We start from the raw sequence: 46927 nt of genomic DNA, 5'->3' as shown, positions 1-46927 counted from the left end.
TATTCAAAAGGGTTGTTTCACTAACAACAAATATCTAGTTCAGTTAATTCATGACACTACCCAATAATTAATACACCCTAGAACTAGTTCAGTAGCCTTTTGGGGTAATTCATTTTAATTAAAAATTGAAAATTGATCATTGAAAATTAACCCACTCTAGAAGCAGTTTAGTAGGTTTTTTACTCATAGACAATTAACCGTGATAAACGCCACTGATAACTGCTCACTGTTAACTGTTTTTCAACCACCCTGCAATACTTAGTCGATAGCGATCCGGAGATACGTGAACCTCGTGCTCTAGTTCATCGGCCTTGAAACAAGCTGAACGTCCCCCAATAGGGTAGACTTCAATTTCTTTTTCTCCCTCCAGGTAAAGACTCAATTTACCTCCGTTTTCAGGTTGCCAGTCTTCGTTCAAATAAGTGACCAATGAAAACTTGCGCCCCTTATCGCTCTTGAACTGGTCAAGGTGACGTTGGTAAAAGCTCCCTTGCTCGTAGTAAGCATAGTGGAACTCATAAGCATTGATAGAGGTATAACAGGTGCTGTTCAAGTATTGAATAAAGCGTTCTACCTTATCAAGGAACTGTCGCTCAAAAGGATCATTACTGTCGTTCTCAATCCATTTGATCACATCTCCGCGGACCTCTGCATTCTTTTGGTAATCAAAATTCTGTCCGATGCCCGCTGGCTTCATTTTCCCATCTCCCAGATAGGAAAGTAGATTGTTTCTTAATCCTTCTGTTAGTGAAGGATCCAAAAACGTATCACAAACGCCAAATTTTTGTGATACCATACCCTGAATTAGCTCTTCAAAAAGGGCTTCTTCATGAACCGTAAAAGTGCTTAAGCTCATGTACCGTAATGGCAAGTAAAATAGCGTAAAACAAATAATCCTATAAATATTAAAATGACCCGTTTGGTCAAGTGTTTTACTACCCTTATTCAGGAGTGAAAGAGCGAGTGTACTGTATTGATAAACAGTTTGGTATCTCCTTTCATTTTTTGTAGCCCGCAAATGTATACTATTTTTTCAAATGATGATTAAAATATTTATATTTTGATAGCCCAACCACTCATAACTCATAACTCATAACTCATAACTCATAACTAAACAATGAGCAACACTGCATTAAAGAAAACCCTCACTCCCCTGATGCTTTGGGGTCTTGGCGTAGGCTACGTCATCTCAGGAATGTACTTTGGATGGAATCTAGGCTTGGCCGAAGGAGGAACCCATGGCTTAGCCATCGCTACATTCTTTGTGATCATCATGTACATCACTTTTACATTTTCTTATACCGAACTGGCCTGTGCGATGCCCAAAGCGGGTGGTGCTTTTGTGTATGCGCACAAGGGATTGGGGAAAGACCTGGGTTTTGTGGCGGGCATGGCACAGAATATAGAGTTTATCTTTGCGCCTCCTGCGATTGCAGCGGCCATAGGGGCCTATATGCATTTGCTTTATCCGGAGATTCCTATGCTAACATTCTCTATAGGAGCTTATTTATTATTTACCTTGATCAATGTGCTGGGGGTCTATTTGGCAGCTTCTTTTGAACTCGTGATTACGGTATTGGCTGTGATTGAATTATTGATCTTTGCAGGGGTGGCGCTGCCCCACGTAGAAGTAGCCAATCTTACCCGGAACGCTTTACCGAATGGATATACCGGAGCGTTAGCAGCGATTCCGTTTGCCATCTGGTTTTTTCTGGCGATTGAAGGGATAGCAAATGTAGCGGAAGAAACCAAGAACCCGAACCGGAGTATATTGCTGGGGTTTGGTTCTGCCATTGTGACCTTGGTGCTTTTGTGTTTATTGACATTCTATACGGCAGTGGGCGTAGGAGGATGGGAGACCGTGGTATATCCTGAAGGAAGTATAGAACCATCAGATTCCCCGTTGCCACTAGCTTTAGGGGTAGTAGTGGCTGAGAGTCATGTGCTCTATAAATTATTAGTAGGAATAGGCCTATTAGGCTTGGTGGCCTCTTTTCATGGAATTATTTTGGCTGCGGGACGAGCAACTTTTGAGTTTGGGAGAGTAGGGTATGTCCCTCGTTTCCTGGGGCGAGCCCATCAGCGTTTTCAGACACCATCCAATGCCCTTTGGATCAATATGGGGTTGGGGATTATCGCTTTGCTGACCGGAAAGACCGGAGAGATTATCACGATTGCCTGCTTTGGAGCATTGACGCTGTATATTGTTTCTATGCTATCTTTACTGTCTTTGCGAAAGAAAGCACCAGAGATGGCACGTCCTTATCGCGTTCCTTTCTTTCCTATATTTCCCATGTTGGCGTTGGGCATCGCAACCATCGCCTTATTGTCGATGACCTATTATAACCTATCTCTTGCCGGGATATTTTTGTTAATTATGGGAGGGAGTTATCTCTATTTTTATTTTGGAATTAGAAAGCAAGAACATAGGCCAATAGAAGTGGGAAAGGTGGAAAACATTGACTAAATTTTGCCGAATTTTTATAATCGATAACTATGAGCAAAATGACAATCCCTTCAACATACAGAGCGCTTTCACTAGGCATACACATTACGGATTTGAAAGAGGCTGTAAGTCAATTACAGGTAGTGGAGAAATCAACCCCTAAATTACAGTCCAAGCAGGTTTTGATCAAGATGGAAGGTGCAGCCTGCAATCCTTCCGATTTACTGACGCTTACCGGAAGTTATGGGGTGAAGAAAGCTTTGCCGATGGTACCGGGATGGGTAGGTGTAGGCACAGTCGTGGCGACAGGAAAAAGCCCCCTGACCAAATGGTTGAAAGGGAAACGGGTAGTATGTGGTACACAAGCAGCAAACGAAGATGGAACCTGGGCGGAGTATTTTGTAACAGATTATATGATGTGCTTGCCGGTGTCTAATAAGATAGAAACAGCTCAAGCCGCCAATTTGATGCTCAATCCATTAACAGCGATTGGTCTGATCGATATTGCCGTTAAGACAAAAGCAAAAGCCATCGTGCAAAATGCCGCCATGGGGCAAGTGGGTAAATTGGTTACTTACTTTGCTGCCAAGAAAGGAATTGAGGTGATACAGGTTGTTCGAAAAGAGGCGCAAGTGGCCCAACTCAAAGCAGAAGGAAACCAATATGTACTCAATTCCAGTGATGAAAACTTTGAAAAAGATTTACGTAAACTTTCCTCTGATCTTAATGCTACGGTAGGGCTTGATGCTGTAGGAGGAACTTTGGCGGGAGCCATGCTCAATCTATTGCCTGCTAAAGCAAGGTGGGTCGTATATGGTGATTTGTCAGGAGAAGCGGTGAGTGGATTTGATCCTATGGAGCTGTTATATCAGGATAAAACAATCGAAGGCTTTCACCTGAAAAACTGGTTAGACCAACAAAGTATGCTGCGTATTATGCGAAAGATGTCCATGGTCAAAAAGCTATTGGAAAAAGGGACGATTAGCATGCAATTTGGACAAGAGGCAACCATAGAGGATGCTACGGATGCATTACGCCTTTATGTAGAGGATATGTCAAATGCGAAGTTGTTGCTGAAATTTAATTAGGACCGTAGGGCCGTGCCACCGGCACGGCCACACAGAAATATTATTGAACATGTCGGTCAATCACCTGCATCAATTGCTGCTTGCCCCTAGAAACTGGTCGTAGCGTCCACGCTACGACCTGCAGCGGATTTGCACTACTCTTTCTACATGTATTATTCCTCAAATTGACGGTATTGACACGACCCTATGGAAATATTATTGAACATGACGATCAATCACCTGCATCAGTTGCTGCTTGCCTTGCACCCCGGCAGCTCTCCAAAGGAGCTTTCCTTTATGAAAAAGTATTAGGGTAGGAATACTACGCACCTGATATTTGAGTGCCGCTTGTTGATTCTTGTCGATATTGACTTTGACGACCTTTAGTTTCTCTCCATACTCTTTTGAAACATCGCGAATGATGGGCGCCAATGCGTGGCAGGGCTGGCACCAGTCTGCATAAAAGTCTACTAAAACGGGTGCGTCTGATTTATTGATAAGTTGTGTGAATTTTGCCATAGCTTAATTTTTTTTATCTGAACCACATTACAACACGTCAGTCACCTGAATAGTTTTCCCATTGAAGGAAAATTGATCCCCGGCTTCTTTTCCTTTTAAGGCTTGCCCTAAGGGAGAAGCAATGGAAATGGCGAAAATGGTTTTACCCATTACTTGCATTTTTCCGGCACTGACACTGATGTAAAAATACCCCATGCTACAGGAAACCAATGTGCCTGTCGTCACAGTCGTTTGTGTTTGCTTGGGGTTGAGCTGATCCAAGATGGCTTTAAGCTGTAGCGCTTCTGATAGTTGGAGGGCGTGCTTATCTCGTTCGATTTGTAGCATAGCCCTTCCGGTTTCGTATTTATCTCCGGCACTACTTTTCACTTCTTCGTTGGCGGCCTTTTGAGCCTCTTCCATGGACGAACGCGCAGTGCTGATACGTTCCGCTATCAGGGTTTCACAAGTTTTGTGACATGCCTGTTTCAGTTCAATGTTTAGAATCATTCCTTCTTTAAAATGTCGTGGACAATGGCCAAATGATGTTTGGTGTGAATTTCGATAAATTTTTTGGTATTCTTTCTGTTTAGCATTCCAAAAAAAGGATGTTCGAAATGTTGGTTTTTGTCGAGTTGCTCAATTTGAGCGACCTTTTCTCTTGCGATTTGGAGCTGTTTGTAAAGGTCTTCAGTGAGGATGTTTTCAGGAGGATGAACGACTTTGGGAGCTTTGGCTTTTCCTCTTGGGATCTTACCTATCGTCAATATGACCGAACGCATAAAATTAAACGATGACTTAAAGTTGTTGGGGTCGGATTTTTCTAAAGCCATCACAATCTTATTGATAGTCTTCAACATGTGGTCCAGATGCCAGGCCACGGAAGCTTTGGATACTTCTACATTTGAGTGATCCCCATAAGGGATAGCAGCTTCGATTTGATCAAGTTGAGTTTGCATATAGTAGTAATAAGGGCGTCCAGAATGGACGCCCTTATGTTTTTTAGTTATTCATGAGTTGGTTGGCCCACACAATCTCTCCATCCACAATTCTAAATAATACCCAGGTATTCCCAATTTGTCCGGTAGGGACCTCCAGGGTTTGCAATAACTGATTTTCATTGAAAACGCGAACGGTTCCTCTTGACTTGGAAAGGGCGTCACTTGTTTTCTTGAACTTATTAGAAAAGTCATGTACAAAATAATAGTATGTTGCTGATGGGTCTATATCCATAATAGTGATGGTCTCCGGCCCATTGCCATTTTTTGCGTCCCTATCCAGTACTACCGAGCCATCTTCTGCCACGCGGGTATCTTGGAAAGAGATATGATAGCCATCTTCCTTGATGAAGTGGGCATCCAAATCGTTAGGCTTATTCCCCCAATCCAGTACCACACGCATATGTCCTAAGGGTAGTTCCTTTGACATAGAGAAGTGGTTTTGGAAGATCGTTCCATAGGTCACCCTTACCATAAACTTGGCTGTAATGTATCCAGGTGCAGAGAACTTGGCCGGAAGGGTTTCGTCTTCCATGGGTTCACCATCTTTTTCGGCAGGGAACTGTACCTTACCTTCTTCATCTGTGGAAAATGTTCCTACCCCTGCAATTTTTACCTGAGCTCCTTCGATAGGAGTGCCTTCTGCAGCATCTTCAAAACGAAGGGTGATAATGCCATCCAGTTCGTCCCACGCATCGGACATTTCACCAGCAGATTTTTTCATGGCAGCCTCTGAAGGACTATATTTTATTTCTTGAGCATTACTTATAAAAGCGTAGCAAGTAAGCAATCCAGTACAAATTGACAGGAGTGTAGATCTCATCTCTTTGGTTTTTTAGTATTAGTTTTAATGATATTATGGTGTGCTTGTTCCGGCACAATTTCAGGACAAATGAACACCGCTCGGTGACAAATGATCAGCTAAAATATTCAAATAGTTTATGTAACGAAAATAATATGGGCAAAGTTGTCTTAAACCAACAAAGGGAAAGCCCTAATTAGTGCTTTCCCTTTGTTGTTGTTTTATAACCTGATAGGAGGAGTGGTTATTTTTCAATCGATCCGACTACCCTTTTCATAAATGCATTCAGGGCTTCTTTTTCACTTAATCCTTCCTCTTGAATAAGTTTTCTTACTTCCAAGGCCCCTTCCATATTGGAAAGCATTTCCCCTAATACATCTAACTCTTCATCTTTGACGTTGCTGCTCTCGGCAATAAACTCTATCAGTTCAATTGCTTCTAATACGTAATCCTGATCGTTATTTTGAATGAACTCGTGAATATGTTTAATCAATGGTAGCCTCATAGTGATTTGTATTTTCCGTGTTTCTATTAAAATTTTATGCAATATGGGGTATCGCAAATCAATTTGCCATAATTAATAGTTATCCTCCTATAGAGCGGACTAATTAAACATAAGCTCTAAAAGGTTTGCTTCTCCTTTAAAGTTACTACTTTTGTATTTTTATTCTACCAATTATAATCACCTCTTATGAAATTAACGATTACTTTTTTCACATTTTTATTGATGATATTATCCAATAGCCAAGCACAAGAATCATCGGCGTTTCACCAGTCTTTTGCGGAGAAATGGGAACGTACCAAGGCGTATACGATTGCAGTCGCTGAAGCCATGCCGATGGAAAATTATGATGAGCATCCTGCAGAGGATATCATGTCTTTTAGAGAGGAGTTGCAGCATATGGTCAATAACTTTACCAAGTTACAATACTTTGTAACAGGGGAAAAAACCTGTGCAATAGCTACATTGCCCGAACGCTTTGAAGAGATGTCCAAGGAAGAGATTATTGCAGCCCTGGATGAAGGGTTCAATTACGTTGGAGACCTATGGGCCAATACTCCAGAAAAAGAGATGGGAGTTAAAGTAGACTTCTTTGCAAAAGATGTAAATATGACGAAAGAAGGCATTTTTCATCTGATGCGTAACCATGTGACACACCATAGAGGTCGTTTGACCTTGATGTTGCGATTGAAAGGGGTGAAGCCACCTCGTTACGTTGGGTGGTAACAGTTTGTAAGTTAAAACAGACATGAATTATCCCATATTAACAAATGGCTTAGCTTTCTGAGAATTCACCCCTTTACAGCTATCTCACAAGCCCTTTATGAGCTTCTTCATTTTTTCCTTGATGAAAAAACGAAGCAAAAAAATCAAGGCTTTGAAGAATTTGCCTAATTTTTAATCGCAAAAGCTAAAAATTCCAAACTCGCTGCGCTCAAACAATGGAATTTTCTTAACGCTTTTACGATTAAAAATTTTAACGGCAATTCTTCAAGGCCATTTTTAGATATATAAAGGCACTTTTTAAAGAAAAAAAAATATGAGCCACCTCTTAAATGTTAATATGGGATGACTCATCTTTGTACAATTAAATTATCTAATAGTTACGAGGTAAATCAACTATGATTTTTTTGGTAACCGATAGGTAGAGATTAGTAGTAAGTTTACGAAATTGCGTGTAATAATTAGAGTACTTGATTGCTTATGGCCTTTTAAGAAGTAAGTGCTAATGTCTTTCAATTTACACAGAACAATATATGTCATTTATTAAGAGAACCATGGCTAGTCTTGGTATTGGTGGTATTCAGGTAGATACTATTTTGGATCAGGAGGAAGTCAAGGCAGGAGAAGTAATAACAGGAACGGTATATTTAAAAGGAGGTATGGTAGAGCAGGAATTACGAAATGTAAATGTCTGCTTAAAACAGCGTTACCCCAGAAAAGATGTTGACAATGGATATTCCATTAATACGATTGCATATGTTGCGATTCTGGAAGGACGAGTTATACAGGAAAGGGAGGAAATAAGTGTTCCTTTTGAGTTAGAAGTACCACTAGATGCATTTATTACTTGCCCATCTTTGTCTATTTGGGTTAATACAGAAGCAGATGTGGTTCAGGCGGTTGATCCTGTTGATCATGATGACTTGTGGATTCGACCGTGTCCACTACATCAGCAAATTATACATGCGCTTAATCAGATAGGATTTGTGAGTCGTCAAGTTGATTTTGAACCTAATTATAATCAGAAGCTTGGTCGTTTCGATCATGCTCAGGAGTGGGAATTCACACCAATTACTCCGCAAATGGGCAAAAAGTTCGATGAATTAGAATTCATCTTTGATTTTAGAGATGATCACTTGTGTTTGTGGGTAACTATCGATGAGCGAAGTGATTTATTCTCAGAGTTATTGGATGTAGATGAATATAGGAAAAAGCTGATTTTTAATTATCAACAATCTTATTCAACGGATGAGATCAGCTCGATGCTTACGGGGCTTTTGAAAGAGTGGCTTGAAAAGTGATAATTAGAGACTGTTATAAATGAAAAAAAGGCTTGAGAAAATCATTTTCTCAGGCCTTTTTTTAACGTGATTGGTAAGTTTAGAAGTTAATCACTGCCTCCAACATTACTCCGTTGAAGTTACCGTTGTGATAGATGTTAGACTCTGCGAAACCTTTGTAGTTTTGGTTGACATACTCCACTTTCGCAAGGATGTTGTTGGTTAGGAACCAGCCACCACCGATCTGATAGCGATCTAGTGTAACCTCATCCGCCGTTTCATTTGTTTTACCGGTTACTTGGTTGTAACGAGCGCCACAGTAGAAGTTGTCGTTTGCTCCGAAGCGATAGATCAAGTCTGCACCGATTTGAGAGTAGCTACCTTCTGTTGCTTCTGCGTCGGTTTGACCAGTAGTTACTTCGTAGTTACCGAAGAACTCAATGCCTTTATAGCTTACAAATGGATTCACTACCCAAGAAGTTACTTTGTTGAAGCGAGGGTTGAAACGACCTGTAGTGAAAGCACTACCACCTTGTGCATTGACCATTACATTGTAGTATCTGGCACCTGTTCTATCACCACCGTATAGGGTGTTTCTGTTGAAGCCAGTGTTAGCGTATACGGAAGTAGTCACGCGCATTCTTAAGTCGTCATTGATTTGGTTATCATAGCCCAGTTTACCGTAGATAGAAGGTTGTCTGTCTTCTGTTTTCGCTACGCTACCTTTGATCTCACCACCAGTGACACCCACCATGGCAATGATATTGTTCTTCATATAGTAAGCCTCAGCTCCAATTTCTGTAGTGAACGCATCCAGGATGTAGTTTCCTACGAATGGATTGTAGATGGCTGCACCGTTGTCAGTTCTTCTGAAGTGAGCATCCCCGTAGTTGATCTCCATATGACCTACTTTCAAGGTAACATCTTCCATGATCTTGTCAATCAAAGCACTGTTTAGGAATGGTAGTGCATCAAATTGGATGTATCCACCTTTAACCCAAGCCTCTACGTGGTGACGAGATGATAGATAAGTCACCAAGTTCATTCTTACCCCTGGAGCTAACTGAACGTCTACGTTAAGGTTGGCTGTAGCGTTGTTGAAGTAAGGCTGGATTTCCATCAATGCATTCGCATCAAACCCATCAGCATTTACATTTGGTGTAGCTTCATTCGTGTGGTTCAACCCTTGGAATTGCAAAGCGAAGTCACCTCCTACTTTTACTTTTACCCCATCAAAATCGCTATAATCTGCCTTTTTAGTTTCAAATTGATTGACTCCTTCCTGTCCTACAGGTCTCATGCTTTTGATGTCTTGAGCAAAAGTAGAGGTTGCAGTCAAAGCAAATCCAGCAACAAGTAGTGTGCGAACAAATTGTTTTAGTGTTTTCATATCAGTAGATGTTTAGATATAAAGTTTTGTGATGGTCGCCCTTAGGTTCATAATGAAAAACGAGGGCAATGTTTTTGAATGTTTATTTTGGTTATTGATTATAGTTGGTTTACAGGTAATGTAACCTTGTAAACAATCTTGATTTCGTCTCCTGTTTTGATGGTTCCCATCATGACGGTAGGTGGTGTGATCCCATAGTCTGACATTTTGAAAGTATATGACCCCTGGAATACATTCCCTTCTTGTTTCGCCTTTATAATAATAGGCTTAGAGATTCCTGCGATGGTTAATGTACCTTGTATGCCATGTTCTGTTCTGCTAGTATAGACAAAGGTGATATCACTGTACTGATCAGCCTTTAGCGCATCATAGGTGTTTTTGTCCATCAGGCCTTTACCACTTTTAATGCCTTTTACAGGGATGCTAACTTCTATTTTGTCGAATCGTATAAAGCGATTTTCCTGAAATGCAGCGGCTATCGTAATTTGAGATTGTGTACAGTCACTTTCCCAGTCATGTAACGTAGAAGTTCCCTGTATCTTGATCTCTTGATTGTCAAGAACAATACGCTTAATTTCTTCTTGCCCCATTACCTGCAGCGTAGAAAGTAATAAGGTGTAGAGAATGATTTGTCCGATAATCTTTCTCATTGGCTTCTCATTTTTGGTCTGTAAATAATTGGCGTTGTTTTGCCTTTTTGTTATCACAAAGAAATAGTAAACGGAAAGGAGAAAAGGTGACTTTGGGAACGGTTTCGGAATGATTGTTATCAAATATTTTTGAATAAGTTGGTGAGGAATGTCACGGAGGGGTTGATAGTAATGTACTTGAGTTAAATAAGCGCTTATTTTTCATTGATAATTTATCTATATTTGATATAGGAATTAGAATTATCATAATAACCGAACAAACTTATTTTTTATAACAACGATAGACTACTCATTTTTTAAGAAGTAGCTACCCAAATGTCACTATCAGAATTATATGACTAACATTGTTGGCTTGAGTTCTTGTTTCCAGAAGGAAGTAATGGGGACTTTAATTCAAAATTATTTTCACAATCCAGAATTACGTTTAGAAAGAAGAAAACGGTTTTACCAAAAATATGGCTTTACCTCCAATGTAGAGTATGGGTATGGACATTCAGAAATTCATTTTATGGAATGGATTATTGAAAGGGGAGCGTTAGCGCCTTCTTGTACGGGAGGAAGCTTATGGTGGTCGATGGTAAACTTGGATATGATTTATTTCTCAGAATTGGCAGCTACTTTTTTTGAGGAAAGAAAAGTTGACAGTTTCAGGATAGAGCTAGAACCAGTGAAGGCATGGTTACACTATATGAGGTACCCCACAGTAGAAACATGGTATCAAGCACACAATAAAAGTATTATTTACTCCTATATGCAGTATGTAGACTTGGCCCGTCGAGAGAGTAAAGAAGAACAACTACTGATTAATAAGGTTTTGGCAAGGTTACTTTGTGCGCAAGTTTTGGCTGAACGTAAAGGAGATTTGCTAGGTAAGCTGGGATGGTATATCGCAAATCCGGAACATTCGTGCATTAAGTGGATTATTAAAGTTAGGGCGTTATATCCATCTTGTTACCCTTGTCTATATGAAAGAGGGAATACAGGAGATTTATTAACAGTGATAAAAAAACAACTTCATTTTGTATTACATACTTGTATCGTAAAGGTAATTGATGAACTGTTTATTCAACGATATTTAAAGGAGTTATTTATTCAAGCAAGTGAGCGAATGAATCTTCCGGAGTTATATCAGTTTGTAACGGATGAAAACCATTTTTTATATCCAAATATTTTTGTGAAGAATGACTAGAAAGAAAGTAGCAATTTTTGGGGGAGGTATCGCAGGGTTGAGTACTGCCTGGAAATTAACGGAACAGCCTGATTGGGAATCAAAGTATGATATCACCATTTATCAAATGGGTTGGAGATGTGGGGGGAAAGCAGGTACCACAATAGGAGAAAATGGTCGTATAGAAGAAACAGGAGTCCATATCTTTCAGGGATGGTATGATCATGCATTTCAGTTGGTCAAGGAGGTTTATGCCTATAGTAAAGCAGAAAAAATAAATGAAGACGGGGCATTTCAATCTTGGGAAGATGCTTTTATTAAGAACCCTGTCACTTTGATGGTGGAAGAGAATGATCAAGGGGAATGGAAGAATTGGCCTTTTGTGTTTCCCTGTAATGACCTGGAACCAGGGACAGATCAGCAAGTAACCTTTGGAGTCTTGCTAAAGGAGGTAGTTGCGATGGGGCTACAAGTGTTATTGGGTTCTCCGTATCAGACGAACCCTAAGCAAAGGGAGAAAACCCTAAGCAAGTGGCAATATTATACTTTCTATAAAAAGGCTTTAAAAAGCGCAGGAAGTTCGCAGAAGTTGGAAGATAATTTTCTCCTCTCATTGGCAGAGAAAACGACAAACTTTCATCAAAAAGTAAATGCTTTAATAGAGCGAATTTTGAAATTAGAAAATAAAGAAGATAGTACAGTCAGTTTACTTTCTTCCATTGAAAAGTTACTCTCAAAGTGCTCATCTCCTGTTTTTCGTTTCTTGGAAAAGAAAAATGAGACTTTTCGAAGGGTACTTCAAACATTAAGATTATTGATGACCTGTGTAAAGGGAGTATATACAGATGTCTATGACTCCAAAACAGGAGATTACGAATGGGAAAAAATTAATCACCTCGATTTTAGGGATTGGTTGAGAGCACATGGAGCGACAGAGCATACGATTCGTTCGGTGGTTGTTGAGTTTCTTTATAAGGGTACCTTTGGAAATAGCTACCATGGAGAGACAGGAAAAGTGGCAGCAGATATTGCGATTCGTATGATGTTGATGATCCCAAGTTATAAAGGGTCGTTTGTATGGAACTTGAAAGGGGGTACTGGAGGCTCATTTATTGCACCACTTTTTGTGGCATTGAAACACAAAGGAGTACGATTTGAGTTTTTCCATAAACTGAAAGAGGTAAAGTATTCAGACGGACATGCTATTAAAGAAATTATAGTAGATCAACAGGTGAGTTTAAGAGAGGGTTTGGATACTTATAATCCTATAGTCAAACAAAAAGGCGTATTTCAGTGGACTAACCAACCTGACTACGATCAATTAGATCCCCTACAAGCCCATTTATTAAAAGAGAGAGAGATTAATCTTGAATCACATTGGGCCGAATGGAATGAAGGAGAGGAATTGCTACTAAAAGAAGGCCATGACTTTGATATTGCTGTATTAGCGACATCGGTAAAACCTCTAAAGTATACTTGCCCGGAGATTATAGAACATCGTCAGTCTTGGAAGAATATGGTTAATCATATTGGTACTACTCCTACGCTTAATGTACAATTTTGGATGCAGGATAACATCCAAGGTTTAGGAATGGACTTACAACGATGGGGAATGGACAAAAAGGCTTATGCCAATACAGTGATTTACGAAAATCAATTATATTCCTGGACTTCGATGACTTTTGTAGAGCCTTATGAATGTTGGCCTGAAGAAAGTCGCCCTCAGCAAGTGAGTTATTGGTGTGGAACCTGGAATCCGACCGAAAAAGTACCAGGGCCTTTTGATAAGGATTTTCCAGAGCGACAGTTGAAGCTACTTAAAAAAGAAACCAAGCAATGGATGGATCAGCATATGGGGTGGTTTTGGCCTAATGCCATGAAGAAAGGAAATAAGGAATTTGATTTTCAAAAGTTACAAACGGTACCATCTGATTTATCAGGGGAAGAAAAATTTGAACAGCAATTCTTTCAGGTAAATGTTGACCCTAACATGGAGTATGTGATTGCTCGACCGGGGACAAATAAGTATCGCTTAAAGGCAGATGAAACGGGATATGCTAACCTATACTTCTCAGGGGATTGGATTAATTTCGGACTGAATGTAGGGTATATGGAAGGAACGGTTATTGCAGGGCTTCAGGCCGCGCAATGTATATTGAATCAGCATTTTACGGAAGAAATAGAAGAAGGGATTAATATAATGCAGGAAGTTTAGGATTTCTTTCCGAACAAGCTCTTACTATTGAAATGCATTTCCTGATGGAGATGCATTTTTTCGTTTTAAAGACGTACTCTTAATTGTTAATCAGTAGGTTATAAGGTGTTTTTGAGTAACTTTTTTGTTTAATCCACAGATTGTATTTACATTCATTAAGAGATTAACCTGATTGATAACCTACTGTAGTGCTCTTAACCCAAACCTGATTACCATAACCTAATTGACAATATGCCTTCCTGTAAATTGACTGAGGCTCTTCATGCCATGGAGAACCAAACAACTGCTTACATCAATACCCTTAAAGATAACCCCGATGCCCGTTTACGCTCCCGACAAGCTTTTTACGAAAAGTATGGGTTTGGTCGGTGGACGAAGTATGGATTTGGAGAATCAGAACTGGACTTTCTGGAATGGGAGATCAAGAGAGGGGTGTTGAATCCTGTGGGAGGTAGCCCCTGGTGGTCTGCGGTCAATCTTGATTTTATATACTATGCTGAACTGGCTAAGAATATTTTTGAGTCCAAGGAAGAAATAGATGGGGTGGCTTTACCCGTACAGCGCTGGTTAGATTATCTACACACTCCTTCCTCCCAAACATGGTATATGGCACATAATACGAGTATCGTTATGGGGTATATAAAATACGTGGAGCTGGCAACACAGGAGAACCCTTACGAGCAGTATTTTATTAATGAGGTGTTGATGCGGGTGCTTTACGCACAGGAAATGGTAGACGGTAAAGCGGAGGGTTTTTGGAAAGTGGGAGAGTGGCTAGCGAACCCTAAGCTTCCTTCGGTAGATATTTTGGTAGGGTTACAAGACCTTTATCCTACTCATTATCCCCTAAGTAAAAAGGATATTATTCATGTAGAACATAAGGGGCGTAGCATAGAGATGTTTATGGAGGACTTCCTGGATGAGGTGTTGATCTCTTCTCAATTAGATGAGTTGTTTGCCGATACGGCAGTCTTATTACAGATCCCTGAACTAACGACTTTTGTTAAAAATAATAAGTGTATATACCCTATGGTGAACCAAAAAACTAACAAGAAGAAAATTGCGATTATTGGTGGAGGAATTGCAGGGATGACAACGGCTTGGGAGCTGAGCAATCAAGCGAACTGGAAAGAAAAATATGACATTACTATTTACCAGATGGGATGGCGATGTGGAGGGAAAGCAACGACAGGTGTAGGGATGGAAGGACGTATTGAGGAAAGGGGAATTCATATGTTTCAGGGGTGGTATGAGAATGCCTTTAGAATGGTTAAGGAGGTGTATCACCATATTGGTGAACAGGGACTGAACCCTGAAGGAGCCTTTCAAACCTGGAAAGATGCCTTTGTTCAAAATCCGGTGACGTTGATGGTTGAGCAGGATAAAGAAGGCAATTGGATGAACTGGCCAATGGTTTTGCCTACCAATAACCTAGAGCCAGGGACTGGTGAGCCAGTAAGCGTAGCTTTGTTACTAAAGGAATTTACCGCATTAGGGTTACAAATGTTGATCGGCTCGCCTTATCAGGAAGATGAGGATGGAGATGTCGGCTTCTTGAATGAGTGGCTACAGGATACATTCTTTGACCATCCCCTGAAAGGGAAAAAGAAGAAAAGTGGCTTGTCATATTTAACGGAGATGGCTGTGGATCGGGCAGAAGACTACCTGGATGTGGAGTTTAATGTACTGGAAGATCTACTGGAGGATGTATTGGCACTTTCGTATAAGGAGGATAGAAAGTTATCTACTCAGCAGATTGTGACCAAGTCCGATTCCTTTATGAAGGAGCTGTTTAAGCGTACGACAGCAGACTTTTTGGAAAAGCACAATAGTATTCGCCGTATTGCAGAAATCGTACAACTGGGGTTGGCCTGTGTGAAGGGAGTGTATAGTCAGGTATATAATGCGGAAAAAGATACTTATGAGTGGGGTAATATTAATGGGTATGATTTTATCGAATGGCTGAAAATGAATGGGGCTTCAGAAGAAGTGTGTAACTCGGCCATCGTACGTTTCTTGTACAAGGGAACTTTCGCTAACCAATTCAATGGGCAGCCCGGTACTGTAGCGGCAGATGTTGCCGTGCGTATGATGTTGATGATCCCAAGCTATAAAGGCAGCTTTGTATGGAATCTGAAGGGTGGCACAGGAGGCTCTTTTACGGCACCACTTTATATGGCCTTGAAAGATAGGGGAGTATCATTTGAGTTTTTCCATAAACTGTCAGAGGTAAGCTATACGGAAGGTAGTGAGATTGAGCAAATCATCATGGACCGACAAGTCGATCTAAAGGAAGGACAAACCCACTATGCCCCTATTGTGCAGCAAAATGGCGTGTGGCAATGGAGAGCAACACTAGACTATACACAATTGAATCCAGAGCAGGCAAAAGTCTTGCAAGAAGAAAATATCGATCTGGAATCGAATTGGTCAGGTTGGGAAAATGTAGCGTCTAACAGTTTGCAGAAAGGGAAGGATTTTGATATTGCCATTCTGGCTACCTCCATTAATCCCCTAAAGCAAACCTGTAAAGACATTATACAACATAAGCCTGCCTGGAAGGATATGGTCGACAATGTAAAGACTACCCCTACATTGAATGTACAGTTCTGGCTGAAAGAAAATATTGAGGATCTAGGTATGGACCTTGGAGAGTGGGGGATGAGTGAGGAGGCCTATGCCAATACAGTTATCTATGAAGATTTACTGTATTCATGGACCTCTATGACATTTGTAGAGCCTTATGAGGCATGGGGTAAACAGAATCAACCGAAACAAATCAGTTATTGGTGCGGAACATGGCCAGTACAAACGCCTCAACCAGCGCCTTCTGAAACCAACTACCCACAGCAGGAGCTGGACAAGCTAAAAGCGAATACCTATCAATGGATGAATGAGTATATGGGGTGGTTTTGGCCAAAGGCGGTACAGCAAGGAGCACATGGACAAGAGTTTGATTATAACTTGCTTTGTGATAAGGATATGGACCTGTCTCCTATGGAGCGATTTAATCAGCAGCATTTTGTCGTGAATATTGATCCATCGATGCAGTACGTTTTGGCACAGCCCGGTACAGACAAGTACCGCCTGAAAACGGATGCGACTTCTTATGATAACCTATACTTTGCCGGAGACTGGATTGACTTTGGAATGAATGTAGGATATATGGAAGGAACGGTGATCTCTGGCCTACAAGCTGCCCATAAGATTCTGGAGCAGCATATGGCTTGCGAAGAGGAGGAGTTGGCGCCAGTATTGGGTATTCAGTTTAATTAATACGATTGATCTTGGAGAAGATATTTATGAAAAGGATTTTACAGATGATCATCAGTATCGTGTTGCTTTTCCTTGGGAGTTTGACGTGGGGTAATGCAGGCAATCCGTTGACGTCTATTGGAAAAAAGGTGCATGTTTTAGAAGACCCAAGCCATACGATTACCATAGATGACTTGCTGAAGGGACGCTATGACAACGATTTTGTAGCCTACGATCAGGAGGTGCCTAACTTTCAGGCAACGAACTCAGCCTATTGGGTACGCTTCGATCGAAAGTACTTGAATCCTTTTCATGATCACTTAGGTGTAGGGAGTGCCTTTTTGGATACTGTGATGATCTATGAGGTAACTCCTCAAAAAGAAATCGTGAAGGAATTTATCACAGGAGATGCCTATCCTGCAAGTCAGCGGGAGATTGCGGTGGGGGATTTTATTTTCCGTTTATCTGACCGTCCGGATACAGAGGTATTTTTGAAAGTGAGTACGGTACAGCCGTTATTCTTTCCTTTGCGGACAGGAACCCTGCATGACTTTATCGCTTTTGAGCATGATCTTGATTTTGTTCAGGGGATCTATTTTGGATTTATGATCCTTATTTTCTTGTATAATTTCTTTATATGGTTGACGACAAGGGATAGTATTTATCTGATCTATGTTGCTTATGTATTGAGTATTACGGTCTTCATGGGAGCCGTGTTTGGGTATATGTTTGAATATCTATGGCCGGAGGTACCTATACTCAATGAATATGTGGTGATCAGTTCAGCATTTACACAAATATTTGCAGTAGCATTTACCATTCGGTTTGTAAAGAAGAGTGTATTACCCAAAGTATTGCTCTACCTGAACTACCTATATATTGCCTGGGGAGTCTTGATCATCGGATGTATTCTGGCAGATTACAAAGTACTGGCCCTAATGTTATCACAAGTAGGGTTATTGACCTTAGGGATATTGTTGATTGTCACGGGCTCTGTATCACTGGCCAAGGGGTATAAACCAGCCAAGTATTACTTATCGGCATGGGGCTGTTTGGTGGTAGGACTGGTGTTCGGTATCCTGGAAAGTGTAAATGTACTGGAGGTGAGTACTTACTTGAATCCTATGCAGGTAGGATCTGCTCTGGAGGTATTATTTTTGTCTTTTGCCTTGGGAGATAAGCTGAATTCCTTGAAGAAAGAGAAGGAGCAGGCTCAGAAGGTAGCTCTGGAAGCAGCAAGGGTAAATGAAAAGATGGTGCGTGAGCAAAATACGGTACTGGAGTATAAGGTGGCAGAAAGAACACAAGAGTTGAGCCAATCCAATGAAGAGCTCAAGACCTTGACAGAGGAACTATACACCACAATTGATACGGTAAAATCCCAGTCCAATATGTTGGAGGAGGCACATCATAATATTCAGTCCAGTATTAAGTATGCCCGGAGAATACAGAATGCCATTTTACCGGATATTGCACAAATGGAGAAGGTGTTGAGTGATTGCTTTATTTATTATGAACCAAAAGATGTGGTCAGTGGTGACTTCTATTGGTTTAAGCAAAGGAATGGATTATTCTTTTTGGCAGCCGTGGATTGTACGGGACATGGGGTGCCTGGAGGTTTTTTGTCTATGCTGGGAAGTGAATTATTGAATGAGGTGGTAACGTCTGAGGTAACCAATAATCCTGGAGAAATTATACAGGAGGTGAATAAAAGAATTAAAGAGGTACTCCGACAAACCGATACCAATAATATGGATGGTATGGATATGGCCCTTTGTGTGATTGATCCTCAGCAGCGTTTACTATCTTATGCAGGAGCCAAAAACCCATTGGTTTACTTGGAGGGAGATGAATTAGTCCGTGTGAAAGGAAGTATTTACTCTGTAGGGGGAAATCTACGAGAAGGGAATCCTACTTTTGAAACACATATATTTAAAACTACGGGAAAGAAGTTCTACATATTCTCCGATGGTTATCAGGACCAATCAGGAGGGGCATATCAGAAGAAGTTTATGTCCAAGCGCTTCCGGGAAGTCTTGCAGTCTACGGCTTATAACACGATGGATATGAAAGCACAAAAAGAGCAATTAATCCATATTTTGAATGAATGGAGAGGAGTGGGTAGTGAAAAAGAAGAGAAGCAGGTGGATGATATCTTGGTGATAGGGTTTGAAGTGTAATATCGTGGGTATCGATGATTTTCATCAATGATTGGAGTAATAACTCTCACTATCGGTCATCGCATATAATTGTATCTTTGCTGGCTTGAAAACAGACTTCATTGAGCAATGATACATGAACAAACAGAAGAAGTGGCCTATGCTTGGGGTCACTCCAAGCGATATAATTCCCAATCCGTTTATCTAAAGAATACTTATGGAGGCAGGGTACAGAAAGTATCTATTGCTGCAGATTTTACCTGTCCTAACCGAGATGGTTCCTTAGGGTGGGGAGGGTGTACTTTTTGCAATAACGAGAGCTTTATCCCCAGCTATACCAAGGGACTAGACAGTATTACAGCCCAGTTAGATAAAGGCTTAACTTTCCTAAAAAAGCGCTATAAGCGCAGTGCAATGTTTGTCGGGTATTTTCAAAGCTATTCCAACACTTATGGGTCGTTAGAAAAAATCAAAGAAATTTACCAGGAAGCATTGGCTCATCCAGACATTAGTGGCTTGGTAATAGGAACCAGACCAGATTGTATTACGAATGAGCAATTGGACTATCTGCAAGAACTCGCCAAGACCCATTACATTGATTTGGAGTTTGGGATAGAAGCCACCCAAGATGCCGTATTAGAAACCATTAATCGAGGACATGATTTTGCCACCTCTGTAGATGCGATTCATAGGGCTGCCGGAAGAGGATTTGAGCTAGGGGCACATATGCTTTTTGGTTTGCCCAATCAAAGTCGGGAAGCTATGCTAGCTCAGGTACATGACATCAACCGCCTACCCATCAATACCATCAAGTTCCATCAATTACAAATTGTGAAAGGGACCATTATGGCTAAACAATATAAAACTGACCCGACACAGTTTCATCTATTTGACCAGGAGGAATACATTGAGTTTGTGATTGACTTTATGGAAAGGTTACGTCCTGATATTACGGTGCAAAGATTGTTTAGTGAAGCGCCTCCTAGCATTAAAATCGCACCTCATTGGGGGAATGCCCGGATGGATGTGTTACAGCAGAAGGTAGAAGAACGAATGGAAGAGAGAGATACCTGGCAGGGAAAACTCCTGTAAGGACGACTCTTGTGGTCGCTCCGACGAAGAGTAAAGGAAGCAATAAACAGTAAGGGCGACTCTTGTGGTCGCCCCGACGAAGAGTGAATGAAGAATGAAGAATGAAGAATGAAAAGTTGATCTAGTGGTTACCCCTCGCCAAGAGACCCAATAAAAATCTCAACTCACCGAAGGTGAATCTCAACAGCGAAGCGCTCAACCAGCGGTGCAAGCCGCCTCAACAACAACTAAACAATATGAACGAGCGAAGCTCAATTAAACATCATGAACATAAGAAGGAGAAATGACGCCCAATAAAGAGAGATCATCTTCTTGAGGTTGCTTGCCTTTCCAGTCATCCAGGTTTTTCAGGATGATAGAAGCCATTTGTTCCGTAGGGATATGCCTACTTTTTTCTAACAGTTTAATGAGTCGCTTTCGTTGGAAACGACGTTCGCTTTCATGTTCTGTTTGCTCTACAATTCCATCAGAGAAAATATAGAATGCCTCGATTTCATCCAGCGGTTTCTGGAATGCCTTGAAGTTAGGTTCACCCAGAGCGATACCTCCAATACCCCAGGCATTGGCACGAATAAGTTTTGCCGAAGGGTCGCCAGGGGAGAAGTAGATCAAAGGCCTTCTCGCACCAATATAGGTCAATTGATTTTCTTCTTTGTCAATAATACAAAGTCCTAAGTCTACACCATCCTGTACATCCGTATTGTTCTGATGCAATGCCTTGATAATTTCCTTATGGGCATCTTTCAAGATCTGTTCTGGACGTTGTGTACTTTTATGTGTCACAATTTTTTCCAGAATGTTTAGGGAAATAAGGGACATAAATGCTGCAGGAACTCCATGTCCCGTACAATCGGCAATAACTAATACATGCTTATCTTTCAGTTGCTTGTACCAATAGAAGTCTCCACTTACAATTTCCTTTGCTCGAAAGGCCATAAAGCTTTTCCAGCCAAGGTTCTTTTCTATTTTTTTCTGGAATTGCTCAGGGGTACCTAAACTGGCCATCTGTATGGTTTTTGCATAATGGATCGCTTCATTGCGTAATTGCAATTGATGGTTGATCTCATTTTCCAGAAAGTTGGCATTAGCAATTGCTTTTCGACGGTTGTAATATAACCCTAAGTAAAATAAAGAGGCAGTGATTACAAATAGTAGAACGTAAGTAAAAGCACTTCTATACCAGGGACGGTGAGCAATGATATCAAGATAAGTGGGAGCACTCCATTGGTAATTCCCTTTTCGCTTGCCTCGTATGATTATTTGGTGCTTCCCTAAGGGAAGTCCATTCAGGTGAATAGCACCTTCATTGTTGAGTGTGATCCACTTTCCTTTTCCAGTTGGAAGTAATTGGTACTCATATCGCATCAGGGCTGATGGGTAAGTATTACACAAGAGATGTAGAGATAAGCTTTTTTGTTCTTCTACTTCCAATGCGTAGCGCCCTTCTCCTAATTGTTCTATGGATCCTATTTTTCGAATTTTAGCAGCAGGAGTTTGTATGAATGGGATAGGATCCGTCATACAAAAAATACCCTTGGAGGTACCACCCCAAATTTGTCCGGCAGGGTCCTTGACTAGGCTATAGCTCATAAAGCTAGTAGGGAGTCCGGATTCTTTTCCCAACGTGATGTATTCTTGAGTAGAGAGATCCATCATGGATAGTCCTTCAGCATCCCCAAACCATAACGTATTATTCTGATCCAGACAAAGTGATCGAATGAAAAGGCTGGACTCTCTATTGGAAGTCAGGCTTTTTAAGGAATCTCCTTGATGGTGGGCGACTCCCCATAGCCCTGAGAGGAGTAATCCCTGTTCAGGGTGCGCAATGATGTCTGTAAGACGTACGTATTCCTGAAAGGTGTTGTTCGCAATAGGAAGGCTAATATTTTCGAAACGATTGTGTTTGGTGTCAAAACGAAACAAATAAGCATCTTTACTATTGCCGGTGAGATAAAGCTCACCATCAATTGCTCGTATAACCCCTGTAATACTTTCGATGCCATCTTGGTAAAGTGTAACCGTAGGGTTGGCTTCGTCTGTAATTTTAAAGGCAACTTGCTCGCTTTTGATATTCCCCCAGACTGCACCCTCAAACGTTGTCAGGAAAGTGTTTTTTACATTGCTGTTATAATGGAAATCATGGATAAAAGACAGCTTTTCCTCCTTGGTATCATAAGTGTAAATACGTCCTCCATCTAATGCAATCCATAATTTGTCCCCCAAACTACACATGGAAGAAACCTCTCGTTTAAAAGATAAAAGGGAATCAGCCTGTATCTCTCGTTTTCCTCCACGCTCATGGATAGAGGTTCGGTATAGCGTTGTATGCTCTATATGATACATGTATCCATTATTGTGTGAGCTAATGGCTTCGCAGTATCCGTGATTTTCAGGATCTTGACTAACGAAAAGGTGAGGCTCGCACAAGAGGACTCCATTATCCGTAGACAACCAATACTGCTCTCCTAGTTTGGTGATCTGTTGGATATGATGCTCTTGTCCAAGAGAGGGAACTTTGGTATAGGAGAAGTGATTATCTTCTTTGTGGAGAATGAATAACCCTTCTATCCAGCTTCCAATAAGCCATTTGTCTAGTCCGAAGGGAGCAATGGTGGTGAAGTCATAATCTGGAATGATCGGGTATGTTTCCCAATCGGAGTTTACAGGATCGTATTGAAAGAGGAGAACACCTTCCTCCGCTGTGATCAAGAGTACACTGTGGGCATCAATGGGAAATACATCCTTGATGGATAAGGGACGTGGGGTACGGTATACCTCTTGAAATCGATCATTCTTGAGGTCATATCGATAGACATTGCCAGGGTTTGAAGCAGCATACAACATCCCATCCTCTAACTCAAAAAAGTTAAAAGAATCGGTGTGAGTATAGTCAATAGGTTGGTCTGTTTTTCCAAAAGCATGAAAGCTCCATTGCCCCATTGTATCAGAATATTTGAATATTCCATGATCGTCAGAGGTCCATAAATTATGGTGACGGTCCTCATAAAGGATTTTTGGATATTTGATTCCAGGATGTTCTCCTTCTACAGGTGTAGGGCCTAGCATTAATTCAAAAGAAGGAGCTTCTCCATCTTTGATATTAATTTTTATAATCCCTTTGTCAGTACTAGCAATAAACTCTCCATTTTTTCGATGAAGAATATGTTTGATGTAGGGGCTAGGAAGCCCTTCCGTATAGTGGTTAAGTGTAAGTCCGTCAAAGATTACTAAGCCTTTATCTGTCCCAATCAAGAGACGCCCTCCTTCTTCTTGGGCGATATGTTTGGTCGTGAGGAATCGCAATCCACTGTATTGATTGTAGTGGATGAAGTTAAAGTCTTGTGCAACAGCAGAGTATTGGAAGAAAAGCAGTGCAAGTAAAAAGGCTACAAAATATTTTAGATGCTTTTCAAATAACAAAATGCAAAAGTGGTTACAAGGTAAAACTAATCATAAAGTTAAGTCAGTATAAAAATATGCTAAATATATATAATAAAAATGATACCTGCATAAAGGGTATATATTTATCTTGAAAAAGTAATATATTGTTCATCTCTTTAACGACTATATTTTACGCATAACATCTTATAAATAAACTTTCAAATGAAACAACTATCTATTTTTCTTTTGTTTTATATATTAGGGCTAACGGGCGTGTACGCACAAGGTTCTAAAGTTGCTATTGTCATTCATGGAGGTGCGGGGGTAATTCTTAAAAAGAATATGACAGCAGAGAAAGAGCAAGCTTATCGTGAAAAGTTGCAAGAGGCGATGGATACAGGATATGCATTGCTAGAGCAAGGAAAAAGCAGTGAGGAAGCTGTAATTGCAGCGATTAAAGTGATGGAAGACAGCCCTTTGTTTAATGCCGGTAAAGGAGCCGTATTAACCAATAATGGACATTGTGAGTTGGATGCTTCCATTATGGATGGGAAGACGCTTAATGCTGGAGCGGTTGCTGGAGTAAAAACGATTAAAAGTCCTATAGAAGCAGCCCGAGCGGTAATGCATGAATCCAAGCATGTGATGCTATCTGGTTCAGGAGCAGAAACTTTTGCAAAAGGAGAGGGTTTGGAAATGGTGGATCCCGAATACTTTATCACCGAAAGAAGAAAAAAACAACTGGAAAAAGCTAAAATGCAGGAGGATGCCCGAGGAAACCTTGGAAATCCAATGGGCAACAATAATTTCAAGTTTGGAACAGTAGGAGCAGTAGCACTCGATAAGGACGGAAATATTGTAGCGGCCACCTCTACCGGAGGTATGACCAATAAACGCTTTGGACGTATTGGTGATTCTCCTATCATTGGAGCCGGAACGTATGCCAATAATAATACTTGTGGAATTTCCAGTACAGGGCATGGGGAGTATTTTATTCGTTTAGCGATAGCTCATCATATCTCCGCCCAGATGGAGTATGCCGGAAAAAGCCTGGAAGAGGCTGCCGAAGATGTGATTCAGAATAAACTAACCGACCTGGGAGGTACAGGCGGAATCATTGGCTTGGACAAGGATGGAAATATAGTGATGGAGTTTAATTCTCCAGGTATGTTCCGAGGATATCGCAAAAGCAATGGAGAGCAAGAGGTGAGCATCTACCGCTAAACTTTGTTGAATCGTTGAATCGTTGAATCGTTGAATTTCACCTTCGGTGAGTTGATTTGAGTTGATCTGTTGATTGAAATATATACTACTACTCATACAACATATCAACTCGAATCAACGAGCGAAGCTCAATTCAACTCAATACAAAGTATTGAAATTCAACGATTCAACAAAGCTAGTTAGCAGTGTGATAGTTATTTATTCAACTGAAACTGCTCGTAGATCCAGCTTAATTAAACAACATGAACATTAATTATCGGGCTTCCGCTACTTTCAGTTTAATCTTCTTCACTTTCTGCCCCTTAATGCGATCAATTACCTCATCCAGTTTCTCTCTTTTAATTGCAGCATAGCTCGCATGGTCCTGTATCTCAATCAATCCTACCTCATCACGTTCCAGCTGTCCTTTTTTACCTAAAAGTCCCATGATATCCATCTTGTTGATCTTTTGCTTTTTACCTCCAGAGAAGTAAAGGGTGGCCCACTCAGACAGCTCAGGAATAGGATATTCTTCAGGAATATTGATCCAGTCGATCTGATTCTGACTTTTGATATAAGGAGGAAGTTTATCCTCTTCACTGAATACCAGATAGGCTTTTCCTTCGGCATGCATTCGGGCGGTACGACCGTTACGGTGAATATAAGCATCTTCCGTCTGCGGTAGTTGATAATGCACAATATGCTTGATCTCAGGAATGTCTAATCCTCTGGACGCCAGGTCAGTCGTTAATAAAAACTGTATACTGCCGTTACGGAACTTGATCAAGGTACGCTCCCTTACATTTTGCTCCAGACCACCGTGAAAACTGTCAAAAGCTAGTTGATTGCTGATAAAGTACTGTGCAATACGGTCTACTGCAGCACGGTGATTACAGAAGATAATGGCCGAATCCTGCCCAAAACTACTGATCAGGCGCACCAATCCATCCAATTTATTGGCTTCACCTGTTCGGATTCCGTGTAGGGTAAGTCCTTTAGGCGTCCCTTCTTTTAGGAAGCTTAACGTTTTAGGGTTCTTGAGTGGCAAGAAGTCCGGCAACTCTTCTGCAGCCGTAGCAGAAGTTAGTAGGATTTGCTTATCTTCTGGTAATTGCTGCAGGATTTCATCCATATCAGCCCAGAATCCGAATTCCAATGCCTTGTCAAACTCATCCAATACCAGTGTATGAATGTTAGAGGGATCAAAACTACCTCTGATCAGGTGTTGTTTTAATCTGCCGGGCGTACCAATCAGCACTACCGGAGGTTCTACGAAGTTTTGTATTTCAGTAGCAACAGCATGTCCTCCGTAGACACTGTTTACTTTATGTCCAGTCTTCATCCCTTTCCAAACCTGCTCAATCTGTAAAGCAAGCTCACGGGAAGGAGCCATAATCAATGCTTGTACCGTACCTTCTAAGGCAGGATCCAAGTTGCGGAGTAGTGGAAGCAGGAAACCAACAGTTTTTCCTGATCCGGTAGGAGAGAGTAACATCACATCTTCTCCTTCAGCAGACGCATCCAAAGCAGTCAGCTGCATTTTATTTAATTCGTCAATGCCTAAATGTTTATAGGCACGTCTCAATGGTTTCTCAATATTCATGGTACAAAGGTAAGAAGTAAAAGGTAAAAGATAATAGGGAAAAGGTAATAGGTAAAAAGTAGGTGCGACCCCATGTGGTCGCCCAACTCCGTATAGTACATGGTCGCCCAGTCTAAATACGGGTTTTTGCAAGGATGCGAAGACCAAACTGTAGGGATACGATAAATTTCGCCCCTAAAAAAACATACGCAGATCAATAAATCCACCGGAAAAAACAGAGAAAATCAACCGGATATATCTAATATTGGAAAGTCAGACTGAAGCCAGTACTTAACAAAGAACAAATCAACTCAATTAAACAATTTAATAAGCAGCGCAAGCTGTGTCAACAGTTCAACGACTATGCAAGATATAGAGAACTTAGAGCTGCATTATCTTCAGATGGAAGATTATGAAGAGCTGAAAGAGGCCATGCAAGAGATGTATGCCGATATGCCAGATCCTTATTGGGAGAAGCATCAAATAAAAAGCCTTATTAAAAAATTTCCGGAAGGACAGGTCGTGATCAAGGTAAATGGCAAACTGGCAGGATGTGCCTTGTCTATCATTGTGAAAGCCTCTCAATGTGACCGCCAGCATACCTACGAGCAGATTACCGGAAATTATACTTTTAATACCCACTCCGATGAAGGGGATGTACTTTATGGCATTGATGTTTTTGTAGTACCGGAGTATCGTGGGATGCGTTTGGGAAGACGTCTATATGAGTACCGTAAGGAGCTTTGTGAAAAACTAAACCTGAGAAGTATTGCCTTTGGGGGACGTATTCCTAATTATCACAAATATTCTGAGGATTTGACTCCAAAACAATATCTGGAGAAAGTCAAGCGTAAAGAGATTCATGATCCTGTATTGGATTTTCAGATGTCCAATGATTTTCATCCTTCCCGTATCCTAAGAAGATATTTGGAAGGAGATAAGGATTCCAACGAGTTTGCGGTATTGTTGGAGTGGGATAATATCTATTACGAAGAGCCTTCCAATGAAGCACAAACGAATAAGACTGTTGTGCGTTTAGGATTGGTACAGTGGCAAATGCGTCCTTACAGTAATTTGGACGAAGTGATGGAACAGGCGGAGTATTTTATTGATTCCTTATCGAGCTATCGGGCAGACTTTGCGTTGTTTCCGGAGTACTTCAATGCCCCATTGATGGCCGCTTATAATCACTTGAGTGAGCCGGAAGCTATACGAGAGCTGGCAAAATATACCAAAGAGATCAAACAACGTTTTTCTGAACTGGCAGTGTCGTACAATATCAATATTATCACCGGAAGTATGCCGGAGGTTGTGGATGAAAGGTTGTATAATATCGGTCATTTATGTCGTAGAGACGGTACGACAGAGCGTTATGAAAAGCTGCATGTAACTCCGGATGAAGAGAAAGTTTGGGGCCTTCAAGGTGGTAATAAACTGGAGGTATTTGACACAGACTGTGGTACCATTGGCGTATTGATTTGTTACGACTCAGAGTTTCCGGAATTGAGTAGAATTCTGGCAGATGATGGAATGGATATCTTGTTTGTCCCTTTCCTAACGGATACTCAAAATGGCTATTCCAGAGTGAGGTTGTGCGCACAAGCTAGAGCGATCGAAAATGAGTGCTATGTGGCTATTGCTGGTAGTGTGGGGAACTTGCCAAAAGTACACAATATGGATATTCAGTATGCTCAGTCCATGGTATTGACGCCTTGTGACTTTGCTTTCCCGTTTGATGGCGTAAAAGCCCAAACCACTCCGAATACAGAGATGATCCTGATTGCAGATGTAGATATCGACTTGCTTACAGAGTTGAATCAGCACGGAAGCGTCCGAAACTTGAAGGATAGAAGGAAAGATCTGTTTTCGCTTTATAAGCGGAAGTAGCGTATTTAAGTTATGAGTTATGAGTTTTAATACTAACGCTGGTCGATGATTAGTGGTCAACTAGAACTGGTCGTAGCGTCCACGCTACGACCATATACATAAGTTGAGCGTCCTCGCTCAACTTACCCGTTTGTGAAGCTAATTCTACGATCAGCGTTAGTATAGGCTCGTTGCAACAAAGCCACTCATAACTCAATTTTAACCTTCACTGACTTAGAAGCAGGCGTATGGCTCCGATCTGCATGCAGATGCAAGGGAACCAAAGGATTGGCTTCCGGAAAGTAAGTAGCCACACATCCTCGAGGAATATCATAGGAGACCACCTTAAATCCTTCCACTTTTCTAATAAGGCCATCATAGCGACTGCTAATAGTGACACGATCCTCTTGCTTAAGGCCCTTAGCAGCCATATCCTCTGGATGCATAAAAATGACCTTTCTTCCATTGAAAATACCTCTGTAGCGATCATCCATCCCGTAAATAGTGGTGTTGAACTGGTCGTGGCTACGAATGGTCATCATCAAGAACTCATCTTGCTCTAACTCAATGCTTGATGTTCGGTTGATGGTGAAATTGGCTTTTTGATTGTGGGTATTGAAAATCCCTTTTCTAGCTCCATTTGGGAGTTCGAAACCGTGATTCTTATTCAACTTTTCATTGTATCCCTCAAAACCGGCAATGGTTTTCTCAATCAATTCCCGTATACGGCTGTAATCTTCAATTAAATAAAGCCAATTGATGTTGGAGTTTGGTAAGGTCGCGGCAGCCATGCGAGCGACAATTTCCGGTTCGCTCATAAGGTCTTTGGACGAAGGACGAATCATACCGTGGGAAGTGTGTACAATACCCATGGAGTTTTCTACGGTGACAAATTGCTCTCCTGATTTTTGAATATGGCGGTCGGTGCGCCCAAGGGTAGGCAGAATAAGCCCCACTTTTCCGTGTACCAGATGTGATCGATTGAGTTTGGTAGAGACATGCACCGTCAGGGAGCAGTTGCGTAAAGCCTCTGCGGTATAATGTGTATCTGGTGCAGCAGGAAGAAAATTCCCCCCTAATGCAAAAAACACTTTTCCTTTTTCCTTGTACATGGCTTCTATGGCTTCTACCACATTATATCCGGCTTCACGAGGAGGCTCAAACCCAAAAGAGCTAGCCAGTTTATCAAGTAAAGCCTTGGATGGACGTTCGTGGATGCCCATGGTGCGGTCGCCTTGTACATTGCTGTGTCCTCGGACGGGGCAGGTACCAGCACCTTCTTTTCCGATACTACCCTTTAGTAGAAGAAGATTGACCACTTCCTGAATATTGTCTACGGCATTGACATGTTGCGTTAGTCCCATTGCCCAGCAGGCAATAATCTTGTTATGATTAGCCAAGAGGCGCACAAGTTCTAGCACATCCTTTTCAGAAAGCCCTGTACGCTCCACTAAGGTGTTAAAATCTAAATGGGATAAATGTTCTTTTAATGCCTGAAAGCCTATGGTTTGGGTCTCAATGAAATGTTCGTCAAGGACATCCGGCTTATCTTCCGCAATCTCCAATAGCTTGATCATAATGGCTTTCAGTAAAGCCACATCTTCATTGATACGAATTTGAAGATAAAGATCGGTCAAGTGTGTCCCTTTACCAAGCATGCCGGAAGGCGACTGAGGGTTTTTGAACTGTACGAGTCCAACCTCCTTCAAAGGATTAATGGTGACAATCTTAGCGCCATGCTTTTTCGCTTTTTCCAGAGCGGTGAGCATGCGAGGATGGTTGGTACCTGGATTTTGTCCCATAATTAGAATCACCTCTGCTTTATAAAAGTCCTCCATCAACACAGACCCTTTGCCTATCCCCAAGGTATGCCCCAAAGCAACACCACTGGACTCATGACACATATTGGAACAGTCCGGAAGGTTGTTGGTGCCAAACATCCGTACAAAAAGCTGATAGAGAAAGGCAGCCTCATTGCTGGTACGGCCTGAGGTATAGAAGATGGCATCATCTGGAGAAGGTAAGGCATTTAGGGAAGACCCAAGTAGCTCAAAAGCTTCCTCCCATGCGATCGGTTCATAGTGCGTTTGCCCTTGTCGGATGACCATCGGCTGGGTAAGTCTTCCTTGTTGCCCTAGCCAGTAATCATCTTTTTGCAGCAGCTCATCCACACTATATTGAGTGAAAAAGGGAGCACCCGCTTTTTTATCCATCGCTTCCTCTGCAATGGCCTTAACACCATTCTCGCAGAACTCCCCCAATTTGGAGCGCTTTTCTGGATCTGGCCAGGCACAACCCGGACAGTCGATGCCATCTTTTTGATTCAAATGAGATAGTATCTTAAAAGCCTTGGGAATCCCCATGGCCTTATTGACCATAGAGACGGCAGCAGTTACCCCTTTGAGACCAGCAGCGGCATGGGGTGGTGTTTTGATCTTTAGTTTCTTGTGATGCTCAGACATAAAGTTTGCTTATTGGTGAAGGGTTAAAAAGTATGCTGGGTCGTAGCATTATAATGCTATTGCCCATTGAAATAACAATATAAGGAAATAATGACTTTTAGGGAGCGTAAGTTACAAGAGGTCTATTGATGTGGTCAAATTGTATGTACTAATATCATCAGTAAAACACAGGAAATCAAAAAAGAAACAATAGAGGCTGCAAAAACAGTAGGACTCCACCTTTCAGTAACCCGAAATGTATGGTCATTGATATTGTATGGGTTGTAAAAAAACGTGATAATATCCCCCTTTTTATACCGGTATTTAGGAGACTCCTTTAAAAGCATCTCATAAACTTCTCCTTCCAAATCAGTAAACCGAACATAAGGTAGAGGTACATAAACATCTGCACCAGGGTGTCCATCTGTATCCACACCTCCCATTGTTTGCACGATTACCGTAGCTTCTACAGGTACATATTTACTTTTTCTATGTGTATTTCGAAGGTGATTGATGATGAAATAAAAAAGTGTGATGAAAGCAAGTGCTGTGAGTAGTATCATATTGAAAAAGTGTTTTGAGTTGTTTAGCTTTTCAATAGATACGAAATTAAAATATACGGGTTGTATTAAAATTAAAAATAGTATAGAAAGATGAACAAACGAATCACCTCTTCCAATAAGAAAGTAATCATTCAGAAATTTGGAGCAGGAAAGAAGTATTGGATGAATGATAAAGAGTATACCGGAATCGTTGTGAGCAAGGAAGCAACCAATTCAGAGTATATTATATCTGATGGAGTTATTGCACCAGAAGGCTTTGTTCCAGAACATTACCACAAATGGGAAGACCAGACATTTCATATTATTAAGGGATATCTTGAAGTTAAAATTGGTGATGAAATGGCCAAAGTAGAAGCAGGAGATACCATTCATTGTCCGAGAGGGACTTCACATTACATAAAAAACATAGGAGATACAGAGGCGCAGATTATCAGCTATATTTTTCCAGGAGATTGGGCAGAGGACTTTATGGCGGAAACGAGTAAACAGGTGGAATCCGGAAACTTTGATCTGGAGCTCATAGAAGAGAAATATGGAGTAGTGTACTTGAAATAAGGCTCATAAGTAAAGCAGCCACTCAAGCACTTACTGGTCGAAGCGTCCCCGCTTCGATCCATACCATAATTTGAGCGTCCACGCTCAAAAAAATAGAATGCCAGTCGGAGAATCGGTGAAATAAATGCAGATCGTGATGACAAACCCAAGTAAAGGCCTATAGCGTAGAGGTACATTTTGCAAGAGCTTTAGTAGCGTCCTTGCAGGATTTCAAGAACAGTTAAAAATCTCATAATAAATTGTGTATGTCGAATATAAAGGGCAGATTTATAGAGATAATTCCTGTAAAGAGTCTATAGTATTAGCAACAGTAGTCTTTTATAACCAAACTTCTTTTTCTCTAGAACGGTATTTACTTTCTCTGATTGACATTTATGAAAAACCTATTGAATAAGATAATTTATCTTGGTACCGAATACCACGAAGATTTGGAGACAGTAAAAAGAGTTCGACTAGTTAATAGCTTGACCCTTGTCATCTCACCGGTGATTGTCATTGCATTGTATATTTTATGGGTAGACCTATCTTTTTTTACAGCGATAGCTTCTATTTATATCATATCGTGTCCATTCTTACCTTTACTTTTTAATGGTTTCGGTCAACTACGATTGGCGCAAGTATTTATCATCTTTGTAGTCAATATCAATACGCTACTTTTTGTGATTATCTTTGGGCCTTCACTCCATATACAATTTTTTCTGTTTCCTGCTTTAATCATTCCCAATCTACTGTTTCATTATAAGTTCAAGTTATTCAAGTACTCCCTCGCTCTGCTTTCTTTTTTACTATTTATCTACTTGAGCTGGCATACCAATCAATTTGATCCCATGATCAAGTTTGATGAAGCAACGAGTGAAAGCATCTGTTTGACGAATGATATCATGTTGTTTTTAGTGTTCTTCTTATTATTCTACTTATTTGATAAAGAGTCGAAATACCATATCTATCAAAATGAAGTGAAAACGGAGTTGTTAGAAGATAAAAACCAAGAACTAGAGCATTTTGCCTACTTGGCATCCCATGATTTGAATGAACCGCTACGAACGGTTAAAAGCTTTGTCGAAATTATTAATGATGAGTATTATGATACTGGCGATAAAGAGTTGAATATCTATTTTCAGTTTATTTATGATGCCATAGATAGAATGCAAGCTATGATCAGAGGGCTGTTGGAATATTCAAAATTAGGAGAAAATAAAACGTTTGAAAAGTTAGATATTCAGGAGGTAGTAAATGAGATAGAGGTAGACTTGAGTGATTTGTTAAAAACAAAACAAGTTGATTTTCAAATGAGTAACTTACCGGTGGTTACATGCTTACCGATTATAAAGCAAGTATTCCAAAACCTGATTGTTAATGGGATTAAGTTTCAAGAAGAAGGGAGCATACCTCAAATTCAAATCACCCATCAGGAGCATCCTACATGTTGGGAGTTTTGTGTCGAGGACAATGGAATTGGCATACAAGAAGATGTGAAGGGTAGAATATTCAGAATGTTTGATAAACTTCACTTAAAATCAGACTATGAAGGCCATGGAATAGGATTAGCCTTTTGCAAAAAAATAGTAGAGACTCATAATGGCAGGATTTGGGTGGAGTCTACCTTAAATGAAGGAAGTAGGTTTTCTTTTACTATTCCTAAAGTTAAGGTAGACAAGGGAGTTGAAGTCCCAAAATTGATTGTTCAGTCAAGCTCTTAGCTTTTCTGTTATAGGATACTTACGCCATAACGACTACAAATCCCCTTAACTTTCTCGATATCAGGAGGGCCTTCAGGGAGTGTTGCTAATTCTTCAAACATGTCTTCAATTCCGGCAGGGAAAATACTTAAACTTACCTTGGCAGGTTGCTCCCCCAAAACCTTAAAAAAGTGCATGTGATTTCTAGGCAGAAAGATACTGTCGCCACTTTGAAGTACATGGATTTGCTCCTCAAAATGAAATTCTACCATTCCTTCGATGACCTGAAACACTTCATCTTCCCGAGTATGTATATGGGGAGGAACCACTGTTCCAGGAGGATTATTTTGCTCGACCAAGGTGAAAAGGCCATTGGTATCTTTTCCTGTTAGTTTGATGGTAATGTGGTCACCTATTACGTTGAGTGCTTTACCTTCTCGTTGACGAATGATTTTTTCTTTGGAGCTCATGAAAATGGGAAGTAGGTTAAAGGTATATGTGCTTGTTGCTAACGAATAATAGTTTACGGATTTATTCTTGATGATTAAAGAAGTGGCTTCATTTTTTCTATTTTAGGATGTAGAAAAACCTCAATGAAATACCCTAATACATGAACAAGCCAAGCTTTAAAAACCTGAAAGCAATCTTTGTCAATTGTACCCTCAAGAAATCTCCAGCCACTAGTCACACATCAACCCTAATGGAGGTGGCTCAGCATATTATGAAAAAAGAAGGAGTAGCAGTGGAAACCATCAGGTTGATAGACCACGAAGTAGCCAATGGGATATATCCTGATATGACAGAATATGGCTGGGAAAAAGATGAGTGGCCAGAGTTATACCAAAAAATTATTGCTGCAGATATATTGGTGGTAGGAACACCGATTTGGTTGGGAGAGAAATCTTCCGTAGCTCAAAAGCTGATTGAACGACTTTACTCCATGAGTGCTAAAATGAATGATAAAGGGCAATATGTCTACTACGGTAAGGTAGGGGGATGTGTAGTGACCGGAAATGAAGATGGTGTGAAGCATTGTGCTATGGGGATACTCTATGCATTACAGCATATTGGATATTCCATTCCTCCACAAGCTGACTGTGGGTGGATCGGAGAGGTAGGACCGGGACCAAGTTATGGCGATCAAGAGTGGAAGGGAGAAAAATTGGAGCAGCCCGTTGGTTTTGATAGTGAGTTTACCAATCGTAATACGACATTTATGACGTATAATTTATTGCATTTAGCAGCAATGTTGAAGGCCAATGGAGGATATTCCGCCTATGGTAATTCAAGAAAGGATTGGGAAGATGGAACACGTTGGGAGTTTGAAAATCCGGAGTATCGATAACTGATAACCCTACTAAAATCTCTTTTTTCAAAACAATCTTCTGTATACATGGTTTTAATCTTCGTTAAGCTGCATCTAATGCAGAATTTTATTTTTTCTTTAAAACCATTAAAAAAATGATGCTTCGCTATACGCTAGGGTTCACCCTACTTGCATTACTGGGAGGTTGTATAGGAGATGATATCATCGACGATCGTGTCGATGAGGTAGTGACGATCGAAAATCCAATTGATTCCCTTCAGGTAGGAGTTACCTATCAACTCAATGCCTCTTTTCTTAATAATATAGGCATAGAAGAAGAAAGAGAGATTGCTTGGGAAAGTGCTGATGAGAATCTGGTGACTGTGGATCAAGAAGGAACCTTGGAGGGGATTGCAGTAGGAGATACCTATATTGTGGCACATGTGCCTATGAGTGATCGAATGGTGACCGATACGATGACATTACACATTAGTGAAGATCTAGAGGATGGCGTGAGTGGTGCGGACAAAGGAGGGCAGTTACGCTCAACGAGTAGTTATATTCTACAAGGGAATTTTACCGTAGTAGGAGAGAATGGAGGCATAAGAATTACGTTTGACGATACCTATAAGGCTTCGGAGGCCTTGCCTGATCTGGTCTTGTTCCTGACCAATAACCCAACGACAACTGCCGGTGCTTATGAGATAGGATCGGTAGAGATATTTAGTGGTGCGCATTCCTATTTTGTTCCCAATGTGGAGGTAGGAACCTATGAATATCTTCTGTATTACTGTGTGCCTTTTAATGTAAAGGTGGGAGACGGTCTGATCGATTAATTTTTATAAGCCATATCAACAAGCAAATATCATGAAGTATAGCATAACATTCCTATTGTCTCTAATGACACTTACTTCCGTTTGGGCGGGAGGTCCATGGCCGCAACCCAAAGGAAAAGGATACTTTAAATTATTTGAATATTGGGTAGTTGCAGATCAGCATTTTACTGATGCAGGAATGATTGATCCTAATATTACCACTGCTTTTTATAGTACAGGAGTATATGGGGAGTATGGGTTAACCGATCGCCTGACAGCTGTGGCCTACGTACCTTTCTTTGTTCGTAACCTGTATAATAATGCAATATCTGGAACAACGGGGGAGGTGATTATTCCGGGAGAAGCAGTGAATGCTTTTGGAGATGTAGATCTTAGTCTGACGTATGGTTTAGTCAGGGATAAGCCTATCGTGATGAGTGCCAGTGTGCTATTCGGGTTACCGACAGGGGTTACCGGACGCGGAGGTTTAGGTATCTTGCAAACTGGAGACGGAGAATTTAACCAGATGATTAAGGTGGATGCCGGAGGAAGCTTCCAGTTGGCAGGGATTAATTTTTATGCGTCTGCCTATGCCGGATTTAATAACCGTACCCAAGGTTTTTCCGATGAATTCCGTTATGGATTTGAAACAGGAGGAACTTTCCTGAATAACAAGCTGACAGCCATTGCCCGTTTTACAGGCATTGAATCCTTTCAAAATGGATCGGTACTGTCTGCTTCAGATGGCGTAAGTCTTTTTGCTAACAACGCAGAGTACCTGGCTTTTTCTCCTGAGATTGCTTACCATATCAATGAGCAATGGGGCGTATCGGCTAGTAGTAGCACGGTCTTCTTTGGAAGGTTAATTATGGCTAGTCCTGCTTACTCTGTAGGCGTATTCTTTACGTTATAAGAATATATTACAAGATACGATCAGAGTCGTGTAAAGGCCTGCAGGTAATAAATTTCCTGTGGGTCTTTTTTAATTTTTAATGATTAATTTTCAATTAATTAGAGTGTAAAGTCATTTGACTAACTTATTACGAATCCCTAACCCCTAACCCCTATGACGAAACAAGACATTCAATTTATGCAAAGAGCCATTCAATGGGCGCAAAAGGGTGTGGAAGCTCCCGGAGGAGGACCTTTTGGAGCGGTCATTGTAAAAGATGGCGAAATTATCGCAGAAGGACATAACCTGGTTGTAGGTACCAATGACCCCACTGCCCATGCTGAGATGGTCGTGATTCGGGAAGCTTGTCAGAAGTTGAATAGTTATCAGCTAGAAGGGTGTATCATCTATACCTCTACTGAGCCTTGTCCTATGTGTTTTGGTGCGATTTATTGGTCCAGACCCGACAAGGTTTTTTATGCCTGTGATAATTGGGATGCCGCTCAGGCAGGATTCGATGATCGTTTTATCTATAAAGAACTAGAAAAGCCCATGGAAGATCGAAAAATTCCTTTTGAGCAGATAATGCGGGAAGAAGGGGTGAAGGTGTTTGAGGAATGGGGAAGGAAGGATGATCGACCGACTTATTAATTGTCAATTTTCAATGATTAATTTTCAATAATTAATACACGCTAGACCCAGTTCAACAGCTTTTTTGGGTGATTCATTTTAATTAAAAATTGAAAATTGATCATTGAAAATTAATCCACTCTAGAAGTAGTTCAGTAGGCTTTTTTACTCATAGGCAATTAAGCGTGATCAATCCACTAGTTCAAAAGTAGTGTGTGTAAATTTTAACCGATGTAGTAAACCGCTTGGTCCAAGAGTAATTCCTTACTCGTACCTCGTTCGGAATTTGAACTCTTGGACCAGTTCAGTAAATGGTTGCAATTATTGAAAATTGAAAATTAATCATTGAAAATTTTAAATAGGATTATTCGTAGCTTTCTTTATAGTTCCTTTTTAACAAAAATAAACAACCTAATTTTTGTCACCCTTTCTAGATAGCTTGTCTCATACATACATAAAGGGAAAGAAAATGCTAAAAACTGGCATTAAATTGGTGAGAGTATTCGTCTTGTAATAGATGGATAAGAAATGATAGAGCGTTTTTGAAGTTGTAGATGCAATGTTACTTTAAGTTTTTGATCTTCAACTGATGGATGCAAATTACTTGCTTCTCTATTGTTTTTTTAAGAGCGGAAAGACTTTTCTTTGTTTTAAGATGTTTAACTAAACTGATCAATGAGCTATGAAAATATATCGACAAATTATACTTTTTTTAGTTGCTATACTAATGACTTTCAGTGCCTCGGCACAGCGTTATGATCGTGATGATCACCCCTCTTCAAGAGGAAAGAAGAAAGGACATTACAAGCATAAGAAACACACACAACCTAAAAAGAAATATCACAAGGATCGTGAGGTGGTTGTCGTGAGCAAACCTTCTCCAAGAAGAGTAAAGGTTTATCGCCCAACGAGAAAAGTGGTGGTGCAACATCGTCCGAGTAGACCTGTCCGTTACGCGGGGGCTTCTGTGTGGGGAAGAGGATGGAGACCAGTAGGAACCAGAATCAGTGTTTCAACTCCTGGTTTTAAGGCTGTTTTTGTGAAAGGAAGACGTTACTATTATAACCATGGCGTATACTGTGAGCGTAGGGGGAATGACTATATCGTCATCAATCCTCCAATGGGAATAGAAATCATAGATATTCCAGAAGAGGCGGAGTACTTCGATTGGAATGGTCGTGATTACTATTATTATGCAGGGACATTTTACCGATACAAAGGACGTCACAGGTATTATGTAGTGGATGCTCCTATTGGTGTAGTAGTTTCCATGTTACCGGAGGGAGCCAAGGTAATTACCAAGTATGGAGATACATTCTACCGTTACCAGGGAGTTTACTACCAGGCAATTGCCATTGATGGCGATGTGGCCTATGTGGTGACGGAAGCCCCTAGGGAAAGGTTAACATACCAGTTGCCACACGGTGCAAGGGTGGTCAGAAGACATGGACAACAGTACTATAAAGCAGGCGATCGTTACTATGAAGCAGTGGTTGTGAGGGGAGACGTAGCTTATAGAAGAGTGTACTTATAATTTTTGGATAGGATTAATTTGGATAGGGGTAAGGAAATGAATTTTTCCTTACCCTTTTTATATGTATATTAATTTCGGTTAGGTAATAATGTGTTAGGTGTTTTTTTATTTCCTGCACGTTGTTTTATACCTTGCAATAATTTACATTTATTAACGATTTAGTTGTGATATACGCCACGCTATAGTAGTTGATTTTATCTATAGGGTAGTGTATATGATGACTTCTTATTAACAGATTCTTTCCTTATTAATTAACCAAAAACCCTAGAAGAGTGATCATTAGTGATGATTCTTTTTATGAAAAATATGAGTGAAAAGTATAAAGACTTAAGTGCTAAAGAACGCGCAATTAAAGAGTTTTCCTTTTTGAGTAAGGAGTTGAGTTCTCTGATTCTTAAGAGAGAAGAAGAGGAGAAAGCGGAAGCTATGATTAAAAAAATTAATGAAATCAGAGCAAGCCTAGCAACCAGTGAACGTGTGGGAACTAACTATTCGTCGATTCAACTGAAAAAAATGTTAGAAGAGGTTACAGAAACCTTTAAGCAAAATGTGGAAATAGATAAGGATAAAGGATAAATCTCGCATTCATAGATTTTCTTCCTTTATCCTTCATCCATTTATAAAATGATTTCACTGCTGAATTACATCTTCTGTTTTGAGTAAGAAGAAGCGTCACCTATTATCGTCTTTTTCTCGCTTTTTCCTTTCTTGTATCTGTTTAGCTTTTTCAGCTCGTTTTAAGTAGCCATTCATGGCTTTGATTAAGCTATAACACATAATGACAATTAAGAAGGCAAAAGGTAATCCGGTAAGTACAGAAGCTGTTTGAAGAGCGGTTAGCCCTCCTCCAATCAGTAAGACTCCTGCTACTGCTCCCTCTGCACCAGCCCAGAAGACTTTCTGGAAAGTAGGAGAATCATGTCGTCCTCCTGAAGTGAGTACGTCTACCACAAAGGAGCCGGAGTCGGAAGAGGTCACAAAGAAACTGATCACTAATAATAAAGCTAGCGTGGAGGTCACGATGGTGAGTGGGTATTGCTCGAGAAGGTAATAGATAGCTGTAGCGACATTTTTATTGACGGCTGCGGTAATTGCATGGTTGTCGGTAAGTTCCTGGTATAGGGCACTTCCTCCAAAGACACTCAACCATAGAAATGTTACGAGAGAAGGGATTACCAATACACCAAAGATAAATTCTCTGACCGTTCTTCCTTTGGATATACGAGCAATGAAAATCCCCACAAATGGTGACCATGAAATCCACCAGGCCCAATAGAAAATGGTCCATTTGTTTTGCCATTGGATAGGGTCTTTTACTCCGTGATAACTATTGGTCCAGAAACTTAGCTCGAAGTAGCGATAGAAGTAATACCCTATATTCTGTACGAAGCTTTTTAATAGGAATATCGTAGGGCCAATGACCAGCAATGCGATAAGCAAAAAGAAAGCGATACGCACATTCCATTCACTAAGCATGCGTATCCCACTGTCGAGCCCCAACACCAGGGACATAATCGCTAGTCCAGTAATCAATCCAATAAGAATTAACTGTATAGGGATACTTTCAGGTACTTCCAATAGATAGGTTAGCCCAGCGTTGACCTGCTGTACCCCAAATCCTAAGGAAGCCGCCAATCCAAAAATGGTAGCCACTACAGCAATGATATCAATAATATCTCCCCATAAGCCATATACCTTGGTCCCCAAAAGCGGATAGAAAGCGGAGCGTATAGTTAGAGGAAGCTTGAGATTGAAGGTGAAGAAGGCCAAGGCAACGCCAATGACGGCATACAGTGCCCAGGCATGTATACCCCAATGGAGGAAGGTGATTCCCATAGAAATTTTGGCAGCTTCCCAGTCAGGGGTAGCCTCATTCATAAAAGGGTTGGCATTGAAGTGGGAGATAGGTTCTGCGACACTCCAAAATAATAGTCCAATCCCCATCCCTGCGGAAAAGAGCATAGCAAACCATCCTGCCCGGGTAAACTCTGGTTTAGCATCGGGGCCTCCCAGGCGAATATTTCCGTATTTGCTGAATCCCAGGTAGAAGGCAAAGACCAGTAAGAGGTTAATGACCAGTATGAAAAGCCAGCCTACGGCTTGGGAAACGGTCTTTTGTGTTTTCTGAAACCATTCTTCCATCGGATCTCCAACCACCAAGGTGACAATGACCAGTAATGCCACAATGAAGAAGGCGGAGCCGGCCACAGGACCGTTGACCTTTAGTCCCAGAAAGGTTTTCTGGTCACTTCTTACTTTTTCCATAGTATGCGAGTTTTGGGTTACAAAAAAGCCTTCTTACACAAGTTGTTCTGGAAGTGTAAGAAGGCCAGTAGGAGCTTAAGCGTCAATAATTTTCTTTTCTACATATTCGGAGTTAAATGCTCTAAGTGCTCCCATATATTTCATTCTAAAGGAGATGAACTCTCCCACCTGATACTTTTGATCGGTCTCTTCTAAATCGAGAACGAGCATGTCTGAACTTGCTCCACAAATTGTTATTCGTTCGTCCTCAGGGATCAGGAAGTCCTCTTGGGCGACGTCTAACAGGCCTATATCCACAATGGCTCTACGCATGGTTTTGCCATAATCCTCTTCATCGATCTCATATTGAACGCCTGAAGGGGTGGCTTCCATCACACCGCTAGGGACTTTTGGCTTTTCTGTGATCTCAATGATTTGAGCTTTCAAGCGGAACACATCGTCATGCATGCCTGGTACAGTATCTCCTGTAAATAAATCATTACCGAAGTAAAGCATTTCTCCCACACGGAAGTGATTGATTCCCTTGGGAACCTGTTTCCTTTCTAACAAAGGGATGACCACAGATGTTCCTCCGCTGATAATTGGCAAGGAACGGTTGAACTTAGCCTCTATAAGCTGCTTGTATAAGTTCAGCTGTATCAACTTGTCCTCTGAAGGCATAATGCCGTACAGGCAGTTGAGGTTGGCGCCAAGGCCTATGACATCGATGTTGGGAAGCTTGAAGATACTTTCATAGAAATCAATGAGATTCTCTCCCATGATTCCTTCTCGCAGATCCCCTAGCTCCACCATAATGATGATCTTATGTTTTTTGTTTTGACGCTGAGCTTCCTCGGAGAGGCCTTTGATGGTCTCAAACTCTGTATTGAAACTGATGTCAGCGAACTTAACGATATCGGGTAAGGTACTTTGGGAAGGGGGTTTGATGTAAATGGTTTCAATTTCGGGTTGCAGGGTTTTAACCATTTCCAGGTTACTGATACGAGAGTCACAAACTTGTCTGATACCAAGGTTGATTACCTCCTTGAGGTAGTCCTCATGTCCACAAAGCAATTTGGTGACAATAGACCATTCGATATGGTAGCGATCAAACAGTTGCTCCAGGTGCTGATAGTTGTGTTGTAATTTTTTTTTGTAAAGCTCTATAAAGGCCATGGTGTGTGGGGAATAATGAAACGATAAGTAAAAAAGGAAGAAAGATGGGGTGTACACCATCTCTTCCCGTTTTACTCTTGACTAGGTATTATAAAGATAATCTTTGTGCAAGACGCTAGCGTGCCAAGCGCATTTCAACATATTTTTTCTCAAATCCCACTTTTTCATACAGCTTTTGTGCCGGATTGTCCTTTTCTACGTGAAGGGCAATGTCCCCTTTCGTATGTTTTAGAATATCATTCATCAATGATTTTCCAATACCCTCTCCTCGGTGTTCTCCATCTACAGCAATATATACCAGGATATTGCCCGGGATATAACCAGACATTCCTGTATCATTCAAGATAGAGGCTCCTACAATTTCACCCTCTTTTTCGGCGACGTATATAGCACCTCCTTTACCTGGCTCAGAAGAAAGGGCATAGTCCATGCACTTTAGAATATCTTCTAAAGGATCTCCATACTCTTCCAGGTGGGTTTCTAAAAACTGGGCGATTTCCTTGGTACTATGTCCTAGGGTTTCATTCTTGATGGTATTTTTTACGGCGATACTCATAGTTGTATGTTAATTATATTTTGATAGTTACGTTTGTATAATGGTCTTTTTACCTTTATTAAGGTTGGATATTTACGCACCATGCTACCAACTAGCATTGTTGAATCGTTGAATTAAGCTTCGCTCGTTGAATCGTTGATTCGAGTTGAACTGTTGTATGAATATCAATCAACAGTTCAACTCAAATCAACGGACGAAGTCCAATTCAACTCACCGAAGGTGAAATTCAACGATTCAACAAAGTTGTTTAGCAGTATGATGGTTATTTATTCAATCTTAATTGATATAAAAACCATAGTAATTAAAGACTTACTTTCTCAAACACTTCTTGCTTGTCGCTATGGAAAATGCCAATCACAAAATAAGTAATGGCAGAGGCACTCAAACCAAAGACATTGGCGTCAAGTCCCAAAGGTAGTTCCATAGAGGTAGCCAGTAATGTAATGGTTGTTCCTCCTCCCATAATGATGGCCCAAAGTGCTCCCCTGGAGGATACTTTACGCATAAACATGCCAGCCAATAAAGGTATCGTTAAGCCTGAAACCATTACCGAGTAAGACATAAGCATTAAGTCTAATACTTGTGTCATATAGTTGCTGATGGCGATAGCGCCTAACCCTACAATAAAGGTCAGTACCTGGGACCAACGCATTTCCTGTCTTTCTGTAAGTTTTATAAAGGGCTTCATCAAGTCAGTCATGATATTACTGGAAGCGGCCATTAGGCAGCTATCAGCAGTAGACATGATGGCAGAGAAATAGGCGGCTAATACAACGCCCATTAGTCCGTAAGGAAGTGTATAGCGCAGTAAAAGAGGAACCCCCATCTCTGCATCCGTGCCAGCGGCAGTGATACCTGCTAGAAGACCTTGTTCTACAGCTGCTCTGGCAATAATCCCCAGGGAAACTCCCATGATTGCCATCAGTGGCCATTCCAGAAGCCCGGCAATAAACCATGCTTTCTGCGCTTCCTGCTCATTTTTGGCGGCAAAAATACGCTGGTACAGGGTCATGCCCACAAACCAAATTGGGATAATGGTAATTCCCCAATTAACAAAAGTTTGCCATGTGATGTTTTGAAAGTCAAAGTAACTTTTTGGTAGTGTATTTTGTAATCCTTCCCATCCTCCAACTTCATAATACCCTAAAGGAAGCGCTACAAATAGCAGGCCTCCCATAAGAATAATCCATTGGACCGTATCGGTATAGATCACGGCTTTAAGCCCTCCAAATACAGTATAGATCACGGCAACACCTCCCATGACCCATAGGGCTGTAGGAAGCTCCAGGGTTGGGAAGGTCGCTGTAGCTAATTTGGCTCCTGCTAAAATCTGGGAACTTGTGAAACCAACATATCCGATAGCAGACAGGATGCCGGTCATCAAGGCGACCCGGCCATTAAACAAATAACCAAAAAGCTGCGGTAAGGTCAGTAAATTAATTTCTTTAGAAAGTTTATTGACGGAGGGGATTAGAAATACAGCGGCTAGCCATGCTCCTATTAGTCCTGTGAAAAGCATCCACGACCCTGAAATACCCAAGGCAAATCCTAGTCCTCCTAGTCCGATAGAAAAACCACCACCTACGTCCGTGGCGACCACAGAAAGTCCTATGTGCCAACTTCCTATCTTTCTCCCCCCTACATAATAGTCTTCAGTAGTCTTATTCTGATAAAAAAAGTATAAGCCGACGCCTAACATGGCGACCATATAAGTTAGGAAGATCGATAGATCAAGCCAGTGCATAGAGTATGTAAGTTTTGTGATTCGTTTGTTGTAAAATAGTTTCTATACGAACAAATTTAAGGGTTAATGTTTTAAGATACAAAAGGGAAGAGAGTGTGTAGTGATGTGTTTGTATTGTAATCTACTGATAAACAGTTGTTTTTTATGGGGGTGTAAATATTTTAAAAAATATTATAAAGGTATGGGGTGTCTGTAAGGAAGGGAATGTTTGTTGTGAAAATATTTTCAAACAGAGATAAGGGCGTCCCTTATGGTCGCCCCGATACATGAGGAAGAGGTCCTTTTTCCTCCCTTCTATTGAAAATTAATCATTAATCATTGAAAATTCTCACACTTCGCCATCAGGTTCTCCAGACGTAATCATAGGAGCAGCATCAATATCTTCAATGTCCATGATAGACACAATCTGCTTTAGGGATTGCTGTAGGTTTTCCAATTCGTTATCAGATAGCTTTTGAAGTTTTTGAGTTAATCGATCGTGCATCAATGGAGGAATTTTATTGAGTAGGTCTACGCCATGAGCGGTAATGACAATATAGGATACACGTTTGTCCCCGATTTTTGGAAGTCTGGCGATTAGGCCCTTTTTCTCCAGTCGACGGATAAGGCCAGAGATCGTACTGGCATTCAGTTGTAAAAATACTTTGAGCTCGCTGTGAGAAGCTTTGAATTCCTCCTTTTCTTTTAGGTAACTCAGGCATAATAGCTGTGGAATGCTAATGCCGTATTCTTTTTCTATGCGCTTGCTTTCCAGGTTGATGGAACGCACAATCTTGCGTATATCAATAAGGATGTCTGTATATTCCATGGTCAATGTAATTATTCGTTGAATCAGATCGGGTGTGCAATATACTTATTTTTATAAAGTAAGGAGGGAGTATTTCGTCATGAAACTATTTTGTTGAGGCAGCTTGCGCCGCTGGTTGAGTAGCACTACGTGCTGTTGAGAGGAGCTTCGCTCCGTTGAGATTTTATCTCATTATACTTCGCTTCATGGAACATCATAAACAAAGGCTCAACTCACCGAAGGTGAAACTCAACAGCACGTAGTGCTACTCAACCAGCGGCGTAAGCCGCCTCAACTACTGTAGGAGATTGGCGATAATTGGCTTTAACCCACCAATAAAAAATTCCACCGCAATGACCATTACAATTAATCCCATTAATCGCATCATGACGTTATTGCCAGTTTCCCCCATGAATTTCACGAGTCTGGACGAGCTGTGAAGAATGATGAAGGTGAGCAGCATCACTAAGAGAATCGATAATACTAATACGCCCTTTTCGGCAATGCTGTCAGCTTGTTCCATTAGGATAATGCCATTGGTGATGGCTCCCGGTCCACAGATCATAGGAATAGCCAGTGGAGTGATGGAAATATCATCCACGTAGGCTTTGACCTCGGAGCTTTTCACTTTTACTTTATTCAGACGTGCCTGTAGCATGTCCATCCCCATAATAAAGAAAACAACTCCTCCGACAATGCGGAAACTATTGACAGAGATGCCAAAGAAGTTAAAGAGCAGCTGCCCGGAAAAGGCAAAGGCTATAATGGTAAAGGCCGAGACGACAGTGGCCTTCCGTATAGTCTTGTTTTTATGCTCGGCATCCAGTTCTGAGGTCATGGTCAAAAAAATAGGCATGGTTCCCAGAGGATTGATCAATGTGAAAAATGAGGTAAACCCCAATAAGCCAAAGTTGAATAATTCGTTTGTCATGTTTAAAAGTGGTATGATCGCTTATCGCTTTGCTTGAATACCTTAATCAAAAAAATAAACGATAAACCATAAGCGATAAGCGGTAAACGCTACAAAACATTATGAGTCCAGCACCTTAATCAGCTCTTCTTGCTCACAATAAGTTACTTTAAGTTGCAGTAAGAGTTCATCAGCGACTTTTTTCCCTCCAGTAATTTGCGCCATCTTTTTTAGAAACCCCGGGATGCGTTGGAAAACAGATGTTGTAGCAATCTTGGCATAATGCTTTATGGCTGCTTGATAACATATGAGGCACTCCTCTGGGTAATGTATTGTAACATGAGGGGCGTAAGCATCCACAAAGGTTAGCTGTTGACGATGCTGTAGCATTAGTTTAATAATACAATCATAGTGTTTTTCCTCTACCATAATCTGGGCAAGCAACTCCGTTTTTGAAGAGAAATACTCGGTGTGTAATTGAGTGCAAAGCGAATCAATGACCTCATCCCATTCTTCCGGAAAGTAAGAAGATTTCCAGATGTGATAATATTTCATAGGATGGTAGCTCTTGAAAAACAATCGTTTGGCCCACTGCTGTATACCTTTTAGGCAGTCGCTTAGCTCGGCTGTTTTGAGTAGTTGCTGTTCCCAAAGAAGAATAGCATCTTCTTGTTGTATTTTTTCTGCTTCAGCTAACCCTTCCAAAGCAATGTTTTTGGCTTTGGAATAGTTTTTATCCTTTAACGCAAGCTTGAATAGCATTAGGCGGAACTCTACCACATTGCTATAGGCATCCAAAAGGGCTTGGGCTTCGGGAT

General features: G+C 40.9%; 39 protein-coding genes (1 of these 39 running past the window's edge). 19 read left to right on the top strand and 20 right to left on the bottom strand.

Annotated elements, in window-relative coordinates; genetic code table 11:
- Positions 1 to 229: 229 nt before the first annotated feature.
- On the bottom strand, positions 230 to 856 hold the full coding sequence (locus ABD985_RS06535) for a 2OG-Fe(II) oxygenase (protein WP_345370232.1): 627 nt from the start codon (positions 854 to 856) through the stop codon (positions 230 to 232).
- A gap of 261 nt (positions 857 to 1117) precedes the next feature.
- On the opposite strand from ABD985_RS06535, the gene eat reads away from it, so the two are divergent.
- Together eat and ABD985_RS06525 are read left to right on the top strand one after the other, a co-directional pair.
- On the top strand, positions 1118 to 2467 hold the full coding sequence (eat, locus tag ABD985_RS06530) for an ethanolamine permease (protein ID WP_345370230.1): 1350 nt from the start codon (positions 1118 to 1120) through the stop codon (positions 2465 to 2467).
- 29 nt (positions 2468 to 2496) lie between these two features.
- The gene (locus ABD985_RS06525; RefSeq protein ID WP_345370228.1) at positions 2497 to 3534 is read left to right on the top strand and encodes an alcohol dehydrogenase catalytic domain-containing protein; all 1038 of its coding nucleotides are present in this window, start codon (positions 2497 to 2499) and stop codon (positions 3532 to 3534) included.
- Positions 3535 to 3729: 195 nt separating this feature from the next.
- On the opposite strand, the gene trxA is transcribed toward ABD985_RS06525, so the two are convergent.
- From trxA to ABD985_RS06500, 5 genes are all read right to left on the bottom strand, one after another.
- On the bottom strand, positions 3730 to 4032 hold the full coding sequence (gene trxA, locus ABD985_RS06520) for a thioredoxin (RefSeq protein ID WP_345370226.1): 303 nt from the start codon (positions 4030 to 4032) through the stop codon (positions 3730 to 3732).
- A gap of 27 nt (positions 4033 to 4059) precedes the next feature.
- Entirely contained in the window at positions 4060 to 4521 is a 462-nt protein-coding gene (locus ABD985_RS06515; protein WP_345370224.1) for a 3-oxoacyl-ACP synthase, read from the bottom strand.
- Complete coding sequence (locus ABD985_RS06510; protein WP_345370223.1) at positions 4518 to 4970, bottom strand: DUF1569 domain-containing protein; 453 nt, start codon at positions 4968 to 4970, stop codon at positions 4518 to 4520. Before ABD985_RS06510 ends, ABD985_RS06515 begins: the two co-directional genes overlap by 4 nt.
- A gap of 43 nt (positions 4971 to 5013) precedes the next feature.
- Positions 5014 to 5832: a YfaP family protein gene (locus ABD985_RS06505; protein WP_345370222.1), complete on the bottom strand. Its 819-nt coding sequence runs from the start codon at positions 5830 to 5832 to the stop codon at positions 5014 to 5016.
- Between the two features lie 223 nt (positions 5833 to 6055).
- Entirely contained in the window at positions 6056 to 6316 is a 261-nt protein-coding gene (locus ABD985_RS06500) for a DUF6952 family protein (RefSeq protein ID WP_345370221.1), read from the bottom strand.
- A gap of 186 nt (positions 6317 to 6502) precedes the next feature.
- Here ABD985_RS06500 and ABD985_RS06495 point away from each other — a divergent pair, with 186 nt between their 5' ends.
- Positions 6503 to 7039 (top strand): DinB family protein, encoded by a 537-nt coding sequence (locus tag ABD985_RS06495; protein WP_345370220.1) that lies wholly within the window; start codon positions 6503 to 6505, stop codon positions 7037 to 7039.
- A gap of 530 nt (positions 7040 to 7569) precedes the next feature.
- Entirely contained in the window at positions 7570 to 8337 is a 768-nt protein-coding gene (locus tag ABD985_RS06490) for a sporulation protein (protein ID WP_345370218.1), read from the top strand.
- Between the two features lie 79 nt (positions 8338 to 8416).
- Here the strand turns inward: ABD985_RS06490 and ABD985_RS06485 are convergent, their stop codons facing one another.
- A complete protein-coding gene (locus ABD985_RS06485; RefSeq protein WP_345370216.1) occupies positions 8417 to 9706 on the bottom strand; it encodes a hypothetical protein in 1290 nt (429 codons plus the stop codon).
- A gap of 98 nt (positions 9707 to 9804) precedes the next feature.
- Entirely contained in the window at positions 9805 to 10356 is a 552-nt protein-coding gene (locus ABD985_RS06480) for a YceI family protein (protein WP_345370215.1), read from the bottom strand.
- A 334-nt stretch (positions 10357 to 10690) separates the two neighbouring features.
- Between ABD985_RS06480 and ABD985_RS06475 the strand changes: the two genes are divergently transcribed.
- The 5 genes from ABD985_RS06475 to mnmL all read left to right on the top strand — a co-directional run bounded on the left by ABD985_RS06475 (position 10691) and on the right by mnmL (position 20245).
- Positions 10691 to 11545, top strand: coding sequence for a hypothetical protein (locus ABD985_RS06475; RefSeq protein WP_345370213.1), 855 nt, complete (start codon positions 10691 to 10693; stop codon positions 11543 to 11545).
- Positions 11538 to 13739 carry an FAD-dependent oxidoreductase gene (locus ABD985_RS06470; RefSeq protein WP_345370211.1) on the top strand — a complete coding sequence of 734 codons (2202 nt, stop codon included), beginning with the start codon at positions 11538 to 11540 and terminating at the stop codon, positions 13737 to 13739. The genes ABD985_RS06475 and ABD985_RS06470 overlap by 8 nt, the downstream gene beginning before the upstream one ends.
- Positions 13740 to 13970: 231 nt before the next feature.
- Entirely contained in the window at positions 13971 to 17015 is a 3045-nt protein-coding gene (locus ABD985_RS06465; RefSeq protein WP_345370209.1) for an NAD(P)-binding protein, read from the top strand.
- Between the two features lie 26 nt (positions 17016 to 17041).
- Complete coding sequence (locus tag ABD985_RS06460; RefSeq protein ID WP_345370207.1) at positions 17042 to 19174, top strand: 7TM diverse intracellular signaling domain-containing protein; 2133 nt, start codon at positions 17042 to 17044, stop codon at positions 19172 to 19174.
- A gap of 108 nt (positions 19175 to 19282) precedes the next feature.
- Positions 19283 to 20245: a tRNA modification radical SAM protein MnmL/YtqA gene (gene mnmL, locus ABD985_RS06455; RefSeq protein WP_345370206.1), complete on the top strand. Its 963-nt coding sequence runs from the start codon at positions 19283 to 19285 to the stop codon at positions 20243 to 20245.
- Between the two features lie 255 nt (positions 20246 to 20500).
- On the opposite strand, the gene ABD985_RS06450 is transcribed toward mnmL, so the two are convergent.
- Positions 20501 to 23665 carry a SpoIIE family protein phosphatase gene (locus ABD985_RS06450; RefSeq protein WP_345370205.1) on the bottom strand — a complete coding sequence of 1055 codons (3165 nt, stop codon included), beginning with the start codon at positions 23663 to 23665 and terminating at the stop codon, positions 20501 to 20503.
- A 183-nt stretch (positions 23666 to 23848) separates the two neighbouring features.
- Between ABD985_RS06450 and ABD985_RS06445 the strand changes: the two genes are divergently transcribed.
- Complete coding sequence (locus ABD985_RS06445; RefSeq protein ID WP_345370203.1) at positions 23849 to 24850, top strand: isoaspartyl peptidase/L-asparaginase family protein; 1002 nt, start codon at positions 23849 to 23851, stop codon at positions 24848 to 24850.
- Positions 24851 to 25103: 253 nt separating this feature from the next.
- Here ABD985_RS06445 and ABD985_RS06440 read toward each other — a convergent pair whose 3' ends face one another.
- Complete coding sequence (locus ABD985_RS06440) at positions 25104 to 26432, bottom strand: DEAD/DEAH box helicase (RefSeq protein ID WP_345370201.1); 1329 nt, start codon at positions 26430 to 26432, stop codon at positions 25104 to 25106.
- Between the two features lie 342 nt (positions 26433 to 26774).
- Here ABD985_RS06440 and ABD985_RS06435 point away from each other — a divergent pair, with 342 nt between their 5' ends.
- Positions 26775 to 28298 (top strand): bifunctional GNAT family N-acetyltransferase/carbon-nitrogen hydrolase family protein, encoded by a 1524-nt coding sequence (locus tag ABD985_RS06435; RefSeq protein ID WP_345370199.1) that lies wholly within the window; start codon positions 26775 to 26777, stop codon positions 28296 to 28298.
- A 185-nt stretch (positions 28299 to 28483) separates the two neighbouring features.
- On the opposite strand, the gene ABD985_RS06430 is transcribed toward ABD985_RS06435, so the two are convergent.
- A complete protein-coding gene (locus ABD985_RS06430; RefSeq protein WP_345370197.1) occupies positions 28484 to 30739 on the bottom strand; it encodes an FdhF/YdeP family oxidoreductase in 2256 nt (751 codons plus the stop codon).
- Positions 30740 to 30873: 134 nt separating this feature from the next.
- A complete protein-coding gene (locus ABD985_RS06425; protein ID WP_345370195.1) occupies positions 30874 to 31281 on the bottom strand; it encodes a DUF3592 domain-containing protein in 408 nt (135 codons plus the stop codon).
- Between the two features lie 90 nt (positions 31282 to 31371).
- Between ABD985_RS06425 and ABD985_RS06420 the strand changes: the two genes are divergently transcribed.
- Positions 31372 to 31836 carry a cupin domain-containing protein gene (locus ABD985_RS06420; RefSeq protein WP_345370193.1) on the top strand — a complete coding sequence of 155 codons (465 nt, stop codon included), beginning with the start codon at positions 31372 to 31374 and terminating at the stop codon, positions 31834 to 31836.
- 386 nt (positions 31837 to 32222) lie between these two features.
- On the top strand, positions 32223 to 33536 hold the full coding sequence (locus ABD985_RS06415) for a sensor histidine kinase (protein WP_345370192.1): 1314 nt from the start codon (positions 32223 to 32225) through the stop codon (positions 33534 to 33536).
- Positions 33537 to 33544: 8 nt separating this feature from the next.
- Here ABD985_RS06415 and ABD985_RS06410 read toward each other — a convergent pair whose 3' ends face one another.
- The gene (locus ABD985_RS06410) at positions 33545 to 33985 is read right to left on the bottom strand and encodes a cupin domain-containing protein (protein WP_345370190.1); all 441 of its coding nucleotides are present in this window, start codon (positions 33983 to 33985) and stop codon (positions 33545 to 33547) included.
- Between the two features lie 140 nt (positions 33986 to 34125).
- Between ABD985_RS06410 and ABD985_RS06405 the strand changes: the two genes are divergently transcribed.
- From ABD985_RS06405 to ABD985_RS06380, 6 genes are all read left to right on the top strand, one after another.
- Positions 34126 to 34860: a flavodoxin family protein gene (locus ABD985_RS06405; RefSeq protein WP_345370188.1), complete on the top strand. Its 735-nt coding sequence runs from the start codon at positions 34126 to 34128 to the stop codon at positions 34858 to 34860.
- Between the two features lie 116 nt (positions 34861 to 34976).
- Entirely contained in the window at positions 34977 to 35657 is a 681-nt protein-coding gene (locus ABD985_RS06400) for an Ig-like domain-containing protein (protein WP_345370187.1), read from the top strand.
- Between the two features lie 31 nt (positions 35658 to 35688).
- On the top strand, positions 35689 to 36549 hold the full coding sequence (locus ABD985_RS06395; RefSeq protein ID WP_345370186.1) for a hypothetical protein: 861 nt from the start codon (positions 35689 to 35691) through the stop codon (positions 36547 to 36549).
- A gap of 153 nt (positions 36550 to 36702) precedes the next feature.
- On the top strand, positions 36703 to 37179 hold the full coding sequence (locus tag ABD985_RS06390; RefSeq protein ID WP_345370184.1) for a nucleoside deaminase: 477 nt from the start codon (positions 36703 to 36705) through the stop codon (positions 37177 to 37179).
- 661 nt (positions 37180 to 37840) lie between these two features.
- On the top strand, positions 37841 to 38692 hold the full coding sequence (locus ABD985_RS06385; protein ID WP_345370182.1) for a DUF6515 family protein: 852 nt from the start codon (positions 37841 to 37843) through the stop codon (positions 38690 to 38692).
- 306 nt (positions 38693 to 38998) lie between these two features.
- Complete coding sequence (locus ABD985_RS06380) at positions 38999 to 39268, top strand: hypothetical protein (protein ID WP_345370180.1); 270 nt, start codon at positions 38999 to 39001, stop codon at positions 39266 to 39268.
- A 96-nt stretch (positions 39269 to 39364) separates the two neighbouring features.
- On the opposite strand, the gene ABD985_RS06375 is transcribed toward ABD985_RS06380, so the two are convergent.
- From ABD985_RS06375 to ABD985_RS06345, 7 genes are all read right to left on the bottom strand, one after another.
- The gene (locus ABD985_RS06375) at positions 39365 to 40957 is read right to left on the bottom strand and encodes a BCCT family transporter (RefSeq protein ID WP_345370179.1); all 1593 of its coding nucleotides are present in this window, start codon (positions 40955 to 40957) and stop codon (positions 39365 to 39367) included.
- Positions 40958 to 41032: 75 nt separating this feature from the next.
- Positions 41033 to 42112, bottom strand: coding sequence for an alanine racemase (locus tag ABD985_RS06370; RefSeq protein ID WP_345370177.1), 1080 nt, complete (start codon positions 42110 to 42112; stop codon positions 41033 to 41035).
- A gap of 115 nt (positions 42113 to 42227) precedes the next feature.
- Positions 42228 to 42668, bottom strand: a complete 441-nt coding sequence (locus ABD985_RS06365; protein WP_345370175.1) for a GNAT family N-acetyltransferase — start codon at positions 42666 to 42668, stop codon at positions 42228 to 42230.
- Positions 42669 to 42969: 301 nt separating this feature from the next.
- Complete coding sequence (locus ABD985_RS06360) at positions 42970 to 44412, bottom strand: sodium:solute symporter family protein (protein WP_345370173.1); 1443 nt, start codon at positions 44410 to 44412, stop codon at positions 42970 to 42972.
- A 328-nt stretch (positions 44413 to 44740) separates the two neighbouring features.
- The gene (locus ABD985_RS06355; RefSeq protein ID WP_345370171.1) at positions 44741 to 45220 is read right to left on the bottom strand and encodes a MarR family winged helix-turn-helix transcriptional regulator; all 480 of its coding nucleotides are present in this window, start codon (positions 45218 to 45220) and stop codon (positions 44741 to 44743) included.
- Between the two features lie 274 nt (positions 45221 to 45494).
- Entirely contained in the window at positions 45495 to 46130 is a 636-nt protein-coding gene (locus tag ABD985_RS06350; protein ID WP_345370169.1) for a MarC family protein, read from the bottom strand.
- Between the two features lie 99 nt (positions 46131 to 46229).
- Positions 46230 to 46927: the 3' end of a hypothetical protein gene (locus tag ABD985_RS06345; protein ID WP_345370167.1), read on the bottom strand. Its footprint extends 967 nt past the window's final position; 698 of the gene's 1665 nt are visible here — the last part of the coding sequence; its start codon lies beyond the right edge, outside the window; its stop codon occupies positions 46230 to 46232.

Origin of the sequence: Algivirga pacifica, assembly GCF_039543525.1 — a bacterium.
GTDB lineage: Bacteria > Bacteroidota > Bacteroidia > Cytophagales > Flammeovirgaceae > Algivirga > Algivirga pacifica.
This window is presented reverse-complemented; position numbering and strand designations above follow the sequence as displayed.

What these genes read in the sequence shown, in the direction of transcription:
- ABD985_RS06535 (WP_345370232.1), bottom strand. Translation starts at nt 856, where the DNA reads ATGAGCTTAAGCACTTTTACGGTTCATGAAGAAGCCCTTTTTGAAGAG.
- eat (WP_345370230.1), top strand. Translation starts at nt 1,118, where the DNA reads ATGAGCAACACTGCATTAAAGAAAACCCTCACTCCCCTGATGCTTTGG.
- ABD985_RS06525 (WP_345370228.1), top strand. Translation starts at nt 2,497, where the DNA reads ATGAGCAAAATGACAATCCCTTCAACATACAGAGCGCTTTCACTAGGC.
- trxA (WP_345370226.1), bottom strand. Translation starts at nt 4,032, where the DNA reads ATGGCAAAATTCACACAACTTATCAATAAATCAGACGCACCCGTTTTA.
- ABD985_RS06515 (WP_345370224.1), bottom strand. Translation starts at nt 4,521, where the DNA reads ATGATTCTAAACATTGAACTGAAACAGGCATGTCACAAAACTTGTGAA.
- ABD985_RS06510 (WP_345370223.1), bottom strand. Translation starts at nt 4,970, where the DNA reads ATGCAAACTCAACTTGATCAAATCGAAGCTGCTATCCCTTATGGGGAT.
- ABD985_RS06505 (WP_345370222.1), bottom strand. Translation starts at nt 5,832, where the DNA reads ATGAGATCTACACTCCTGTCAATTTGTACTGGATTGCTTACTTGCTAC.
- ABD985_RS06500 (WP_345370221.1), bottom strand. Translation starts at nt 6,316, where the DNA reads ATGAGGCTACCATTGATTAAACATATTCACGAGTTCATTCAAAATAAC.
- ABD985_RS06495 (WP_345370220.1), top strand. Translation starts at nt 6,503, where the DNA reads ATGAAATTAACGATTACTTTTTTCACATTTTTATTGATGATATTATCC.
- ABD985_RS06490 (WP_345370218.1), top strand. Translation starts at nt 7,570, where the DNA reads ATGTCATTTATTAAGAGAACCATGGCTAGTCTTGGTATTGGTGGTATT.
- ABD985_RS06485 (WP_345370216.1), bottom strand. Translation starts at nt 9,706, where the DNA reads ATGAAAACACTAAAACAATTTGTTCGCACACTACTTGTTGCTGGATTT.
- ABD985_RS06480 (WP_345370215.1), bottom strand. Translation starts at nt 10,356, where the DNA reads ATGAGAAAGATTATCGGACAAATCATTCTCTACACCTTATTACTTTCT.
- ABD985_RS06475 (WP_345370213.1), top strand. Translation starts at nt 10,691, where the DNA reads ATGACTAACATTGTTGGCTTGAGTTCTTGTTTCCAGAAGGAAGTAATG.
- ABD985_RS06470 (WP_345370211.1), top strand. Translation starts at nt 11,538, where the DNA reads ATGACTAGAAAGAAAGTAGCAATTTTTGGGGGAGGTATCGCAGGGTTG.
- ABD985_RS06465 (WP_345370209.1), top strand. Translation starts at nt 13,971, where the DNA reads ATGCCTTCCTGTAAATTGACTGAGGCTCTTCATGCCATGGAGAACCAA.
- ABD985_RS06460 (WP_345370207.1), top strand. Translation starts at nt 17,042, where the DNA reads ATGAAAAGGATTTTACAGATGATCATCAGTATCGTGTTGCTTTTCCTT.
- mnmL (WP_345370206.1), top strand. Translation starts at nt 19,283, where the DNA reads ATGATACATGAACAAACAGAAGAAGTGGCCTATGCTTGGGGTCACTCC.
- ABD985_RS06445 (WP_345370203.1), top strand. Translation starts at nt 23,849, where the DNA reads ATGAAACAACTATCTATTTTTCTTTTGTTTTATATATTAGGGCTAACG.
- ABD985_RS06440 (WP_345370201.1), bottom strand. Translation starts at nt 26,432, where the DNA reads ATGAATATTGAGAAACCATTGAGACGTGCCTATAAACATTTAGGCATT.
- ABD985_RS06435 (WP_345370199.1), top strand. Translation starts at nt 26,775, where the DNA reads ATGCAAGATATAGAGAACTTAGAGCTGCATTATCTTCAGATGGAAGAT.
- ABD985_RS06430 (WP_345370197.1), bottom strand. Translation starts at nt 30,739, where the DNA reads ATGTCTGAGCATCACAAGAAACTAAAGATCAAAACACCACCCCATGCC.
- ABD985_RS06425 (WP_345370195.1), bottom strand. Translation starts at nt 31,281, where the DNA reads ATGATACTACTCACAGCACTTGCTTTCATCACACTTTTTTATTTCATC.
- ABD985_RS06420 (WP_345370193.1), top strand. Translation starts at nt 31,372, where the DNA reads ATGAACAAACGAATCACCTCTTCCAATAAGAAAGTAATCATTCAGAAA.
- ABD985_RS06410 (WP_345370190.1), bottom strand. Translation starts at nt 33,985, where the DNA reads ATGAGCTCCAAAGAAAAAATCATTCGTCAACGAGAAGGTAAAGCACTC.
- ABD985_RS06405 (WP_345370188.1), top strand. Translation starts at nt 34,126, where the DNA reads ATGAACAAGCCAAGCTTTAAAAACCTGAAAGCAATCTTTGTCAATTGT.
- ABD985_RS06400 (WP_345370187.1), top strand. Translation starts at nt 34,977, where the DNA reads ATGATGCTTCGCTATACGCTAGGGTTCACCCTACTTGCATTACTGGGA.
- ABD985_RS06395 (WP_345370186.1), top strand. Translation starts at nt 35,689, where the DNA reads ATGAAGTATAGCATAACATTCCTATTGTCTCTAATGACACTTACTTCC.
- ABD985_RS06390 (WP_345370184.1), top strand. Translation starts at nt 36,703, where the DNA reads ATGACGAAACAAGACATTCAATTTATGCAAAGAGCCATTCAATGGGCG.
- ABD985_RS06385 (WP_345370182.1), top strand. Translation starts at nt 37,841, where the DNA reads ATGAAAATATATCGACAAATTATACTTTTTTTAGTTGCTATACTAATG.
- ABD985_RS06380 (WP_345370180.1), top strand. Translation starts at nt 38,999, where the DNA reads ATGAGTGAAAAGTATAAAGACTTAAGTGCTAAAGAACGCGCAATTAAA.
- ABD985_RS06375 (WP_345370179.1), bottom strand. Translation starts at nt 40,957, where the DNA reads ATGGAAAAAGTAAGAAGTGACCAGAAAACCTTTCTGGGACTAAAGGTC.
- ABD985_RS06370 (WP_345370177.1), bottom strand. Translation starts at nt 42,112, where the DNA reads ATGGCCTTTATAGAGCTTTACAAAAAAAAATTACAACACAACTATCAG.
- ABD985_RS06365 (WP_345370175.1), bottom strand. Translation starts at nt 42,668, where the DNA reads ATGAGTATCGCCGTAAAAAATACCATCAAGAATGAAACCCTAGGACAT.
- ABD985_RS06360 (WP_345370173.1), bottom strand. Translation starts at nt 44,412, where the DNA reads ATGCACTGGCTTGATCTATCGATCTTCCTAACTTATATGGTCGCCATG.
- ABD985_RS06355 (WP_345370171.1), bottom strand. Translation starts at nt 45,220, where the DNA reads ATGGAATATACAGACATCCTTATTGATATACGCAAGATTGTGCGTTCC.
- ABD985_RS06350 (WP_345370169.1), bottom strand. Translation starts at nt 46,130, where the DNA reads ATGACAAACGAATTATTCAACTTTGGCTTATTGGGGTTTACCTCATTT.